62 protein-coding genes and 3 pseudogenes (1 of these 65 running past the window's edge) are annotated in these 57252 nt (G+C 36.2%); 27 read left to right on the top strand and 38 right to left on the bottom strand.

The window, feature by feature from the left end; translation table 11 throughout:
• The 8 genes from PY093_RS04290 to fabL form a co-directional block, all read right to left on the bottom strand.
• Positions 1–271 carry the start of an ABC transporter ATP-binding protein gene (locus PY093_RS04290; RefSeq protein WP_275644631.1) on the bottom strand. The gene continues 743 nt to the left of window position 1, outside the view, so only the first 271 of its 1014 coding nucleotides appear in the window; the start codon lies at positions 269–271; the stop codon falls past the left edge of the window.
• Positions 272–985: 714 nt separating this feature from the next.
• A complete protein-coding gene (locus PY093_RS04285; protein ID WP_275644630.1) occupies positions 986–1126 on the bottom strand; it encodes a hypothetical protein in 141 nt (46 codons plus the stop codon).
• Between the two features lie 12 nt (positions 1127–1138).
• The gene (locus PY093_RS04280; RefSeq protein ID WP_275644629.1) at positions 1139–1279 is read right to left on the bottom strand and encodes a hypothetical protein; all 141 of its coding nucleotides are present in this window, start codon (positions 1277–1279) and stop codon (positions 1139–1141) included.
• Positions 1280–1552: 273 nt separating this feature from the next.
• Positions 1553–3301 (bottom strand): ABC transporter ATP-binding protein, encoded by a 1749-nt coding sequence (locus PY093_RS04275; protein WP_275644628.1) that lies wholly within the window; start codon positions 3299–3301, stop codon positions 1553–1555.
• Positions 3302–3603: 302 nt separating this feature from the next.
• Positions 3604–4134 (bottom strand): nucleoside tri-diphosphate phosphatase, encoded by a 531-nt coding sequence (ntdP, locus tag PY093_RS04270; RefSeq protein WP_275644627.1) that lies wholly within the window; start codon positions 4132–4134, stop codon positions 3604–3606.
• A 149-nt stretch (positions 4135–4283) separates the two neighbouring features.
• Positions 4284–4538 (bottom strand): YgaB family protein, encoded by a 255-nt coding sequence (locus PY093_RS04265; protein WP_275644626.1) that lies wholly within the window; start codon positions 4536–4538, stop codon positions 4284–4286.
• A gap of 570 nt (positions 4539–5108) precedes the next feature.
• On the bottom strand, positions 5109–5402 hold the full coding sequence (locus tag PY093_RS04260) for a gamma-type small acid-soluble spore protein (RefSeq protein ID WP_275644625.1): 294 nt from the start codon (positions 5400–5402) through the stop codon (positions 5109–5111).
• 79 nt (positions 5403–5481) lie between these two features.
• Positions 5482–6231, bottom strand: a complete 750-nt coding sequence (fabL, locus tag PY093_RS04255; RefSeq protein ID WP_275644624.1) for an enoyl-[acyl-carrier-protein] reductase FabL — start codon at positions 6229–6231, stop codon at positions 5482–5484.
• A gap of 115 nt (positions 6232–6346) precedes the next feature.
• On the opposite strand from fabL, the gene PY093_RS04250 reads away from it, so the two are divergent.
• Positions 6347–6571 carry a hypothetical protein gene (locus PY093_RS04250; RefSeq protein WP_275644623.1) on the top strand — a complete coding sequence of 75 codons (225 nt, stop codon included), beginning with the start codon at positions 6347–6349 and terminating at the stop codon, positions 6569–6571.
• A 152-nt stretch (positions 6572–6723) separates the two neighbouring features.
• Here PY093_RS04250 and mutY read toward each other — a convergent pair whose 3' ends face one another.
• Positions 6724–7824, bottom strand: a complete 1101-nt coding sequence (gene mutY / locus PY093_RS04245) for an A/G-specific adenine glycosylase (protein WP_275644622.1) — start codon at positions 7822–7824, stop codon at positions 6724–6726.
• A gap of 24 nt (positions 7825–7848) precedes the next feature.
• Positions 7849–8157, bottom strand: coding sequence for a hypothetical protein (locus PY093_RS04240; RefSeq protein ID WP_275644621.1), 309 nt, complete (start codon positions 8155–8157; stop codon positions 7849–7851).
• 93 nt (positions 8158–8250) lie between these two features.
• Between PY093_RS04240 and PY093_RS04235 the strand changes: the two genes are divergently transcribed.
• On the top strand, positions 8251–9231 hold the full coding sequence (locus PY093_RS04235) for a metal-dependent hydrolase (RefSeq protein WP_275644660.1): 981 nt from the start codon (positions 8251–8253) through the stop codon (positions 9229–9231).
• A gap of 100 nt (positions 9232–9331) precedes the next feature.
• Here PY093_RS04235 and PY093_RS04230 read toward each other — a convergent pair whose 3' ends face one another.
• Complete coding sequence (locus tag PY093_RS04230; protein ID WP_275644620.1) at positions 9332–9601, bottom strand: YfhJ family protein; 270 nt, start codon at positions 9599–9601, stop codon at positions 9332–9334.
• 141 nt (positions 9602–9742) lie between these two features.
• Here PY093_RS04230 and PY093_RS04225 point away from each other — a divergent pair, with 141 nt between their 5' ends.
• Positions 9743–9907: a small, acid-soluble spore protein K gene (locus PY093_RS04225; protein ID WP_275644619.1), complete on the top strand. Its 165-nt coding sequence runs from the start codon at positions 9743–9745 to the stop codon at positions 9905–9907.
• A gap of 62 nt (positions 9908–9969) precedes the next feature.
• Positions 9970–10131 carry a YpzG family protein gene (locus PY093_RS04220; RefSeq protein WP_193471296.1) on the top strand — a complete coding sequence of 54 codons (162 nt, stop codon included), beginning with the start codon at positions 9970–9972 and terminating at the stop codon, positions 10129–10131.
• Positions 10132–10254: 123 nt separating this feature from the next.
• On the opposite strand, the gene PY093_RS04215 is transcribed toward PY093_RS04220, so the two are convergent.
• On the bottom strand, positions 10255–10572 hold the full coding sequence (locus PY093_RS04215) for a YfhH family protein (protein WP_275644659.1): 318 nt from the start codon (positions 10570–10572) through the stop codon (positions 10255–10257).
• Between the two features lie 186 nt (positions 10573–10758).
• Here PY093_RS04215 and PY093_RS04210 point away from each other — a divergent pair, with 186 nt between their 5' ends.
• Positions 10759–11427, top strand: a complete 669-nt coding sequence (locus PY093_RS04210) for an SDR family NAD(P)-dependent oxidoreductase (protein ID WP_275644618.1) — start codon at positions 10759–10761, stop codon at positions 11425–11427.
• A 127-nt stretch (positions 11428–11554) separates the two neighbouring features.
• Here the strand turns inward: PY093_RS04210 and recX are convergent, their stop codons facing one another.
• Positions 11555–12388 carry a recombination regulator RecX gene (gene recX, locus PY093_RS04205; protein ID WP_275644617.1) on the bottom strand — a complete coding sequence of 278 codons (834 nt, stop codon included), beginning with the start codon at positions 12386–12388 and terminating at the stop codon, positions 11555–11557.
• Between the two features lie 65 nt (positions 12389–12453).
• On the opposite strand from recX, the gene PY093_RS04200 reads away from it, so the two are divergent.
• The 7 genes and pseudogenes from PY093_RS04200 (at position 12454) to PY093_RS04170 (ending at position 17623) form a co-directional block, all read left to right on the top strand.
• Positions 12454–13365, top strand: a complete 912-nt coding sequence (locus PY093_RS04200) for a TIGR01777 family oxidoreductase (protein ID WP_275644616.1) — start codon at positions 12454–12456, stop codon at positions 13363–13365.
• A gap of 93 nt (positions 13366–13458) precedes the next feature.
• Positions 13459–14332, top strand: a pseudogene (locus tag PY093_RS04195) (amidohydrolase family protein); the annotation flags it as partial.
• Between the two features lie 346 nt (positions 14333–14678).
• A complete protein-coding gene (locus PY093_RS04190; RefSeq protein WP_275644615.1) occupies positions 14679–15239 on the top strand; it encodes a GNAT family N-acetyltransferase in 561 nt (186 codons plus the stop codon).
• Positions 15240–15392: 153 nt separating this feature from the next.
• On the top strand, positions 15393–15521 hold the full coding sequence (locus PY093_RS04185; RefSeq protein WP_275644614.1) for a YfhE family protein: 129 nt from the start codon (positions 15393–15395) through the stop codon (positions 15519–15521).
• Between the two features lie 106 nt (positions 15522–15627).
• Positions 15628–15804 carry a YfhD family protein gene (locus PY093_RS04180; protein WP_275644613.1) on the top strand — a complete coding sequence of 59 codons (177 nt, stop codon included), beginning with the start codon at positions 15628–15630 and terminating at the stop codon, positions 15802–15804.
• A gap of 727 nt (positions 15805–16531) precedes the next feature.
• Positions 16532–17050: pseudogene (locus tag PY093_RS04175) on the top strand (peptidoglycan recognition protein family protein); the annotation flags it as partial.
• Positions 17051–17056: 6 nt separating this feature from the next.
• Positions 17057–17623 carry a peptidoglycan-binding domain-containing protein gene (locus tag PY093_RS04170; RefSeq protein WP_275644658.1) on the top strand — a complete coding sequence of 189 codons (567 nt, stop codon included), beginning with the start codon at positions 17057–17059 and terminating at the stop codon, positions 17621–17623.
• Positions 17624–18305: 682 nt separating this feature from the next.
• Here PY093_RS04170 and PY093_RS04165 read toward each other — a convergent pair.
• The 4 genes from PY093_RS04165 to PY093_RS04150 all read right to left on the bottom strand — a co-directional run bounded on the left by PY093_RS04165 (position 18306) and on the right by PY093_RS04150 (position 22495).
• A complete protein-coding gene (locus PY093_RS04165) occupies positions 18306–20003 on the bottom strand; it encodes a cbb3-type cytochrome c oxidase subunit I (RefSeq protein ID WP_275644612.1) in 1698 nt (565 codons plus the stop codon).
• A gap of 13 nt (positions 20004–20016) precedes the next feature.
• The gene (locus tag PY093_RS04160) at positions 20017–20484 is read right to left on the bottom strand and encodes a cytochrome c oxidase subunit II (protein ID WP_275644611.1); all 468 of its coding nucleotides are present in this window, start codon (positions 20482–20484) and stop codon (positions 20017–20019) included.
• A 12-nt stretch (positions 20485–20496) separates the two neighbouring features.
• Positions 20497–20643: a cytochrome c oxidase subunit 2A gene (locus PY093_RS04155; RefSeq protein ID WP_275644610.1), complete on the bottom strand. Its 147-nt coding sequence runs from the start codon at positions 20641–20643 to the stop codon at positions 20497–20499.
• Between the two features lie 322 nt (positions 20644–20965).
• Entirely contained in the window at positions 20966–22495 is a 1530-nt protein-coding gene (locus PY093_RS04150; protein ID WP_275644609.1) for a DHA2 family efflux MFS transporter permease subunit, read from the bottom strand.
• A 187-nt stretch (positions 22496–22682) separates the two neighbouring features.
• Here PY093_RS04150 and PY093_RS04145 point away from each other — a divergent pair, with 187 nt between their 5' ends.
• Positions 22683–23570 (top strand): TetR/AcrR family transcriptional regulator, encoded by an 888-nt coding sequence (locus tag PY093_RS04145; RefSeq protein WP_275644657.1) that lies wholly within the window; start codon positions 22683–22685, stop codon positions 23568–23570.
• Between the two features lie 59 nt (positions 23571–23629).
• Here the strand turns inward: PY093_RS04145 and cyoE are convergent, their stop codons facing one another.
• Positions 23630–24535 (bottom strand): heme o synthase, encoded by a 906-nt coding sequence (cyoE, locus tag PY093_RS04140; RefSeq protein ID WP_275644608.1) that lies wholly within the window; start codon positions 24533–24535, stop codon positions 23630–23632.
• A 245-nt stretch (positions 24536–24780) separates the two neighbouring features.
• On the bottom strand, positions 24781–24966 hold the full coding sequence (locus PY093_RS21355) for a helix-turn-helix domain-containing protein (RefSeq protein ID WP_481769269.1): 186 nt from the start codon (positions 24964–24966) through the stop codon (positions 24781–24783).
• Position 24967: 1 nt separating this feature from the next.
• Between PY093_RS21355 and PY093_RS04135 the strand changes: the two genes are divergently transcribed.
• From PY093_RS04135 to PY093_RS04115, 5 genes are all read left to right on the top strand, one after another.
• Positions 24968–25357, top strand: a complete 390-nt coding sequence (locus PY093_RS04135) for an EAL domain-containing protein (protein ID WP_275644607.1) — start codon at positions 24968–24970, stop codon at positions 25355–25357.
• A complete protein-coding gene (locus tag PY093_RS04130; protein WP_275644606.1) occupies positions 25354–27126 on the top strand; it encodes a methyl-accepting chemotaxis protein in 1773 nt (590 codons plus the stop codon). Before PY093_RS04135 ends, PY093_RS04130 begins: the two co-directional genes overlap by 4 nt.
• A 104-nt stretch (positions 27127–27230) precedes the next feature.
• Positions 27231–27677: a V4R domain-containing protein gene (locus PY093_RS04125; RefSeq protein WP_275644605.1), complete on the top strand. Its 447-nt coding sequence runs from the start codon at positions 27231–27233 to the stop codon at positions 27675–27677.
• Positions 27678–28340: 663 nt separating this feature from the next.
• Positions 28341–29246 carry a multicopper oxidase family protein gene (locus tag PY093_RS04120; RefSeq protein WP_275644604.1) on the top strand — a complete coding sequence of 302 codons (906 nt, stop codon included), beginning with the start codon at positions 28341–28343 and terminating at the stop codon, positions 29244–29246.
• A 76-nt stretch (positions 29247–29322) separates the two neighbouring features.
• Complete coding sequence (locus tag PY093_RS04115) at positions 29323–29886, top strand: spore coat protein (RefSeq protein WP_275644603.1); 564 nt, start codon at positions 29323–29325, stop codon at positions 29884–29886.
• A 115-nt stretch (positions 29887–30001) separates the two neighbouring features.
• On the opposite strand, the gene PY093_RS04110 is transcribed toward PY093_RS04115, so the two are convergent.
• The 11 genes from PY093_RS04110 to PY093_RS04060 form a co-directional block, all read right to left on the bottom strand.
• Positions 30002–30151 carry a hypothetical protein gene (locus tag PY093_RS04110; RefSeq protein ID WP_275644602.1) on the bottom strand — a complete coding sequence of 50 codons (150 nt, stop codon included), beginning with the start codon at positions 30149–30151 and terminating at the stop codon, positions 30002–30004.
• 368 nt (positions 30152–30519) lie between these two features.
• Entirely contained in the window at positions 30520–31293 is a 774-nt protein-coding gene (locus PY093_RS04105; protein WP_275644601.1) for a DUF2935 domain-containing protein, read from the bottom strand.
• Positions 31294–31336: 43 nt separating this feature from the next.
• Positions 31337–31519: a hypothetical protein gene (locus tag PY093_RS04100; protein WP_275644600.1), complete on the bottom strand. Its 183-nt coding sequence runs from the start codon at positions 31517–31519 to the stop codon at positions 31337–31339.
• Between the two features lie 339 nt (positions 31520–31858).
• Positions 31859–32206, bottom strand: coding sequence for a nucleotidyl transferase AbiEii/AbiGii toxin family protein (locus tag PY093_RS04095; RefSeq protein WP_275644599.1), 348 nt, complete (start codon positions 32204–32206; stop codon positions 31859–31861).
• Between the two features lie 281 nt (positions 32207–32487).
• Entirely contained in the window at positions 32488–33876 is a 1389-nt protein-coding gene (gene rlmD, locus PY093_RS04090; protein WP_275644598.1) for a 23S rRNA (uracil(1939)-C(5))-methyltransferase RlmD, read from the bottom strand.
• Positions 33877–34214: 338 nt separating this feature from the next.
• Positions 34215–35003 (bottom strand): delta-lactam-biosynthetic de-N-acetylase, encoded by a 789-nt coding sequence (pdaA, locus tag PY093_RS04085; protein WP_275644656.1) that lies wholly within the window; start codon positions 35001–35003, stop codon positions 34215–34217.
• A gap of 159 nt (positions 35004–35162) precedes the next feature.
• On the bottom strand, positions 35163–36698 hold the full coding sequence (locus PY093_RS04080; protein ID WP_275644597.1) for a fumarate hydratase: 1536 nt from the start codon (positions 36696–36698) through the stop codon (positions 35163–35165).
• A 247-nt stretch (positions 36699–36945) separates the two neighbouring features.
• Positions 36946–37131, bottom strand: a complete 186-nt coding sequence (locus PY093_RS04075) for an SE1561 family protein (protein ID WP_275644596.1) — start codon at positions 37129–37131, stop codon at positions 36946–36948.
• Positions 37132–37257: 126 nt separating this feature from the next.
• A complete protein-coding gene (locus PY093_RS04070; RefSeq protein ID WP_275644595.1) occupies positions 37258–38070 on the bottom strand; it encodes a YfkD famly protein in 813 nt (270 codons plus the stop codon).
• Between the two features lie 107 nt (positions 38071–38177).
• Positions 38178–38786 (bottom strand): YczE/YyaS/YitT family protein, encoded by a 609-nt coding sequence (locus PY093_RS04065; RefSeq protein ID WP_275644594.1) that lies wholly within the window; start codon positions 38784–38786, stop codon positions 38178–38180.
• A 372-nt stretch (positions 38787–39158) separates the two neighbouring features.
• Positions 39159–39539 carry an OsmC family protein gene (locus tag PY093_RS04060; protein ID WP_275644593.1) on the bottom strand — a complete coding sequence of 127 codons (381 nt, stop codon included), beginning with the start codon at positions 39537–39539 and terminating at the stop codon, positions 39159–39161.
• 180 nt (positions 39540–39719) lie between these two features.
• Between PY093_RS04060 and PY093_RS04055 the strand changes: the two genes are divergently transcribed.
• From PY093_RS04055 to PY093_RS04045, 3 genes are all read left to right on the top strand, one after another.
• The gene (locus tag PY093_RS04055) at positions 39720–40892 is read left to right on the top strand and encodes an MFS transporter (RefSeq protein ID WP_275644592.1); all 1173 of its coding nucleotides are present in this window, start codon (positions 39720–39722) and stop codon (positions 40890–40892) included.
• Between the two features lie 149 nt (positions 40893–41041).
• Positions 41042–41188, top strand: coding sequence for a BH0509 family protein (locus PY093_RS04050; RefSeq protein WP_275644591.1), 147 nt, complete (start codon positions 41042–41044; stop codon positions 41186–41188).
• Positions 41189–41724: 536 nt separating this feature from the next.
• A complete protein-coding gene (locus PY093_RS04045; RefSeq protein WP_275644590.1) occupies positions 41725–43665 on the top strand; it encodes a heavy metal translocating P-type ATPase in 1941 nt (646 codons plus the stop codon).
• Between the two features lie 253 nt (positions 43666–43918).
• On the opposite strand, the gene PY093_RS04040 is transcribed toward PY093_RS04045, so the two are convergent.
• The 3 genes from PY093_RS04040 to PY093_RS04030 are packed head-to-tail and all read right to left on the bottom strand — an operon-like array spanning position 43919 to position 45649.
• Positions 43919–44755, bottom strand: coding sequence for a YihY/virulence factor BrkB family protein (locus PY093_RS04040; RefSeq protein WP_275644589.1), 837 nt, complete (start codon positions 44753–44755; stop codon positions 43919–43921).
• A 12-nt stretch (positions 44756–44767) separates the two neighbouring features.
• The gene (locus tag PY093_RS04035; RefSeq protein ID WP_275644588.1) at positions 44768–45118 is read right to left on the bottom strand and encodes a YtxH domain-containing protein; all 351 of its coding nucleotides are present in this window, start codon (positions 45116–45118) and stop codon (positions 44768–44770) included.
• Between the two features lie 60 nt (positions 45119–45178).
• Complete coding sequence (locus tag PY093_RS04030; protein WP_275644587.1) at positions 45179–45649, bottom strand: low molecular weight protein-tyrosine-phosphatase; 471 nt, start codon at positions 45647–45649, stop codon at positions 45179–45181.
• A gap of 148 nt (positions 45650–45797) precedes the next feature.
• On the opposite strand from PY093_RS04030, the gene PY093_RS04025 reads away from it, so the two are divergent.
• The 3 genes and pseudogenes from PY093_RS04025 to PY093_RS21350 form a co-directional block, all read left to right on the top strand.
• On the top strand, positions 45798–46025 hold the full coding sequence (locus tag PY093_RS04025) for a DUF1128 domain-containing protein (protein WP_275644655.1): 228 nt from the start codon (positions 45798–45800) through the stop codon (positions 46023–46025).
• A gap of 83 nt (positions 46026–46108) precedes the next feature.
• Positions 46109–46267 carry a hypothetical protein gene (locus PY093_RS04020; RefSeq protein WP_275644586.1) on the top strand — a complete coding sequence of 53 codons (159 nt, stop codon included), beginning with the start codon at positions 46109–46111 and terminating at the stop codon, positions 46265–46267.
• A gap of 196 nt (positions 46268–46463) precedes the next feature.
• Positions 46464–46591, top strand: a pseudogene (locus PY093_RS21350) (metal-dependent hydrolase); the annotation flags it as partial.
• Positions 46592–46714: 123 nt separating this feature from the next.
• Here the strand turns inward: PY093_RS21350 and PY093_RS04010 are convergent.
• Positions 46715–47248: a GNAT family N-acetyltransferase gene (locus PY093_RS04010; RefSeq protein ID WP_275644585.1), complete on the bottom strand. Its 534-nt coding sequence runs from the start codon at positions 47246–47248 to the stop codon at positions 46715–46717.
• A gap of 129 nt (positions 47249–47377) precedes the next feature.
• Here PY093_RS04010 and PY093_RS04005 point away from each other — a divergent pair, with 129 nt between their 5' ends.
• Positions 47378–48508, top strand: a complete 1131-nt coding sequence (locus tag PY093_RS04005) for a M20 peptidase aminoacylase family protein (protein ID WP_275644584.1) — start codon at positions 47378–47380, stop codon at positions 48506–48508.
• Between the two features lie 72 nt (positions 48509–48580).
• Here PY093_RS04005 and PY093_RS04000 read toward each other — a convergent pair whose 3' ends face one another.
• On the bottom strand, positions 48581–48751 hold the full coding sequence (locus PY093_RS04000) for a hypothetical protein (RefSeq protein WP_275644583.1): 171 nt from the start codon (positions 48749–48751) through the stop codon (positions 48581–48583).
• Positions 48752–49009: 258 nt separating this feature from the next.
• On the opposite strand from PY093_RS04000, the gene mreBH reads away from it, so the two are divergent.
• Positions 49010–50017 carry a rod-share determining protein MreBH gene (gene mreBH, locus PY093_RS03995; protein ID WP_275644582.1) on the top strand — a complete coding sequence of 336 codons (1008 nt, stop codon included), beginning with the start codon at positions 49010–49012 and terminating at the stop codon, positions 50015–50017.
• 535 nt (positions 50018–50552) lie between these two features.
• Here mreBH and PY093_RS03990 read toward each other — a convergent pair.
• Both PY093_RS03990 and PY093_RS03985 read right to left on the bottom strand, forming a co-directional pair.
• The gene (locus PY093_RS03990) at positions 50553–51884 is read right to left on the bottom strand and encodes a polysaccharide biosynthesis protein (protein ID WP_275644581.1); all 1332 of its coding nucleotides are present in this window, start codon (positions 51882–51884) and stop codon (positions 50553–50555) included.
• Between the two features lie 201 nt (positions 51885–52085).
• Complete coding sequence (locus PY093_RS03985; protein ID WP_275644580.1) at positions 52086–52493, bottom strand: VWA-like domain-containing protein; 408 nt, start codon at positions 52491–52493, stop codon at positions 52086–52088.
• Between the two features lie 279 nt (positions 52494–52772).
• On the opposite strand from PY093_RS03985, the gene PY093_RS03980 reads away from it, so the two are divergent.
• The gene (locus tag PY093_RS03980) at positions 52773–54329 is read left to right on the top strand and encodes an ABC-F family ATP-binding cassette domain-containing protein (RefSeq protein WP_275644579.1); all 1557 of its coding nucleotides are present in this window, start codon (positions 52773–52775) and stop codon (positions 54327–54329) included.
• 393 nt (positions 54330–54722) lie between these two features.
• On the opposite strand, the gene helD is transcribed toward PY093_RS03980, so the two are convergent.
• Positions 54723–57020 (bottom strand): RNA polymerase recycling motor HelD, encoded by a 2298-nt coding sequence (gene helD, locus PY093_RS03975; RefSeq protein WP_275644578.1) that lies wholly within the window; start codon positions 57018–57020, stop codon positions 54723–54725.
• Between the last annotated feature and the right edge of the window lie 232 nt (positions 57021–57252).

The following is a 57252-nucleotide window of genomic DNA, read 5'->3' as shown; positions in this document are numbered from 1 at the left end:
CTCTTATTTGCCTCATCCGTCTTTCTGATGCTTTCACTAAATTCTCTCCGTTAAATAAGATTTCTCCAGCAGTAATTTTTCCAGGTGGATTAGGAACTAGTCCCATGATCGAAAGTGAGGTTACACTTTTTCCACAGCCTGACTCTCCCACAATACCAAGGATTTCGCCTTCATTTATGTAAAAATCAATCGAATCTACTGCTGGTATTTCTCCATCGTCTGTAAAGAAGGATGTTCGCAGCCCTTTAACTTCTATAACTGGTTTGCTCACACTTACACCCCTAACAACAATTAATTTAGAAGATTTACAATATTTTAAGTAAATAGAATTAATATATTTCTATTATTACAGTTTTGTAACAAAAAATCTATCGAAATTTAAGATTATTTTTTCGACAATTTTTTTAACTTTGATTAATTTAATTAAATACGTGCAGAGTATCAGCTTGTTTGACGAAATTTTAATATTGAAATTAATAAGAAATATAAATTTTGATATAAGAAAAGCGCAAGGCGCCCGCCTTTTCGGCGACAAGCATAAGACGGTTCCTTTAAGAAGGTGGTTTTCCTTCTTAAAGGAACTGGCTTATGACCTCAGGTCCGATGGCGCCTGGAGCTGGACACTAAAACTAGTTTCAAATTTTTTTACTTTCTTATCTTTGAACAAAAGCGCAGGGCGCCCGCTTATCGGCGCGTCGATTAAAACCCGCCACGTCCTGTGGCGAACATCGACATTGACACATCCTGTGCAGTCAAGCATAAGACGAGCTGTCTGGAAGGTTGTTCTTTGACCTTCCAAACGGATTGACTTATGACCTCAGGTCCGATGGCGCCTGGAGCTAGACACTAAAACTAGGTACAAACTTTTATACTTTCTTATCTTTCAAGTAAAGCGCAGGGCGCCCTTATTGAGGAATGTCGATTAAAACGTCTTTTAGTTACCGTTTTCTATTTTTCCCGCGATTTCGGGCATCAGATTGCCCTTTTAGTTACCGTTTTTTATATTTTTTGCGATTTCGGGCATCAGATTGCCCTTTTGATTACCGTTTTTTATTTTTTTCGCGATTTCGGGCATCAGATTGCCCTTTTGGTTACCGTTTTCTATTTTTTTCGCGATTTCGGGCATCAGATTGCCCTTTTAGTTACCGTTTTTTATATTTTTTGCGATTTCGGGCACCAGATTGCCCTTTTGGTTACCGTTTTCTATTTTTTTTGCGATTTCGGGCATCAGATTGCCCTTTTGGTTACCGTTTTCTATTTTTTTCGCGATTTCGGGCATCAGAGTGTTCTTTTGGAGTTATTTTTTTTGATACCCGACTCCACACTGATAGCAAAGTATCTTATTCCAGGATTTTTGATCTATTATGCTGTTTAAAGTCTAAAAGGATCAACATATAAAGTCTGATAGTATAAGAAAAGCTCAGGGCGCATGGAGATAGACATAAAAACCAGGTAAAAATTTATACTTTCTTCCCTTTTTAAAAAAAACATGGAGAGTTCCATGTTTTTTTAAGGACAGATTTCTTATTCATTTCAATAATTGTAAAAACTGTCAATTATCCAATTGTTGTACTTGGAATAATCGATAGTAATTCCCTTCTGCTTTCATTAGTTCATAATGATTACCAACCTCGACTATCTCTCCATGTTCAATCACGACGATTTTATCTGCATGGGTAATCGTAGATAGTCGGTGAGCGACAATAAATGTTGTTCGGTTTTTCGCTAGCTTCTCTAGTGCCTCTTGAATTAGATGTTCACTTTCTAAATCAAGTGAGGATGTAGCTTCATCTAATATTAATAATGGTGGATTTTTCAAAAATACTCTCGCTATTGCTAATCTTTGTTTTTGACCACCTGATAGTTTCACACCACGTTCGCCAATTTTTGTTTCGTAGCCCTGCGGTAAGTTTGTAATAAACTCATGTGCATTGGCTGCCTTTGCTGCTAGAATAATATCTTCTTCCGTTGCATCTTCCTTACCCAACAAGATATTTGTTCTAACTGATTCACTAAATAAAATTGTATCTTGTAAAACCATCCCGATTTTATCACGTAAACTTCGTACCTTTAAATCTCTTATGTCTATTCCATCAAGGTGAATTCTGCCTTCTGTTACATCATAAAAACGCGGTATCAACCCCACTAAGGTTGATTTTCCTCCTCCACTCATTCCAACGAGGGCTACTGTTTCCCCCTGGTTTACATCAAGCGAAACATTATGTAATACGTCTGAATCTTCCTCGTTATATGTAAACGAAACATTCTCAAATCTAACATATCCTTTAACATCTGGACAATTTATTGCATTAGGTTTGTCTTCTATGTCATACTTTTCATCGGCAAATTCAAATACTCGGTCCATAGAAGCTAACGCTTGGGTTAAAGTTGTTGAAGAATTGACCAATCTTCGCAAAGGATTATATAAACGATCAATGAAAGCAATGAATGCAACCATCGTTCCAACAGTTAGATCTTCATTAATAACCTGATACCCAGCAAATCCAATAACAAGTAATGGGGCAATATCTGTAATTGTATTAACTACAGCAAAGGTCTTCGCATTCCAACTAGTATGATTTAGGGCTTTAGTTAAGAAATTACTATTTTGTTGATCAAATCTTTTTTGTTCTTGATCTTCTATCGCAAAACTTCTTATAACCGGCATACCTTGTACGCGCTCGTGCAAATATCCCTGCACCTCTGCTAATGCCTGTGAACGGTCTCTTGTTAGCACTCTAAGTTTTCCATAAAAGTGCTTAACTGACAGTCCATAAAATGGAAACAGAAGTAATGATACAACAGTTAATAAAGGATCCATCGTAAGCATTATTACTACTGCAATTAAAATTGTGAACAAATCAAGCCATAAATTCATTAAACCGGTAACAACAAACGATTTTGTCTGTTCTACATCGTTAATTACACGTGAAATGACTTCGCCAATCCTTGTATTTGAGTAATAACGTAGACTTAGCTTTTGTATATGCCTAAACAATTGGTCCCTTATATCGTAAAGTATCTTACTTGCGACCCATTGTGCGAAATATTGTCGGTAATATTCGATTGGTGGCCGTACACCAATAAATATAATTAACATGATACCCATTATTTTTAGCAGTTGATTTGTTTTTTCAAGTGATGTTAAATCAGTCGACCCTATAATATCATCAACCACATATTGTAATAGTAATGGTATTAATAATGGAATGGAAAACTTTATAACTCCTATAACGATCGTTCCAACAATTTGCCATCTGTAAGGTCTAACAAAATGCATATAACGTTTAATACTACTCACTAAAAACACTCCTCTATACGAAATCCGCAGGGTTCCATGATAAAGGAACATCGTCCATACCGGCCAGTCCTGTGGCAAACACCACCCCGATAGCACATCTTGTCGACGTTAAGCAAGTGACTAGACCTGATAAAGAGCGCTCATTGCTTTCCTTTTTCGAATGAATCGGCTTTTTTGCCCTCGAGCAGTTACGCCCGGAGCTAGTCATTAAAAATAAGCTCGGAATTTTCTATAACTTTTAAAAACCTGTTGTACGCTCTCAACAGGCTTTTAGCTATGAATCTTTAACGGTACAATAAATTTTATCTACGATATGTTAAATAGCGTTCATACCAGGTATCAATAAAATCAGGTGCAAACGGACCTTTACGCCCACGTACCCAGCGAATCAGCTTGTCTACATTATTCCTTAAAATGCCATCAATAGCTTCTGGATAATTCATTTCTTTACCATGGCGTTCATACTCATCTTCGTCCAGTAAAATATATGTCATGTCAGGAAAAACCTTAATGTCTAAATCATAGTCAATATATTTTAAAGCCTCATTATCCCATATAAAAGGTGAGCTTATATTACAGTAATAATAAATACCATCCTCTCGAATCATACCTATTATATTAAACCAGTACTTTGCATGAAAATAGCAAATTGCAGGCTCTCTTGTAATCCATGTTCGACCATCTGATTCTGTAACAATTGTCCGGTCATTACCACCTATTACTAAGCTTTTCGTTCCTTTTAAAATAGTGGTTTCTTCCCAAACACGATGGATTAGACCATTATGTTTATAACTATGTATTTGTATTTTATCTCCTTCCATGGGAGCATCCATTCACTTTCCCCTACCTTCATCTTGGACGCTTTGCTACTATTTGAACAGCATTTAGTAAACAAAGATTATACCATTTTCTACTATTATAACGGTTAACTGGCTAATTTAAAACAAAAGAGCCATCTGAAATTCATGATGACTCAAAACTTTTAAGCTATTGGTTGTTTTTTATCTTGATATGTGCGGATTACTTCCTCTGTTTGCAATTCAAATGTTCTTTGTATTTGACGTAATTCTATCTTCATTTTATCGATTTCTTCTTGAATAGATGTAAGTTCAGTCTTGTCTTCTAAATCGATGAGAACACTTTCAATGTCTTGACAACGTTCGATCTCTGATTGAAGAAATAATAATTTATCCATCGTTTTTAATTGTTCATTTATAAGCTGATTAAATGTATCCATTGGCAATCTCCTTTCATGCTGTATAAAATATCGAGTGAATTTTATAAGCCTCTACCATTATTCAATTCCATATACATTATTTTCTTTATATATGTAATAAATCCTTTGACTTTTCCTGCCAAAACATAGGAGGTTTTGTCGAGTATTGTTTTATACTTCTTTTAAAATAAGAAAAGCGTAGGGCGCCCGCCTATCGGCGACAAGCATAAGACAAGCCGGCTGGAAGGTTGTTCTTTACCTTCCGGACGGATTGGCTTATACCATAGAGTCGATGGCGCCCGGAGCTAGACACTAAAACTTGGTACAAATTTTTATACTTTCTTATCTTTTAAGAAAAGCGCAGGGCGTCCGCCTATCGGCGACAAGCATAAGCCGAGCCCTGACTGAAGGCGTTTTTTGCCTTCGGGAAGGGCTTGGCTTATACCATAGAGCCGGGTGGCGCCTGGAGCTGGACGTAGATAGACAAAGACTCGAAGTTATACACAACCTTAAAATTTTATAATTTCCTAAACAACAAGAAAGCACTCCTTATCATAAGATAAGAAGTGCTTTCCTTGGGTAAGGCCTAAATTATGAATTTTGGCCTTTTTTATTTTGGCTTTGTTGGTTTTGGCGTCTTACTTCTTGAGCATTCGTTTCACTAGCAAATTCTGTTCCGAATTGACCAGCTCCACCTTGTGCTCCGCCTTGTGCTCCACCCTGTGCAGATTGAGCATTTTGACGTCTTACTTCTTGAGCGTTTGTTTCACTAGCGAATTCTGTGCCGAATTGACCAGCTCCACCTTGTGATTGAGCGTTTTGTTGTCTTACTTGCTGGATGTTAGTACCAGCAGAAGATTTGTTTGGTTGTTGTTGGTTTGCCATTGTAATCACCTCCACGAAAATTAATTTGTCCCAGAGGTGATAACTTTATCCGTAAAAAATAATTTATTTTTTTAATACTTTAAACCAACAGTGACCTTCCACCATCAACAATTATAGTTTGTCCTCTAATCATACTTGCTTCCTCAGACACTAAAAACATGACTGTATTAACTAAATCCTCAGGTTCAACCATTCGCCCCGCTGGAGTCTGCTGCCTTGCATCCTCTAGGAGTTCTTCACGATTTGGAAAGTGCTTTAGTGCATCTGTATCAACTGCTCCACCCGACACAGCATTAACTACGATATTCTTTTCCGATAGTTCTACCGCTAAATAGCGAGTTAATGATTCAATTGCTGCCTTTGATACCCCAACAGTGGTATAGTTTTTCAAATATCGAATCGACCCCAGTGAACTTAAGCTTACAATTTTTCCTCCACCTGTTTTCTCCATTCTCCTTGCCGCCTCTTGCGCACAAAATAAAAGCCCTTTACTATTTATATCCATTGTCCAATCCCAATGTGATTCTTCTAGCTCCATTACTGGTCGTAAAACACCAGAAGCCGCATTACTAACTAAAATGTCTAATCGACCAAAGGTGTCATCTATCCGGTGAAACATTTCTTTAATTTTTTCAGGCTTACCTACATTCGCTTTAACTACTAACACTTTACGGCCTATCGCCTCAATTTCAGCTGCAGTTTCTAACGCCGCCGTTTTACTTCTTGCATAGTTTATTACAATATCATAGCCAGTACTAGCTAAACGTAAAGCAATAGCTTTTCCTATTCCTCTGCTACTTCCTGTTACTAAAGCTACTTTAGTGGTCATATTTATTTCTCCTTTAGTTAATTTACATTTTTCAATTGTTTAAATTGATTTTTAAGTATAGACATTGTTATTGTATCAGAAACTAATGGTTACATAGTAGTAAGGAGGTTATTATATGTATGTAGGTCGTGATATGACAGAATTGACGATGATGTCAAAGACAGACTGGAAAGATAGTGAACTAATGTTTTATCACCATTCACTTCAGCAGGTTGTGCCATATTTAAATGCTGAAGGACAATCACTTCACCGAGAGATTATTGAGGAAATTGAAGCAAGAGGTGGCTTAAATCAACACGATGCAGATTATACACATGGCACTAGAGTTTCCTATGATTAATCCGCTAGTATAGGGGCGCTCTTGTAAACGATGTATGACACTTACATGCCCTATTCTAGCTTATTTTCCTAGTCCCCGAAGGAATAAATAGAACCCGTTCTTCCACTTTTCATCCCCCATTTACTATTTAGGCATGGGGGATGAATACCATATCAATTCATTACTTTAAGAAAGTCCTTAAATATTTTTTGATGTGATACAGGAAACGCATAAGTCTCTAACTCACTGCGTGTCACTAATTTAAAATCTTCTTGATCTTCAAACCCACCAATCAAAGTCCCTTCAAAGACTGAAATGTTCCAGACTAAATGGGAAAAAATATGCTGAATTGTGGTAAATTGAGTTGATAGTTTTACGTCTATGCTATGTTCCTCTTTTAAAAATTCACTCAATTGCTGCTTTTGTGTATTGAATTCTACAACACTTTCATGATTGGGAAACTCCCACAAATTTGCTAGCAATCCTTTACTTGGTCTTTTGTGAATTAAAATCTTACCAGAATCATCAAGTATTACAGCTGCAGACATCGAAAGTGGTCTTGGTGCTTTCTTTTTACTTTTTACAGGAAGCTCCGCTTGGACACCTTCCCTGAAAGCCCTACAGTGTTGTTGAACTGGACAGAGCAGACATGCAGGCTTTCCTGGAACACATATTAGTGCACCTAGTTCCATCAGTGCCTGGTTAAAATGGGAAGGGTTGTCTTTAGAAATAATTTCTCGAACGATACCTTCAAAAAGCTGTCTAGTTTTAACCTTTGCAATATCATTCCAAATCGATAAAATTCTTGATAGCACCCTCATCACATTTCCATCAACAGCAGGTTCTGGAACCCCATATGCAATGCTCAAAATCGCACCAGTCGTATAGGGTCCAACACCTTTTAATTTTGATATTTCGTCAGGTGTATTTGGAACCTTACTGTGATAGGACGCTTTTACTTCTTTAACCCCAGCCTGTAAATTTCTCACCCTAGAATAATAACCAAGGCCCTCCCATGCTTTTAATACTCTCTCTTCATCAGCATCGGCGAGGCTTTCTAATGTTGGAAATTCCGTTATGAACCTGTTAAAATAAGGAATAACCGTATCCACACGTGTTTGTTGTAGCATAATTTCAGAAACCCAAACTTTATACGGATCCCTATCTTTTCTCCAAGGGAGATCACGTTGCTCTTTGTCATACCAGTCGATTAGATCAGCTTGAAATGCTTGTATATCAAAATTGACTAGTCTATCTGTAGTGTTGTGTTTCATATGAAAAGCCTCCAAGGTGTAATGTCAAATGGCAGAAACGTTCCTTAACGCCCAATATTTAATGGTTTCGGACCCACCTTCAACCAATTCATCAAAGTTCTTAAATATAGTGTGATGTTTTGAAGTACGTAATTTTTTTAGAGCGTAAAAATGAGCTTCCGTTGGTACTCTAAATATTTCAATATACCTCTGTTTCGATGCCAAATACCATTCAATTTTCTCAGCACCGAACTCAGAAAGCATTGGTATCACATTTTGCATTAACTTTTCATACTCATAATGAACAGAACTTTTAATATTATATTCAATAAAAATTTGAATTTCCTTTGACATATTTTCTTACTCCCCTTTTAAAAAAATGAATCTTGGATAAATTAAATGAGAAAAGTTGAAATCGCTAAACGATTCAGTAAGGAGGTTGATTCCTTGGACACTGGTACTCATATTGTCATGGGCCTTGCTCTTGGTGGCATTGCTACACTCGATCCGGTGGTAACAGCCGATCCTGCAACCACTAGTGCTGTGATGTTTGGTGCCATTATTGGCTCACAAGCACCAGACTTAGATACCATCCTAAAATTGCGAAATAATGCCCAATATATTCGGAATCATCGTGGAATTACCCATTCGATCCCAGCAATCTTAATATGGTCGATACTTATTACAGGAGCGATTTATTATTTTGTACCAACCGCAAATTTGTTCCACCTATGGATTTGGACATTCATCGGTGTTATCCTTCATGTTTTTGTCGACATTTTTAACGCTTATGGCACTCAAGCATTAAGGCCTTTCTCAAAAAAATGGGTTGCATTAGGAGTAATTAATACATTTGATCCATTCATATTTTTCATGCATGTCGTTGGTATCATTATATGGAGCAATGGTGCTCATCCGGGCTTAACGTTTATTACGATTTATTTCATTCTGTTTATTTATTATATCATTCGTTTTAAATTAAGAGGAAATGTGACGAATGCTGTCAAAGAAAAAATTCCCGGTACGAAAGAAATTATCATCTCACCAACATTTAGATTTAATCAGTGGCATATTGCTGTTAAATCGGATTCATATTTTTATGTCGCTAGAGCAAAAAACAACGAAATTATCATTCATGATAAATTTAGTAACTGTGCTCTTCCAGAAACTCCAGTTTTCAAAGCAGCTGTCAAGGATAAAAATGTCGCAGCTTTCTTATCCTTTTCACCTGTATATAGGTGGGAAGTTGATGAATATGATGATCACTATGAGGTCAGGTTTATTGACTTACGATACCGCAGTAAAGGTCATTACCCATTTGTAGCTGTAGTAAAGCTTGACCAAGATCTAGCTATCTTAAGCTCGTATACGGGATGGATTTTTAGTGAAGAAAAACTTCGGAAAAAGTTGGAATTAATACCTGGATAATACCTTACGAACAAAAGCGCAGGGCGCCCGGAGCTAGACACTAAAACTTGGTACAAATTTTTCTTATCTTTCTAAAAAGGCGATGGTTTTAACCACCGCCTTAATGCTGTAAATAATCATCTTGATTTAATAAATGTTTATATTTTGGATTGTTTGTGACAAACTCGTGTAGCCTTGACCCATAGTGGTCAATCCATTGTGTAACGATTTTTTCAGTCATTTCTTTTCCTTTATATTGATACCCTGCTTTTGCATAAGAAGTTTCAAAATCATCCCACAATACCTCAACCCACGTTTTTGCTTGAGCATAAGATAAACTTTCATTCTTTTCAAGTAAATAGGACGTTAGACGCTCATAATAATCATTCATTTTATTCAACACCTCCTACTTGGGAATATTTCACGTTAACAGCTATACATATTGACTCTAGAAAAAACCATACTATTACTACGTGTTTGAAAATAAAACCTATTTTCTTACACGATACTTTTGTTTTAGGAGGAATACTCTATGGTTAGAAATAAAGAAAGAGGTTTCCCTAATCAAAACAATAACAAATTTGAAGGTGAACCACGAGCTAAAGCTGAGTATGCTTCTAGAAGAGCAGATGGAACGATCAACACTCATCCACAGGAACGAATGAGAGCCTCTGGTCAGCGTAACGATCATTTGTAATTAGAGATAAAGATACTTCTTTAACATCCAATAATGGTTAACATTATCAGGAGGTGCTTCGATTGGGTAAACATACGAAGAAGAAGTTTTATGATAATCTTTACTCAAATCCATTTCAGCAAGCCTGGGCAAACCCAAAACACTCTTGGGCACAAGTAAATGGGGAAACAAAACAAACTCAAAACCTCATTATCCTTGAGAACCAAACAAGAAAACGATCTTAACAAGATATGTGCAGGGCGCCACTTATCGGCCAGAAGACGCTTGCGCCCAAGTTAGTTACTAAAACATCTGGTCAATCTGTAATTGGATAAGCTAGGCTCCCTAGCTTATCCTTTTTCCCTGTATTATTTCACTAGCATCGATATAGGTAATGCTTCTTCCTCACCCTTCTCATTTCCCTTGCGATGCCCCCATGCAAATACACCATTTAAATAAACAATTGAAAAGTAACTACCTGGATCACTCTCAATTTCATAAGACTGTCCTGGTTTGAAGTCGTCTGGGTTTAATAAATAGGCCTTAGCCATTACTACTTTTCTTTCTAATACTGCATATTCATTCACAATACCTAACTGTTCTGCTTTGCGTGCTTTTTCTGTAAGTAGTGCAATTTCCTGCTTTAACTCAAATTCCGTCATTTGACTATACCTTTTTTCTTGCATCCTATTCTTCACTCCAGTACATCTTTTGATGTCATCTTCTAAAATCTATTATAAAGAATATCTGTTTACTATGCTAATTATTGAGGAAGGTTTATACTTACTTTATATAAAGCTTTTTGGTATAGAACTTTATTATTACATACTACATAAATCAAAGGGACCTTATCTTAGAAGGGAGGGGTTAATTTGGATACAGTCCTAATTACCGGGGCAGGTTCAGGCTTAGGAAAAGAGCTGGCACTTCAATATGCCGCAGTAGGAAACAAAGTAGTTTTAGTTGGTCGATCTAGTGATAAATTACTTGAAGTTAACGAAATGATAAATAAGAGTGGTGGTGATGCTACCTGTTATGCTGTTGATGTTAGCAACATAACTAAAGTTGAAGAAGTAATATCTAACGTCTTAAATAAACACTCGGTTTCTTTCCTTATTAATAATGCCGGAGTTGGTCATTTTGGTAGCCTTTCTTCATTATCAAATCTGCACATAGAAGAAATGGTACGTTCTAATATTTTAGGAACAATTGGTATGACAAAGGCGCTTCTTCCACACCTCTTGACGCTCAAACATGCAAAGGTCATGAATATCATTTCAACCGCGGGACTAAAAGGCAAAGTAAACGAATCTGTATATGTTGCAAGCAAGTTTGCGATAAGAGGATTCACAGAAAGCTTGGTTAAAGAACTCGAGGGCTCGACTGTTTCAGTCACAGCTGTTTATATGGGTGGGATGAACACTCCTTTTTGGGATAATGCCAAGACACATATTAAAGAAAAATCAAGACTACGATCGCCAGAAGAAATTGCAGCGGTCATCATTAATGAATATCACGGACAGCCTGAAATCTTTATTTAAAATTTATTTAATCGTAGTGTGACTACTAGGTTTTAATTCGATTCATGTTGTATTGATATTTATGTTTTATCTACCTTTTCATTTTATCTATGAAAAATAATTTGGAATAAACAAGAGAAGTAGCCCCCTACTCCTCTTCCCTGACCTTCTCGATATATTTACTAATCAGGTCTAATGAAAAACCTTTTCTAAATAACGCTTGTTTCATCTTTTGTTCATATTCACGGCCATTGTAGTTATTAAATCGATTATGAGCCTTTCGTCCTTGGTATTCAAGTGCTTCCCATTCTTCGTCTACCTCTGCCTCTGCCTCAGTTTCAGGTTCATTACTTACTATTTCTTCAAGTGCAATTTGAATGATCACCCTTGGGTATCCTTTACGCATTAGCATTTCCTCTATTTTTTGTTTAAGCTGCCGCTTGGAAATTTTCGTGGATTGTCTTAGCATTTTTTCAGCTAGCTTTACTGCACTTTCAACTTGTGATGCTTGACCATATTCTTCTAAACTGGCTTCAATGGTACTATGATTGATTCCTTTTTCAAGCAGCTCTTGTTTTATTACCCCTGGACCTTTTGTTGTTGTATTTTTTTGTGTTTTTACATATGCATTTGCGAACTCTTTATCATTAACATAATTATTTGTTACTAATTTGTTAATAATATTGGGGATAATTGGTTCAGCCACTTCCTTTTTCTTTAGATATGCGACTATTTCCTTCTCCGACCGCATACGATATGACAAAAAAGTAAGCGCAAGACTGTAGGCCTTCTTAATTTCATCATCGAATTGGATTTCCGAAATATCCAACTCATCTAGTTCTTTCCCCTTCTTAAGTTGAAACTTTACTAATACATCTTGGTCTACACTAAAAGCGTATTCTTCACCCTTACCGTAATCTAAAAAAACATTGTACCGTTCAGTATTTTTCTGTTGTGTGGTAACCTTTGTAATATATGCCATAACTCACCTCATACTTTATGTGAAATTTGTGATTATTTGAAAATTCCTATCTAGGAGGTTATTTAATGAATATTGCTATTGCAGGTGGAACTGGGTTTGTGGGTTCAGCCCTAACTAACCATCTTTTAACAAAGGGCCATACAATCTTTATTTTAACTCGAGACTCGTCAAATAAGAAGACCTCACACGATAATCTTCATTACGTAGAATGGCTGAACAAAGAAAGTAAGCCCGATAAATATCTATTAGACATTGACGCAATTGTAAATCTCGCTGGAGAATCGATCAACAGTGGAAGATGGACAGCAGCTAGAAAAAGTGACATTTTAAATAGTAGAATTAGTTCTACTAAAGCTATTATAGATATTATTTCAAAGCTCAACCGAAAACCCGAAGTATTAGTCAATGCAAGTGCCATCGGGATTTATGGTACCTCATTAGATGACTCCTTTACTGAAGAATCAACAAAGTACGGTTCTGATTTCTTAGCCACTACTGTTAAGACTTGGGAAGAACATGCAAGAAAAGCTGAAGATTTTGGTGTTCGAAGTGTATTTGCACGCTTTGGAATTATTTTAGGCGATCAGGAAGGGGCATTACCTAAAATGGTCCTACCTTATAAGTTTTTTATAGGAGGTACAGTTGGCTCAGGGGATCAATGGCTTTCATGGGTTCATATTGATGATGTTGTAAAAATGATTGATTTTGCAATTACAAATCAGTCAATTAATGGCCCTATCAATATAACTGCGCCAGAACCTAAGCGAATGAAGGAATTCGGACGACAAATTGGCCGGATTATAGAAAGACCACATTGGATTCCTGCACCAAGCTTTGCACTACAATTAATCTTAGGCGAAATGAGTACACTTGTACTAGAAGGACAAAAGGTATTACCCCATAAGCTCCAGTCGCAAGGTTATTCATTTTTGTATAAAAACCTTGATGAAGCACTAGTAAACATATTAAAATCATAGTATTATTTTTTTAAAATGGCTCTTTACTTAAGTGGTCAGAAAAGACGCCATTGTATTAAATTAATAGCGTTTAAATATTGAATGGAGCCTATCATGTCCGAGATACTATTTAAAAATGCAACTATTTATCCAATTACCTCTTCAAAAAAAGTGAATGCTGACTTACTTGTTGTAGATGGAAAAATCAAAGAAATTGGTTACAATTTAAGACCAAAGCCTGAAACATCCGTAATCGAATGTAACGAAAAGTACCTTTTACCTGGTTTTATTGATGTTCATACCCATTTAGGATTATATGATGAAGGAACCGGTTGGGCAGGGAATGATGCTAATGAAACAATTGAACAATTGAACCACTCACACCACATATACGTGCTTTGGATGGTGTTCATCCCCTTGATCCTGCCTTTGGTGATGCAATAAGGTATGGGATAACAACAGCTCACATAATGCCGGGTAGCTCTAATGTAATTGGTGGGACAACATCCGTTATTAAAACTAGTGGAAGCAATATAACGAAAATGCTAGTTCAACCACTTGCTGGACTTAAGGTTGCACTTGGGGAAAACCCAAAAAGAATCCACAGTCATGGTAACAAAGAATCGCTAACAAGAATGGGCATTATGGGAATGCACGTGAAGCATTTTATAAAGCTCAAAATGGCGATTATTGTGAAAATGACCTTCGTGTTACACCTATACTAAAAGCTTTAAAACGAGAGATTCCAGTCCGGATCCACGCACACCGAGCCGACGATATCATGTCTGCGATCCGTTTTGCTGACGAGTTTAATCTAGATTTAAGAATAGAGCATTGCACAGAAGGACATTTAATTGTTGATGAACTTAAGGGCAGAGATTTAAAAGTTTCAGTTGGTCCAACTTTAACAAGACGATCTAAAATAGAATTAAAAAATAAAAGTTGGAGTACCTATCAAGCCCTGTCAAATAGTGTACACCAAAGCGTAAAATAAAACAGAACACGACAGGAAAAGACACAATCAAACCAAAGTCGTCGAAATAACCAATAAAATAGTAGAAATTTACATTAGAAATCAACAAAAAAACAGTATCTTTTTTACAAAGATTTTAGTATTATACGTTAGGGAATAAAAAAATTGGTAGAAAATAATGAAAAACTAAATAAACTTTTACTTAAATAATCAGCTAGATTATTTATGGGAAGGCAAATGGTGCGCCACCAGTTTTCACTGGTTCTAGTGGGTTCGATTCCCACCCCGAAATTTTTTTCAACACAAAAATTTCGAGGGTGGATCGGGTGATACGAGTCTGTCCTCTTTTGGAGGGATAAGGATGCTTAAAAAACGTGATCTTCAGGATTGCCAAGCTCTTTACGAACTAATGGTGCACCCAGATGTCTTCCCTTTCGTGCGCCATAAGGCATATTCATATGAAGAATTTTTATTTTTAACAAAGCAAACGATAGAAGCGGAAGATCGTGGTGAATTGATTTCACGTACCATTTTAGATGAATGGGGCTCTCCAATTGGGACAATTAATTTATTCGATATTCAAGATCATGCAGGCTTTTTAGGAACTTGGTTAGGTAAACCTTTCCACGGGAAGGGCTATAACCAACCTACAAAAGATATGTTCTTTGAAGAATTGTTTTACGAAATGTCGATAGTAAAAATCTTCATGCGTATCCGAAAAGTTAACGGCCGTTCTAATAATGCAGCCATGAAATTACCATACGTAACGATTGCCAACGAGACGAGAAAAAGCCTTTTAGATGAAATTAATGCTGGTGAAGATATATATAATTTATATGAAATTTCAAAGGATCTCTATACACTTCATACTTTACGGACTGGTATTATATTTGAGGAAGAACAACAGCTTAAAGAGGCTTAAGCGCAGGGCGTCCTGCGCTTTTCTTATAAACGCTCGGATAATTTTTTAATTATCCAAGCGTTTTTTATTTATTTAAACATCGGTTATTTTGTTTTAAATACAGCCTTGTTGGGAAAAATAGGAGTAAATAATGGAAAGTGAGGGTTCTTAAACATGGCAAAAGAAAAAAAGCGTGAGAGAACAAAAAGTACATTAAGTAGTGCACAGGAATTATCTTATTCTAGAGATTTTAAAATGGCTGACCAAGCAGGCGGTTATACAGAGAAAAAAGCACGTCATTAATATTCCCTTATTATGTCACTTATGAAAAATGCGTGAAAAGCCATCCTATTACTTGAAGGATAGCATATTGCATTCTTCATTAACTTCATGACAGGGGGTATTTGTTATGGGAAGATCACATGGTCATAAAACACGTGATAAGAATAAAGCAAACCTATCTCAAGTTCCAAAGAATATGAAGTCTGATGGAATTTATGAGGAGTTCTCACGAGAGTTAGCTGATCAAGACGATTTAGAAGCACAAGCCCGCGCAGATGCTGCAAATACAAGACAAAGACGCTAGTTAATGAGAAGGAAGGGCCATAGTTAAGCCCTTCCTTGCTTTAGTCTTTATAATGTTTATCTGTTCACTCTTTTGTTGGTGTCCCTAGCGAATTTGTTTTTTAGCTGACCTGAGTACCATTTAACATGGCCAGCTACTAAGGAAGTATACGCTTTTTTATGAGCGCTGGGATTGTTGTTGCTGTACCTAGGATTAAAGCAATACCTAAAAGGACTTCCCCCAAGCTAGCAAACTGATTAGGTATTTTGCACCATTTTTCACTAATTTCCCTTTGTCAAACTCCTCATTAGTTTTACCTCCTTCTAAAGCTTTGCACTATAGTTCACATAACCTTGACAATCGTTTCACAACTGTTCACATAAATTTCATATCTTTGTGTACAACTTCTTTTGATTTTTGTGGATAATGTGTATATATAGAACTATTACACTAGTATCAAGGCTTTTGTATGTGGTTGATGTGGATAAAATCTGTGGATAAGGTTGATCGTGATGTGGATTATGTGGACAATTCTGTTGATAGTTTAGTTCATAGCCTCATATTCCTATCCCCCTACTACTACCGGTCTACTTTTGGAACAACATTATAAGAACTTACATAGTATGAAACGACTCCATTTCAATATAGAAGAAGCCTTTTAACTATAATGATACAAGTTATTTTCTATTTTTTTATTGTGAAAAATTTCTATCCCCTATAAACATCAGGCTTTCCTTGTCTGAAGTAAATGAAAGAGGTGTACAATTTGAGATACGAAATTATCCAAGATTATATCCAGATGGGTAATGCAAGATCAGGACAAAATATCTCACAAGTAATATTTATAGTTAGTCACGATACAGGTAATCCAGGATCAACAGCATATGCCAACCGAAACTACTTTGATCGTCAACAACCTTCTGCATCGGCTCACACATTCATCGATGATCATTATATATTAGAGATTATTCCATTAAATGAGAAAGCTTGGCATGTCCAATATAATAAACCCACTGATAATCGATTATACGGTGCTGACTCAAATGATGCTGCAATTGGTGTTGAACTCTGTTATGGCGGGAAAATTAATTTCCTAGAAGCTTACAAACGATATGTTTGGTACCACGCCTATTTATGCGATCGTTTTAATTTAAATCCAATGAGACATATTGTCGCACACAGTCGACTTGATCCTGAAAGAAGAACAGATCCACAAAACGCCCTTTTGCCTCGAGGTGTTTCTTGGAATGACTTCTTAGAGGATGTTCAAAGTGTGTTAAGTCAAGATTTTAATGGTAGCAATAATGGTTCAGGCGGAGCAGATAAAGAGCCTAGTGAGCCTGCTGTAAAAGGGATCTCTACTCACCTCCCTCTTAGAAAAGGTGACAGTGGACAGTTTGTGAGAGAAATACAGCAAGGCTTGATTAAAGCTGGTTTTTCACTACCGAGATTTGGTGCAGATGGTAAATTTGGAGCAGAAACAGAAAGTGCAGTCATGAGGTTTCAAAAAAGATATGGGCTATTAGTTGATGGACTTGTGGGAACAAATACTATAAATAAACTACAGGAAGTTAATATGCAAAATCAATCGACAACGACAATTTCATTCCCTCTTCCCGAAGGTGTTTATAGACATGGCTCTGAAGGTGTTGAAGTAAAAATGATACAGCGCGCACTAAAACACCTTAATTTTGACCCAACCTATATTGATGGTAAATACGGTAATCTAACAGAAGACGCCGTTCGTCGCTTCCAATCAATGTATGCCGCCTTAGCAAATGATGGAGTATACGGACCAAATACAAGAAAATATATGCAAATGGAACTACAGGATAAATAACCAAGCTCCCTCTAAACCCTATAAAAAAATGGATTTCTAATCTAGAAATACTTTCTACTATTGGGATAAATAGAGAGAACGGTCCTTATGTTCTTTTAAAATATGAAAGCATAGGAATTTGCACTTGGTTTTAGGATTTAGCTCACAGGCGCCACCCGGTTCTATGGTATAAGCCATTTATTATAAGCAGGAAAAACCACCTTCTTAAAGATAAGTGGCGCCTTGCGCTTTTCTTACGCGAAAAAAAATAATTTCAGATTAGAGCTTATTATTCCTAGTTTAATTAGAAAATTTAACTATCAAAAGACTGTTTTATAAATTAATAGATTTGCTAGTTTCCTTTTGATATAAATTTGACAAAAATGGATGCTAGTTATATTCAATTTTCTAGAGTAGGCTTTATTAACTAGATCTAATCAAACGTTTGTTTAAATTTTTCAACCCCTTGCTATATCTAATACGGCAAGGATTAATCAAACGTTTGTTTAAAATATTTTGCTTCTGGTAAGCCTAGAAAAATGTGCCAGAACCTACTATACTGTGAGGAACTGACACATTAAACAATCATTTATTTATTTATAGAATCATATAATGTAGGTTGTTTCTAAAAGAGATCACATCCCAAATCCAGATTACTTTTTTGTTATAGCCCTGCAAACCCAAGCAATCTCTTATCTTACTATTACCATGGTTTATATGGTGGTGAACCTGGTGGTGCATTAACGATAAATTCAACTAATGGGATAACATATGCTATTGATACAAATAGGATCATTAACACAATCCAAAGTCCCCAACGTTCTGTCCAATAAGGCGTTTTAGAAGCATCATCTTCTGGTTCAGCAATTGGGAATTCTGTTTCGCCTTTTGGTGCAAAGAACATCATATTAAATACTGCATAGACTTGAATGATTACTCCAATGATTAATAGTGTTCCCCCAACAGCTAAGAACATTAAATATGGATCCCAACTTAACGCTGTTGCATTGTCTCCATATGTTGTATAAGAGGTTCTTCGTGGTGAACCTAAAAGTCCAACCCAAGACATTGCGACTGACATTAATAACATACCTATTGTCCAAATAATTGTCTGGATAATACCTAATTTATTCATTTTTGGAGTTAAAACTCGTTTAGATACATATGGAACTAACCAGTAACTAATACCAAAGAACGTCATAACTACAGACATTCCTAATGTTAAATGGAAATGTCCAACCACCCACATTGTATTATGAACGACCTGGTTTAACTGGTTCGTACTTTGAACAATTCCTCCTGCTCCTGCTGGGATAAAGGCAGCCATTGCAATAAATGGTGCTAAGAAGCGAACATCTCCCCATGGAAGTTTCTTGTACCAGCCAACCAATCCTTTTCCGCCTTTTCTTCTTGCCGTACGTTCAAATACTGCAAACATTGCATATGCGGTCATTAGCGAAGGGAATCCAATTGCTAGACTCATAAACACGTGCACAAATTTTACTGATTCTGAAATTCCTGGATCAATGATTTGATGATGGAAACCTCCGGTAATGTTCATAATTACTAATGCAATAATAACGACACGAGTTAATGTATCACTCCATCGTCTACCACCGATAATTTTTGGCACAATTACATACCATGCAGAAACGGCTGTTAAATACCAGATATTAACTAACGTATGTCCAAAGGCCCAAAATAGTGTACGAGCAACCATTACGTTTATTGTCTCAACCCATCCGAAAGCCCAAGGAATAATCGTAAACACTTCTATAGCAACAGGGATACTACCAAAAAACAAGAGTACGAATACACCAGTAGCGAAGAATGAAAAGATTGGAAGATGTTTACCTTTGTTGTTTTTTCTCCAATTAGCAATATTTATAAATGCTCCAAATGCACACATCCAAACGCCCAAAACGATAAATACTAGACCAATATAAAAGTCAGGTGAAGCTGCCATTGGCGGATAAAATGTATATAAAACAGATGCTTTATTCAGTAAGATTGGGATTACGGCAATTACTAATCCGACTACCTTCATCCAAAAACCAACCCAAGCCATCTTTCTTACTTTTGGAAGAAGTCCTCCTAATGTATGTGAAAGTCCCGCATAAAAATATCCAATCGTAAAGAATGCTGTTAAAACAAGCACTAGTAATACACCATGTGCTGTAAGTATTTGATAATAATTAAGCCATGTTGGTAAAACTAGAAGGCCTGCACGGTTTAATCCTTGTAATAACCCTAAAATTCCGCCAAGAAGTAATGCGATAAAGGCAACAGATAAATATGATTTCGTTAGTCTAGCATCTTCAAGACTTATACCGAGTACTTTATTAGTTTTTTCTTTAAATGATTGTGTTTTGCTAGGTGTTTGACCTATTACTGTTTCCACCGATATCCCCCCTTTATTTAACCGTAATTGTTGTACTCATATATTGATGACCAGCACCACAATATTCATTACACAGCACTAGATATTCACCTGGTTTATCAAATTTCTGTGTTATTTTTTGAATATAACCTGGCATTATCATTGCATTAAGGTTCGTATTTGCAACTTGGAACCCATGAACAACATCTTTTGATGTCAGCGTAAAATGTACGGTTGATCCAGCTGGCACTTCAAGCTTATTTGGAGTAAAACCAAACATCTGTAAAGTCATAACAACTTCATATTCATTTTCACCAATTTGTTTGATACCTGGATTATCAAATGGAGCTGTTTGATCTACTTTTTGTGGATCAATTGTCTCCCTGTTACTTGGCGGTCCCATTTCTAAGGCAAATGCTTGATAACCCGTTATAAGCATAAAACCAATTATCATACCGAAACTTAAAGTTAGCCATACTTTTTCAGAACGATGCATTTTCATATCCTTCCCTCCCTAAACTCTATCCATATATATCCCGTATAATAATAAATACATACCGAAAATTACTGCTCCAACCACTCCTACTGAAATAAATGTTCCTTTTAATGAAGACTTTTCATCCACATGCTTTTTTTCTTGGTTAACTTTTGCAACTCCCATCAAGTTCAACCTCCTTATATAATTCATACCTTTATTGTAATTAAGAATAATTATCAGGGTAGTGAACTTAATCACACAAAAGTGTGATTTTAATATTTTTTAAACATACTTATTTACCAATTCACTTCGCCTAAACCAGATGATTATGTATCCTGTCCAAATAACATTGCTAACTATTAGTAATGCTGTTAAATGATGTGGTCAATCAATGAACGGTTTATATAACAAAGTTTATCCCTCTTTTTACAAAAAAAAGAGGAGAAATCATCATATGACGATTTCTCCTCTACCTTGTTGTGATCGTACCTACAGATCATTAAAGTTAATTCTCTATCAATTTAGGTACTATTTTTTCACCAGATGGTTTCTCTGCTATTGTTTCTTCCTCTTGTGTTACTCGTTTTATAAAGAAAGCAAGAATTAATGCGACAACAGCGATAAGAGAAGCAATCAAGAATGCAAAATTTATACCTTCTAACATTGCTTTCATGACAATTTGTTGTTTCATTTCAGAAAGTGCAGCTTCAGTTGCTTGCCCACCTATATTGTTCTTAGCCTCCGCAGTCAATTTAGTGATTTGATTTTCCTGACGTGTTGACATGATTGTGACTAGCAACGCTGTACCAATCGCACCAGATACCTGATTTAATGTATTGTTCATTGCAGTACCGTGAGGATAGAAGCGAGCTGGTAATTGATTTAAACCATTTGTGGAAACCGGCATCATTACCATTGACATCCCAAAGAGCCTTACAGCATTTAACATCATTAAGTAATTGTAGGAAGTGTCAAAAGTTAATCTGCTGAAATAAAAAGTCGACACCGTCATAATTGTTAATCCGGTAAGTGCTAATATACGTCCTCCAAATTTATCAAATAATCTCCCTGTGATTGGTGACATGATAGCCATCAAAAGTGCTCCTGGTAACATCATTAACCCCGCATCCATTGGTGATATGCCGCGGATCGTTTGAACATAGATTGGAACTAATAGCATACCAGAAAACATAGCCATCGTAACAACCATAGAAATGGTCGAAGATAACGCAAACATCGGATATTTAAAAATGCTGAAATTAAGCATCGGGCGTTCTAATTTAAATTGTCGCAAAATAAATGTTAGCAAAGAAATAATCCCGATACCTATCGTTCCATAGACTAGAGGGCTATCCCAGCCTTTATTACCAGCAGAACTAAAACCGTATAGTATACCGCCGAATCCAGCACTTGATAACAGAAGGGAAATTATATCGAGACGAATATTTACTTTTTCCTTTTTATCTTTAAGCAAGAAAATACCAAGTAATAAGACAACTACTGCAATTGGCGTAACAAAGTGGAAAAGCATTCTCCAATCATAATTTTCAATGATCCAGCCTGATAAGGTAGGACCAATTGCTGGTGCAGCCATCAAAATCAAGCCGAAAATCCCCATTGCCGCTCCCCTTTTTTCGATTGGAAAGCTTACTAGCATTACATTCATCAAGAGTGGCATCATAATCGCAGACCCTGAAGCTTGAACCATTCGACCAGTTAATAAAACAGGAAATGCTTGGGCGATACCTGCAATAATAGTTCCGAACGTAAATAACCCCATGGCCACTATGAATAAGCGGCGTACTGAATATTTTTGTATCAAAAATGCGGTTGCTGGAATCAATATTCCATTTACTAACATAAAACCCGTTGTCAACCATTGTACGGTAGGTGGTTCAACTTTTAAATCGACCATTATTGAAGGTAGTGCAATATTTAAAAGCGTATTATTTAAAAAAGCAATAAAAGCTCCAACAATCAGGACTGCAAGGATTCCGTATGGTGGACGATTATTCTTATTTATAGAATGTTCCATTATTTATCCTCCTGTATACTTTCAGTTCATTTATTTATACTACGATTTCACATAAATCATATCATATACCATCTGTCCAATTAATGCAATTCAAAAATATCCTGTTATTTACAGGTTTGTAATCATGTTAAAAATGATGTACTATCAATTCTATACAGGTAGTCTAATTGAAAATACAGGTGATTATATGAATGATAGGAAACAGCATGTCATAAAAATGGCCCACCAATTGTTTATTGACAAAGGCTTTCAAGCCACGTCCATTCAAGATATATTGGATTATAGTGGAATTTCTAAAGGAACCTTCTATAATTATTTTTCTTCTAAAAATGAACTATTAATTGCCATTTTTAAAACGATTTACAAGAAACTTGAAGAAGATCGTAATGAATTACTTATTGGCCAAGATCCATCAAATATTGACATTTTTATAAAGCAAATTGAATTACAAATGAAAACCAACAGAGCTAATAAGTTAGTTACCCTTTTTGAAGAAGTACATTTTTCCAATGACGAGGACCTTAAACAATATATAAAGGATGGTCAATTAAGGGTTCTTCGTTGGTTATACCGTCGGTTCATCGATATCTTTGGCAAAAATAAGAAACCTTATTTGTTGGATTGTGCCATTATGTTTCAGGGCATTTTGCACTATAATTTAAAATTTCACGCTATAGCATATGGATCAAATGCTAGTGTCTATCAAGTTGTCCATTATAGTGTAGAACGAATCGCGAAGATGGTCGTGGAGGTTGCTGAAGCAGGTAATCAACTAATCCTACCTGAGTTTTTAGAAAGCTGGTTGCCCGATTGTACGAAAGCGGACCAAACGTTTCAGCAAAAGCTTGATCATACTATCTTAGCGGTAAAAAAAGACCTAAACGATCAAGCAGAACGGACGAAATATTACCAGTTGTTGGACTTTATCCAAGATGAATTATTAAACTCTAAGAATCCTCGAAAATTTTTAATTGAAAGTGCTCTACTATCTTTGAAAGCGGAACAATTATTTTCAGAAAAAAAGGAATTCGAAAACCTCGTTCAATTAGTTACGTCTTCTTTTACAAAAATTTAAAAAAGGGCCTGACTCCAATGCTTTACAGTTGTAAAACACTGGTGGTCAGGCCCTAAAAATTACAATGTAACGACTACCATCATTAAGAATATTATCATTATATAGTTTACAGAATAAAGAAAATTAACATGAGCCCACTTAAGATCATTCTTCGTAAAGAAGCCTCTGATACTTACGATTACCCAACCAATATTAAGCAATGTCGCTAGTACAATAAATACTGTTCCTAGTGAAGCTAAATAAAATGGTAGTGGAAGTAAGCAAATAGTATAAACAAACATTTGTCGCTTCGTCATTTCAAAGCCATGGACAACTGGAAGCATAGCTACTCCGGCAGCACTATACTCGTTACACTTCTTCATTGCGATTGCAAAAGTATGTGGCATTTGCCAGATAAATAAGAGTAGAAACAGCACAATCGGTACAAGATGAAAGCCAGAATCTATTGCAGTCCAACCAATTAAAGGTGTTACTGCACCAGATACACTTCCAATTACCGTATTAAGGGTATATCTTCGCTTTGACCACATCGTATATAAAACAACATATGTGAACCACCCTATAAGGGCATAGATAGTCGCTTCAACTGTCGTAAAAAGTAAAAGTATTAATCCAAATATAGATAAGGCAATCCCCAGTATTAATACAACATTTAAAGGAATATGACCTGTAACCGTTGGGCGTTTTTTCGTTCGATCCATTACACTGTCAATATCCACATCATACCAGTTATTTAGGACAAGTGCTCCACCCATCACCAATGTACTTCCAATAATCGTCAGCAAAAAAAGTTCCCAACTCTCCGTCAGTGTAGCATTTGTAAAGTGAAGTGCTAACATAAATCCTGCCAATACTGGTAGTACGTTAAAGACTAAAACAAGACCTTTAAAAAGTGATAGTAGATCTAAAAGTAAGGTAGGTGTACTATTTTGTTCAATAGTAATAGAAATCTCACTTTTATTCATCTAGCATCCCCCCCTCTTAAATGCATAAGGCAATTCATTAGCCATTATACTTTATTATAGGAAGTATGTCATTGTTGTTCACAAAATAGATACTTTTAGTTAAGTCTCATTTAGGGGGAGTACTGGATAAGTTGCTCCGACTGGCGAAGCGCTAAGGCAAGAATTATTGTAGAGGTTAAATCGTAGATGTATACAAGGCAAGAGAACATTTAGAACTGTAAACTCATCGCTAAGGAAGGCAAGCACTATAAACCAGCGAGTTCCTTAAGTTTTATATAATTAAGGATACGAATATCATTATGATCTTTCATTTGAATAATTTTTTTAGAACCAAGCCCTTTAAATTTCCGACTAAGTGTTTCAGGTGTCGTTCCAATTAGTGGAGCTAACTCTTTTTGTGGTACTGGAAGTGTAAATCTTCCGTTTTGTATTTTGGAGAATACCGCAGAGTGCGTAGAGTGTATAAAAAGACTAAGAGAAACGGGGGTAAGTGTATCAATTGATGACTTCGGAACAGGTTATTCATCGTTAACTTATTTGAGGAACTTCCCAATTAATCATCTTAAAATTGACCAATCTTTTATTAAGGAAATGATCAGAAATAGTCAGGATATTGCAATCGTTAAAGCCATTATTTATTTGGCACATGAACTAAAAGTAAAGGTTGTGGCTGAAGGAGTAGAAGAAAAGGAATCACTAGAGTGCTTACGTCTATTAGGTTGCGATGAAATTCAAGGCTATTATGTGGGTAGACCTGTACCAAGCAGTGAATTCAAGATGCTCCTTTCAAATCAATCAAATGACAAAGGGGAAATATCATGAATAAACCAAACTTTCGGCTATTTTATAAATTTCATTTTCAAACGATCCGCTCCAAACTAGTTACTATCAGTCTATTGTTACTTGCAGTACCTTCCTTAACCATTGGTATCTCTAGCTATATCTTCAGTAAAAGCAGCATGAACGAGATGGGTGAAATCAACTTAGAAAATAGTGTTGAAATGGCACTTAAAATGGTGAATGAATATAATGAACGTGTGGAAAGAGGGGAACTGACTTTAGAAGAGGCTCAACAAAACGCTAAAGATATGATAGTCGGAAAAATTAACGAAGATGGAACTAGATCCATAGATAAAAGTGTAAATATAGGTGAACTAGGCTACTTTTTTTTTATGAATAATACAGGGGATCTTCTCGCCCACCCGACAAGTGAAGGAGTTAATCTTTGGAACTCGAAAGACTCTAACGGGATGATGTATGGTCAAGAACTTGTTAAGCAAGGGGTTAATGGTGGGGGGTTCACTTACTATGAATACCCTCTTCCCAATGACGAAAATACGATAGCTCCAAAAGTGACTTACACAAAAATTGATTCTAACTGGAATTGGATAATTGGCGCTGGGACTTATATGGTGGATTTTAACAAAAGCGCAAACAAAGTATTATATATAAATATGATTACATTAGGTATAAGTTTGTTGCTCGGGAGTTTGATTATATGGTTCTTTTCGGGACGTTTAACGAAACCGATTATTATCGCTTCTGAGCGAATGGAAAAAGTAGCTTCAGGAGACCTAACTGTCGAAGCAATTGAAACAAAACAAAAAGATGAAGTTGGTAAACTAGCTAGTAGTTTTAACTTAATGATTTATAACCTTAAAAGTCTACTATCAAAAGTAGCCGAAGCCTCTGATTCATTAGCAGCATCTTCTGAGGAAGTAAATGCTAGTGCTGATCAAAGTGCTAAGGCTTCCGAACAAATTGTTACTGCAATAGAACAAGTATCGACCGGGGCCAATGATCAAACAGAATATGTCGCAAAGACTCGTACGGTAGTGAATGAGATTTCAAATGGCATAACGAATATCACAACAAGAACAAATGAAGCAAACAAAGCAGCAGAATTGGCTAATATAAAAACAGAAAACGGGCAAGGAGTTATTAGACAAGTAATAACTCAAATGGAGCATATTGAGACGTCAACGAAGGATATGAGTGAACAAATTATTAATCTTCAAAATAAGTCATCAAAGGTTGGACAAATTGTTACGCTTATTACTGAAATATCAGACCAAACAAATCTTCTATCATTAAATGCTGCGATTGAGGCCGCTAGAGCTGGAGAACACGGAAAAGGGTTCGCAGTTGTTGCACAAGAGGTAAAGAAATTGGCTGAACAGTCAAGTCAATCGGCAAGACAGATTGATACATTAATAAAGGAAATGCAAAAAAGTACGATCGAAGCAGCAAATTCAATGAAAAATAGTGAAAACGCTGTAGCGAAAGGGACCTCATATACTAGCGAAGTAGGAGAATCCTTTGAACAAATCGCTATCGCCGTAGAAGAAATTACTGAATATATTAGGGAAATAAATGATGAATTAATTGATATTCACTTAAATACTGATTCATTAGTACAAGCTATGAAAAAGACAGAGCAAATCATCCAGGATACTAACAACGCAACCCAAGAAGTTTCAGCTTCAACAGAAGAACAGAATGCCTCAATCGAGGAGATTAGCTCGGCTACTCAAATATTAGCGAAAATGGCTCAAGAACTACAAGATGCTGCTATGAAATTTAAACTCTAGTCAATCAAAGTTGGAGTTTGGTTCAAAAAAATTGATTTGAATGGGAAACATATTTATTACGACTTTTAAAATCAAATTGTAATAGGATACTAGGAGGGAATAAGATGGAAGATTTTTCATTTGAAGAGTTAAAGAGTATTGATAGAAAAATGCTTAGTAACTCAGTGCCACTCGAGCTTTATCGAGCAATTAGATTAATAGGGATGTATCAAGGACTTCCTATGCACGGCAAAAGTACAACGGCAACAATAGGTAGGAAAATCGGAGGAAGTCTTCCTGTCAAATCTGTTGATGAGGCTTTAAAATTATTTGAAACACTAAATATCGGTATCCCATCAATTGTAGAGAAAAAAAGCAATGAGGTAACTGTCCAAGTGGATGATTGTTTCTGTAAAGGACTACCTCACAAGGAAGGTCACTTAGTGTGTGATTTAGAGGGTGCCATTTTAGAAGGAGCCTTTACAAAGATACTGAATAAGAGAGTGAAAGCAAAGGAAACAAAATGCAATGTTAATGGCGATGGTTGCTGCGAATATCAAGTAAAAATGTAATCAAATTGGTAAGGAAGGGAAAGATCAAACTATCAAATACTATTTAAATACTAACAATGATTACAATGCAAAAAGAACGAATCTTTGGTGGAAACCAACTATCCTTATTTGCTGAGGATGAGGAACAGCATTAACGGATGACCCAAGATATCGCGAAGGCAATGAAGGATGGGGATTATTTGGTTATAAGAGTCTAAATTTCTTGAAACCAAATGCAAATAATAATAGCCAACCATTAGAGGATGCTCATCTGACGTTTTTAAAGTTTTTTATTAGCTTTTTTTGGGGCTGAAACGAAACATGGTTGAATCCATTTTTACTTTTTCTTGTTTCCATTGCTACTTAATCACATGATCATTTTTATTAACAGATAGATTAGTTCCTTTTGTCACCCTTTTTTAGTTAGCTGAATAATTTTTTTGATATAACAAATATTATAAGAAGTGGAAAACAGCTGATACAAATTATCATACACCTATGACTACATTTATCTTAAGTGTATGATTAATGATTATTATTGTTTAAGATCAGCTGGAAAAAGTCATGGGAAACGGCTTTAAATTATGATTAAGCACTACAATGTGAGTGCGCAACAAACATAGAAAGCCATAAATAAGTGTAGTTAATTGATGTTACCAAAAGTTTTTAGAAATGGAGGTTAGAATGATGACTGACTGGGAAAGCAAACTAATAATTCCTGATGGACAAGTTGCTAACTATCATCAAGAAGATCATTTGCGTAAGTTTAAATTAATTGCTGAACCAATTGCTCATAATATCTTGCCGGAAATTACCATTGACGCCCTTGGTTACAATGCAAGTACACCAGGACCTATGATTGTTGTAAAGCAAGGAGAATGGGTTTCGATAGAAGTAGAGAACCGTACAGAAGAGCCGACAACACTTCACGTCCATGGCTTAGTAAAGCCCAATTCACAAGATGGTAGAACACCCATCGAGCCATCTCCTAAAATTAAGCCTGGTGAATCATACACATACAAATTCCAGGCATGGCAAGTTGGGACTTTTTTTTATCATTCTACCGAAAACTTTCAAGAAAATTTAGGTTTAGTTGGCGCCTTTCTTGTACTGCCGAATAACAACTACACGCACCCAGTAATGCTTCCAGATCGTGACTATACGCTAATTGTTCAGCAATGGCAAATTGAACAACCTGAATTAGGAAAAGTATTCCCTGGGACCTATAAACCTATAAAATATGGAATCCAACCGAATTTCTTTACTATTAATGGGAAGTGTTATCCGGAAACTACTCCATTACACACCACATTTGGAGAAAGACTCCGTATTCGTTTTATCAATAAATCAAGCTCTAGTCATTCCATGCATACCCATGGTCATGACTTTAACATCGTAGAAGTCGATGGATTTCCAAGAACAGGAATGATGGATGACACGATTAGTTTAGCATCAGGAAAACGGATAGACGTAGAGATACTCGCGAACAATCCAGGAAAGTGGCCAATTAATGGAACAAAGACTTTCCATGAATCTAATAATGGACACGCCCCAGGAGGGATGATTACTCAACTTATTTATGATGAATAGAAGAAATTCGATTTCATAACCTAAGAAAAGCACGTCCCCAATCTTTCTTGAAAAGAATAAAAAAGGAGCGATTTTAATGTTAAAAACAGTAGATGTAGGGTTAATGGCAAATCATTTGTCAGTCCACAATGCGATTATCAAAAAATTGGAGCTTTATGCTTCAGGTACGCAGAATCAGCAGCTTATTATGATACTTGAGCAACAAGCTGGTCTTATGAAAAATCATACGAATGTGATGAATAATTTATTAAACAATACCCAACAGAGCCAAGTAACTTTGCCACCAATTCCGCAAGTTGCAAGCCATAGTCATGCCAATTATTCTCCAATTGGATTAGAAGATCCAGATATTGCAACAGATGCTCATGTTACAGCAACGGCAATGGCGAATGAAAACTTTACTTCTGCTCAAAACATGAAAGATCCACAAGTAAAGAAAATTCACATTGAAATGGCATTACAACAATCCCATATAGCGGATCAAATTGGCATGTTAGCAACACAAAATGGGTGGATGAGTCACCCAAATGCAACAGCGATGGAACAGACCAGTAGTCAAAACCCCTTACAAGAGAATCATAACCATATGCCTGTTTATAATCATACAAATAAAAACCAACCCAGCCATTTATCACACTAAAAGGGTCGGTTTACAGAGAAAAACAGAAATAGGATAACAATTGGCTTGTAGAAAAACTAGATACTCCGTTTTTCTACAAGCCTTTATTATTTAGTTGCCTCCCGAAACTGTTGGTTTATCGAACAGTAGTTGATGGTGTAACCTTACAAAAACGCCTACTTCCATATAAAAAGGCAATGACCTGTTCTTCCTTATCAACCTTTAAATCCTTTAGATCTACTTTCAGACTGTTTGAAGGAGATGCACCGAATAGAATATGTATCATTTTAATAACTCATCTAGACAATATTTATAAAATTAATTTACCTTCATTTTTCCTCAAAATGTCGTTCAGCAAAGCAAAGGTGCATTTGAAGACTTAAGTAAAAAGAATAATAAGGCTTTAAAGTTTCTTTTAAAAATGAACTTTTAACGACTGATGAAGTGTCTTTTGAGAATTTTATTAAGGAACTGAAAGAGGAAGTTGGGTTTTATCAAGATGGTACGAGTCGTTCTGTATCTTCTTTAATATTAGTGTTTGCACTGGAAACTGGAACGCATGGTTTTTATTTATTATCCATGTGTTTTGACTTTACATGTCTTATTTAATTAAAGCAACCCATTACTTTAAGTATCTTCAAATTGGTGTTAGGGTTAGGTAATAATTCCCTCTTCTAAGTTTCTCCATAGGTGATGGGCTTCTCTGGCAAGATGTTCTAATAAATCTGGCGGTGCAGTTGAAATAACAGCACACTGCTTGATAAGAGTATCTAATTCTAATTTAAATGCTTCTAAATCCTTAGCTTCACAAATAACCATTTGCCTAAAAGCGCTTAAAGCTGGTAGCAACTCCGTCCGTGGTTTTCGTACTATTGTTCTGAGTGCATTTGATTGGAGAAAAAGTCGTTCAAACTTTTGTGTCATTATTCTTACCCTATCTTGTAGTTCATAATTTGATGGGTCTAAATAATGCTGTAAAAAAGCAAGATGGTCAGCCATTTGTCTCAACCAAAACGTACTTTCATGAATAACCGCATCTGCTACTAAAACTTGACCGCCACTTTGTATTAGATTAAGTACCTTTTGGGACTCCTCGGCTTCTCGTATCATATGGTCCATAAGAGCTACTGGTGTTGAAACAATCACTTCACACCGTAAAGCCTTATTCATGCCAAGGATAAGGAAATTACGAAATTCACTTATAGCTTGTTGGGATTCATTAATCAAAACTCCAAGGTCCCCCTGTTTCGCCTCCGCCCTCTGCCATATCCCTCCCATCCCCTGAACCATACTTTGGTTTGCACGGGCTAATTCCAATTCATGATGGCTTATTTCCCTGTCAAAAAATCGACCATGGTCTAAATTACTTCGTAACCAAAAGGCTACTATTCCATAGGCATCCCTTTCGTAGTTATCCATATACCCCATAACAACCCTCCCTTCGTTTAATCTTACCGCTATGATTATATTCTCAAGATATTTTGAATATGCCAAAGATTGAAATGGAGATAAAGAAATTGAATTTTATATCTTTCGGGACTTCTTTAGGAAATTTCCTGTAACCTGTTTCTGTTCTGTCGTTCTCTCCAAAAGAGTCTGCTGCACTACTAAGTGTTGCTTCTAATGTACTGATTTTATCCTTTTGGGCATCCACGACTCCACCCCCCTATTTTTTTGGGCATAAAAAAACCTGCGGATAGCAAGCCTTCAAAATTATCTATAAAATTTTTCATTAAATTACTAACGTTCTAGATTTTCCTCAATTACATTCCATTAGCTAATAAGGGAAACGTTAATATCTTCCCACAAAATATCATCAGCCTGACTCACTCCACGGGGCAAGCCCACGTGGTTTTACGGGCTATTTCTATAACTATTTTTCCTTTGATAATTTAACCAGTGTCGTTTTAAGCCATCATCAAACCTTACCTCATCAAGAATGGCTTGTCCACTAGATATAGCAGAAATCGACCCTCTTTTTTCTGCAGTTTTCCTAACAGCTTCGCCTAAGACAACATTCTCGATTCGGTGTCCTTGTAGCTGAACAAGAATGTAGATTATCGTAAAAATCTCTCATTCTTTTATTGATGATGCCTCTTGTCAAGCTAGTTTCATATTTTTCAGCAATAACTGTTTCAATGTTATATGCTAGGATATCAATACTTCTACCCTCAAGCAATAAATCAAATGTATAAATGACTTCCTTTGGTGTGATTTCATCACCAGTGGTAATATCAACCTTTATTGGAACTTTTGCATTATCCATAACAGCTTCTATTGACACTCGGTAACCATTATACTGATCCTCATTCCGTATCTCGTCTACTCGTATTAATGTCATTTTTACACCATCATCTAATGGCACGCTTAGAAAACATAAAGTTAAAAACTTTAAGGCGGGAAAAACAGTCTTACAATTTGATTTTTCAACCTTTATCGTGGCTAATGAATTAACACCATTTACTGTAAATCTAACATCAAATAAATCTCACCAGCACCTCATGTGTTGTCACATACACTCCGCACATGTGGAGTCCCGGGGGTCAAAAAATCCCCCGAACGATTAGTCCGAGGGAACATAAAACACACTTCAACATTCAACCCAAACCTATTGATACCAAGCTATTTTAACTCTATCAACGCTACGCACTCCACATGCGCCGTATGAGGAAACATATCAACTGGCTGAATGTAATTTACATTGTATGCTTTTGATAGTACTGCGACATCTTTGGCAAGTGTCGATGGGTTACAGGATACGTAAACTACCTTTTTCGGTTTTACTTTTAAAATCATTTGTAATAGTTGCTCATCACAACCTGTCCGTGGAGGATCGACAACGATAACATCTGGGCTAAAGCCTTCTTTTACCCATTTAGGTAACCATTGTTCTGCTTTTCCAGTTACATATAATGCATTTGGAATGCCGTGTTTTTTCGCATTCTTTTTTGCGTCTTTAATTGACTCAGCAATTGTGTCCATTCCTCTAAGTTCACTTGCTTCCTTTGCAAGCCATAGTCCAATTGTTCCAACCCCACAATACGCGTCAACTAGCTTTTCTTTTCCAGTTAAGCTTGCTGCCTTTTTTACTTCATCGTAGAGTTTGACTGTTTGGTGAGGGTTTAATTGAAAAAAAGCCCTAGCCGAAAGTTCAAATTGCAAGTCTCCTAACGTTTCTTGTATGACTTCTTTACCATGTATCCTTTTAGTTTCATCACCAAAGATAAGTGATGTTTTGCTTCCATTTATATTTTGAACAATTGATTTTACTTCAGGAAGTTTATTTGTTACTTGCTTAATAAAAAGATCTTTACGTGGTAGCTCTTTCTTTGCTGTGATTAATACAAGTTGAACCTCACCTGTCTCAATTCCAACTCTTGTTACAATCGTTCGAACAATGCCTTTTTTTGACCTTTCGTTATAAATTGATATATTTAAATCTTGTAAAATTGTCTTAACCACTTGTGTTACTCGGTTTGTGGCATGGTGTTGAACCATACAATCGGCAATATCAATTAAGTGATGAGAATTTAGACCATACAGTCCTGCAATCACTTTTTGTTTGTTTAGGCCAACTTGAAATTGACTTTTGTTACGATAGTTCCAAGGGTCTTCCATTCCAATTGTCTCTTTAATGACCTTGTTATCGCTAACTTCTTTATTATAACGCTCAAAGGCTTGAACGACGATATCTCGTTTTTCTTTTAACTGCTGCTTGTAGTCTAGATGTTGAAGTTGACATCCCCCACATTGTTCATAAATGGGACAAGGAGGCTGCACTCGATGTTCAGACTTCTTGCGAATTTTTGTAATTTTACCCTCTGAGAACCTTGGATTGACCTTGGTAGCTTCAACAACAACTTCTTCTCCCGGAAGTGCACCTGGCACGAATACTACTTGTCTCTTGAAATAACCCACACCTTCGCCATTTATACCTAACCGTTTTATTGTTAATGGGAATGTTTGTCCTAGCTCTAGTTTTGCTGGTTGTTCTTTTTGTTTTCCAGTCATATATACAACTCCATGTCTATTCGATACATCCCTTATAAAAGCGGAAGCAACTTGATTCTAATAAATACACACCGTATGTAAACACCAAATTTGGTTACTCAATTTCTATTTTCGACACCACTTGACGAAGCCATTCCTTATATTAATTATTCCATCCAATAGTATATCATAAGAGACTCCCATAGCACCGTCTATCATGAAAATGCTCTATAATACGTACGTATAATCAGGCTAATACTAAAATATCATATTAAAAGTATGGAGACCAGAAGATCTGCACTAAAAACTTAGTTCAACTACAAAACACCTTTGAACAAAGCAAAGGTGCAGTAATTAATTCATTGAATATTAAACAACAAAGGTTCACCAATTGCCCGTTGTGCCATTAAATGGTCTAAGCTTTTAAATGTATAGCCTTGCTTTTCTAAGTCCTCAATCGCATGTTCAAGTGCTTCTGCATTATCCTCCGAAACAGTGTGTAGTAGCAAAATTGCGCCTGGGTGGATTTGCTGTATGATGTTATCATAGGCATACTTCCAGCCCTTTTGTTGGTCAATTTTCCAATCAACAAACGCTAATGACCAAAATACGTTTTGATATCCTAGTTTTTCAGAAAGTGCTAGTGTCCGTTCACTAAAGATGCCACGGGGAGGTCGTAAATAAATACCACCTTTTTTTCCCGTTATTCTTTCGATCTCGTCACGAACTGAATCTAATTCTTTCTGTAAGCGAACATCACTTATCTTTGTTAAATCTGGGTGGTGCCAGGAATGGTTTCCAACAATATGGCCTTCTTTTGCCATTCTCTCGACCAATCTGGTTTGGCTTCTTAAATAATGCCCCGTAACAAAGAATGTTGCGGGAACTTTTTTCTTTTTAAGAACATCCAAAACCTTTTCTGTATATCCGTTTTCATAGCCATTATCAAAGGTTAAATAAATTTCCTTTTTTTGTGGATCGCCTAGATAAAAGGAATGATATTTCCCCAATAGTTCGTCCAGTTCTTTACCTGCTGAGGCAGGTTGATGATCTTTACTTTTCTTGAACCCCCAATGTAGAGGTTTGTTTGAATAACTCGCTTCAGTATCAAATGGTTGAAATGTAAAAAACATGCAAATGGTCAACATCAAACTCACAACTAACTTCACTTGTAACCCTCCTAAATCACATAACAGGTTTACTGTTAGTTTTAGAAGTAGACACTAAAATCATGCAGTGAAGAGTTTTCCAATAGTCTTCAGAGGATAAAAAAAGGTAACAGACAAGTGCCTGATACCTTCGTTTTATTATTTAAATACTGGTTCCTTAAATTGCCCTAGCTTCTCTAGTGACGATTTGTCTACATCTTCATGTAAGCTATTTCCATGTGAATCCATTGTTACAACAGCGGTAAAGCCTTCTACTCGTAAATGCCACATTGCTTCAGGAATACCAAACTGCATTAGATCAACACCTTCTACTGATTTAATACAGTCAGCATAGTACTGTGCTGCTCCCCCGATTGCATTTAAATAAACCCCACCATGATCTTTTAAAGCTGAAAGTGTTTTTGGTCCCATGCCACCTTTACCGATAACAGCACGAATACCAAATCGTTTCATGATGTCACCTTGATAAGGTTCCTCACGAATACTTGTAGTAGGTCCAGCAGCTTTTACATGCCATTTACCTTCTTCGTCCTTTAACATTACTGGTCCACAGTGGTAAATGATTTGACCATCTAGATCAACAGGTGCATCGTTTTCAGATAAATATTTATGAATCGCATCACGGCCTGTATACATTAAACCATTAATGCGAACAACATCGCCTACTTTTAATTCGCGAATTTTCTCCTCTGTAATCGGCGCTTCCAAAACAACTTCACGAGTTTTTGTAGGTGTTTCCTCGACTTTTTCAAGTTCTTTTGAGAAGTCAATTTCTTCCCCTTCATTATAAAGCCACTCGTTAGTATCGCCCGTTTCTGCATTTAGAGTTACACCTAAACGACGGTATGCCCAACAATTATAAGCAACAGATACGAAGAAGCTTGCTGGAATACGGTTCATTACACCTACTTTACAGCCTAATAGCGTAGTTTCCCCACCAAAGCCCATTGTACCAATTCCAAGTTTATTTGCATTTTCCAAAACGTATTCTTCAAGCTTACGTAAATCCTCATTTGGGTTTTCATCCTCAACACTTCGGAATAGTTGCTCCTTAGCCAACTCATAGCCAGAGGTGCGGTCTCCACCAATTCCTACTCCAATAAAGCCGGCACTACAGCCCTGACCTTGTGCTTGGTATACAGAATGCAGAATACACTTTCTAATTCCGTCTAAATCACGTCCTGCTTTCCCTAGGCCTTCAAGCTCACATGGTAGACTGTACTGAATATTTTTATTCTCACAGCCACCACCTTTAAGGATTAAGCGCGCATCAATATAATCATTTTCCCATTGCTCAAACTTAATAACTGGTGTACCAGCTCCAAGGTTGTCCCCGCTGTTACTACCCGTTAATGAGTCAACTGAATTCGGACGAAGTTTTCCATCTTTCGTAGCTTGTGAAATTGCATTCAAAATAGCATCTTTTATTTTAAGTTGGTTTACCCCAACTGGAGTTTTAATTTTGAAAGTCGGTAACCCTGTGTCTTGGCAAATTGGTGATACATTTACATCTGCCATTGTAATATTATTAGTGATTGTTGCAAGGGACATAGCTGAACGAGTACCGGCATTTTCACTGGCCTTCGCTTTTGCAACTGCTCGTCGTACATCTTTTGGAAGCCTTGTTGATGTTTCTACAATTAACTTATACATACTTTGTTGAAGCTTTTCCATACCTTGAATTTCCCCTTTCCCCTACTGCACTTGAGAACTATATAAAGGTTCTCTATTTATTTTTATTCTATTTGTTTACCCTATAAAGTAAATATCGAGTTCTCTGTATACAGTCCCTATTATACTCCCTAGGATCATTTTTCGAAAGGTATTTGCAAGCGATGCCAATTAGAAGAGCGCACTTTCATAAAATTATATAAAAAAATAGTATCATTTACCCTGATACTATTATTTGCTGTATATTTAATTATTTCCAGTCACCTTTGAACTGGTCATACTTAACTTCAAGGTCATCAATCATTTGGATAAGTCGATCAATATCATCTAAGTCAGTGGCTTCAGGGTCCATCGAATCAATGACTTCTAGAAACATATTTAACCGGTCTTTTAGATATTTTACCTGTGAATCTTTTTCATGTAATGCATTTCCCATATATAATCTCCTTTCTTCTTACCATATGGCACCTATATTAAAGGACATGACTTATGGCGTCGGGAACTAGACACCACCTAGGTTAATACTTATCTGGAAGCACCCAAAATGGATACTTCCTTTTCGTTATTTTGGCGTTTCAGATGCTACGAATCCAAATGATACATGATCTTGTACAGGAATCCATGCTCCAATACCTTGGTGAGTAACATTTTTAATAACTATTTTCTTTTTATTACCTTTTAATACTAAGTAAACTTCACCATATGTTACTTTTCCTTTTTCATTTACTGCAGGGGCATATCCATATAAATAGCCTAATCGTTTTGCTGGAACGTTATATACTTGATCCTTTTTTGTTCCTGCTCCGATAATTGTTTCAAACGATAACGGTAAGCCTGTCTTCTCTGCAGCTTTAATAAGCATCATTTTCTTTACATCTTCTGGGTCTTCAATTTTAGCGGTTAGGCCACCTCTTACAGTCTTTTGTGCCTCTTGTGTATAGTGTATTTGATAGGGAGCTTTTCCACCACGGTTATCAACGTAGTTCGTGTTTATTTGTTTAAATTCCCAATTTGTTCCTGTCTCTGTAGACTCATACCGTAACGGCCATTGTCCTAAATAAATAGTCGCTTTATAGCCAATAGCTAGAGGAGTTGTTGAGATAGATGATTCGTTTAAAATACGGATCAAATCCGGGTTTTCAACCTTTACCTCAGAGCTATCAATTAACTCTTGAGCTAAATCACTTGGTTGTAAATACGGTAAATCCTGAGTCGGATTTGGATACGTATTTTCCTTAGAGATATCTAATACTGAATTGGGGATTTTATATTTCTCAGCTGGTTTTTTATCTGGCTTTCCTTCTGCGTAAGCAAAGTTAGTTATGCTAGATAAAAATAATAAAAATGCAATGATCATATATATTATCTTTTTCATTACCTATACTCCTTTCAGTTCTTTGAGTATAGTTTTTTCGAAATTATACTATCTTATCCATCGTTTTTTTAGTTATGAAGAAAAAGCTAGTAAAGAAAGATTCTCCTCTAATGACTTGGCGTTAATTTCTTTAACAAAGCCTCTAATTTAGGGAAAAATAATTGGATTAATGGTCCAATTAAAAACGTAACTATTATCGTTCCTACACCAATGGGACCTTTAAACAGTAAGGCGAGTACCAAAGCTGTTAATTCACCAATTGTTTTCGCTACACCTAAGTTCACTGGTAGGCGGGCTCTTAAAGCAACCATAAAGTTATCGATTGGGATGAGTGGAAACTTTGCTTGCAAATATGTTGAGATTCCTAATGAAAGACAAATTAACCCGCTTAATAAAATACTTAGTTGGTAGAAAAAGCCCTCTGGCTGCCACGTTGGAAATACGATGATAAGCCAAAAATCTATTAATGGTCCCATTATAAAAATTGGGATAACAGCTAGATACTCAGGTCTTTGCTTTAACATAAGAGCATTAATAATTATTAAAATAACTCCCACAAAAATTACCCATGTGCCAACAGTAAAGCCTATTATGTTAGAAAGTCCTACATTTAGTGCATCCCATGCCCCAGCGCCTAAATTTGCCTTTATCGTAAAACTAACACCAAATGAAGTAATTGCTAATCCAATAATGTAGAATAACACTCTTATAATCATTACTTATAAAACTCCCCTGTGCTCTATACTATATAATAGGTTTATTTTTATCTTAATAATATTAACATTAATATATGAAAAAAAACGAGGTTAATTTAAAACTGAATATTTACAACATTTAAATAATGTTGTATACTAAACACATCAATAAAGAAGGAGGGATATTGAGAAACATACCTACAAAAAGGAGGTATGCATATCGAGTAGATTCTCCGATTGAACATCGAAGGTATTCTATCCCTAGTATTTCTTTAGTTTCGGATTATTTAATGTGAAATGGCTCTGTGTGTTCTCAGCACAGAGCCATTTCTTTTTTTGATTTTAGTTTTTAGTTACTACAGACATCATTAGACTTGCCTACACGATCTTCCTTTACTTAAGCTCGAATGTCTCAACAACTTCAATGCAGCCCTTCACAGATTGCACCATTGGGCAATTTTTTCTGGCAACCTCGATTGCTTGCTCAATTTTATGCTCCTTCAAATCCACGCCTGTAATAATATAGTGGATATGAATTTTTTCCAATCTATTAGCTTCTTTTTCATTTCGAACGACATCTGTCTTAATTAATAGATCATCGATGACAATACGTTTCTTTTCTAATATTTTCCGAAGAACACCTCCACTACAAACCGCGATCGATGAGACCATTAATTGATACGGTCTAAATCCATGTGCCTCATCACCCGCAACATGGAGCTCACCATATTCAAATTGCGCCGTAAAACCTACGTCTTTCATTTTAAATTCCAACTGTACCACTCCTACTATAGAAATTCGTTATTAACGATTAGTATCTATTGTAAACAAATTTACTTAAAAATCTATTATTTTACTTCTAGTCGATGTTTGGAAAAAAACAAATATCTTGTCTCCTTGCTTAAATCCTTGTAACATCGTTTAAGGACAGTATGATTTAGATCGGAGTATAACATGAATACAAACACAACTAAACGGTTTTGGATATTAGTAACGATTGTTTCTATTTCTGGTTTTTCACAGGGAATATTACTTCCACTTATAGCGATTATATTTGAAAACAGTGGAGTTTCCTCAACTATAAACGGACTTCATGCAACTGGATTATATATTGGAGTACTTCTAGCCTCTCCCTTTATGGAGCAGCCACTTAGAAGGTTCGGCTATAAGCCTATAATCTTGATCGGTGGAATAATTGTAATATCCTCCTTGTTCGCCTTTCCGTTATGGAATTCAATTATATTTTGGTTTATGCTTAGACTTTTAATAGGGATAGGCGACCATATGCTTCATTTCGGAACACAGACATGGATTACATCCTTTTCACCCGAGCATAAGCGTGGCAGAAACATTTCGTTATATGGTTTAGCCTTTGGACTTGGGTTTGCTGCTGGACCGTTAATGACACCATTGGTTGAAATAAATGCATCATTGCCGTTTATTATTTCAGGTATAATCAGCCTAATTGCTTGGGCAACCGTATTTTTTATTAAAAATGAAATGCCTGAATCTGATTATGACACCACATCATTTTTCGGAACGTTGAAACGGTTTGCAGCAACATGGAAATATGCATGGGTAGCATTCCTTCCACCTTTTGGATATGGTTTTTTAGAAGCCTCTTTAAACGGGAACTTCCCTGTTTATGCACTTCGTACTGGAATAGATATTCAAAGTGTTTCTATTCTATTGCCCGCTTTTGCTGTTGGAAGCATTATTACACAACTGCCTTTAGGAATTTTAAGTGATAAACTTGGCCGTAAAAACATCCTAATGATCGTACTCTTTCTAGGTTTTCTCAGTTTCACGGCTGCTAGCTTCCTTGAGCACTCCGTTACAGGTCTACTAATTTCCTTTATTATAGCTGGAATGGTTGTAGGTTCAACCTTTTCACTCGGAATTAGTTATATGACAGATTTATTGCCAAAAAACTTATTACCTGCTGGTAATTTGATGTGCGGTATTTTTTTTAGTTTTGGTAGTATTAGTGGACCATTAATTGGTGGACTTTTTATTGAGTTTGTTGATGGAGCTAGTTTCTTTCATGTCATAAGTACTATGTTACTTTGTATCTTTTTGGCAATAATCTCATTTAAAGGGCAGGCATTAGACGCTATTAAACAATAGCTTCATGATGCTGCCTTTTTTTTGCCTATTTTCAAAAAAATTCTAAAAATGATTGACCATATAAATTGAACTGTTATATAATAGATTAAAATATAACAAACTGTATTAATACAATATTAAGGATCAAAATAGTAAAGGAGATGGTACAGATGAGTAGACAAGAACGTAAAAACATGATCGAATTTATTGAAAAGGTTAAAGGGTTTGAAAAAGACACACTTGTATACATGACCGATGCTGACATTGAACATATCTACGAAACTACGTATTATCAATATGAAGAAATCGCAGAATAAACACCCAAGCACAAAGCCCCTCAACAAACGAGGGGCTTATTTGTTTGCGCTTTTCGACACGTTCTTTTCGACACGTTCGTGGAAGGTGTCGAATTCCCAAGTTTTTCGACACGTTCGTGGAAGGTGTCGAATTCCCAAGTTTTTCGACACGTTCGTGGAAGGTGTCGAATTCGAATCCAACGTGGATTTGTTGATAAATCTTATTCATTATTTCACTTTTAAATGTGATAAGTATATGCTATAATTAAAATTATTATAATGTAGAAACTATTTAAAATATTGCTGCTGCCCTTGAGGTGGCAGCTTTCGTCGTTTTTCAAGGATAATGATTGTGATTATTTTTCTCAATTAGAACTAGAAAAGAGCAGGGTGCCCGTTTAGCGACGTATGGACTGACTTGCACATCCTGTGCTTCGTCGTAAGGAGGAGAGGGAAGTCCACTAGTCGCCTGAGCACCTGGAGCTAGGCACTAATACTATGTACAATAACAAACGTTCAAAGATTACACCTATATCTAGTATAACGGAGGGAAAAACATGAATTCAGAAGTAAAAACGGTCTCAACCCAGCAACAGGAGCTAAGATATCATCCGAAAGAAAAAACATCATTTCTAGGTAAGCTTGTTTTACATGGAGAATTAATTGCAGCGCTTGTATCTGGGCTGCTTATCGCTATTGGTTGGTTATTATCAAAATTAGACTATGGAACTCCATCAGTTATTTTATTTATTCTTGCTTTTATCATAGGTGGATTTGCAAAAGCAAAGGAAGGTATTGAGGCGACAATAAATGACCGTAAATTAAATGTTGAAATGCTGATGGTATTTGCTGCAGTTGGCTCTGCAAGTATTGGATATTGGGTAGAGGGCGCGATTTTAATTTTCATCTTCGCTTTAAGTGGAGCTCTTGAGACATATACATTGAACAAAAGTAATCGAGAAATATCTGCCTTAATGGACTTACAGCCTGAAGAAGCAACTCTACTTAATCAAGGAATAGAAAAAGTCATTCATGTATCTAGTCTAAAAATTGGTGATCACATTCTCGTTAAGCCCGGTGAACGTATTCCAAGTGATGGTGTATTAATAAAAGGTCAAACAACAATCGATGAAGCAGCTATTACCGGTGAGTCTGTACCTGTATCAAAGTTAATAGGTGATGAACTCTTTGCAGGAACAGTGAACTTACGGGGATCTGTGACCATCGAGGTAACAAAACTTAGTAGTGAGACATTATTTCAAAAAATTATTCAGCTTGTTCAATCTGCTCAAAGTGAAAAATCACCTTCACAGCAATTTCTCGAAAAGTTTGAAGGATCATATGTTAAAGGCGTATTAGCCATTATTGCTCTTATGATGTTTGTTCCATATTTTTTATTAGATTGGAGTTGGACTGAAACCTTTTACCGTGCGATGATCCTACTGGTTGTTACATCTCCGTGTGCACTTGTAGCTTCGATTACACCCGCAACACTCTCTGCTATTTCAAATGGTGCGAGACACGGGATCCTCTTTAAAGGTGGAGTTCATCTTGAGAGGCTTGGTCATCTTCACGCCATTGCTTTTGACAAAACAGGAACATTGACTAGAGGTAATCCTGAAGTAACTGACGTAATTGTTCGTGATACTATCGATATGGACGACTTTTTACTTACGGTGGCCTCAATCGAGAATCACTCAAATCATCCCCTTGCCCAGTCAATTGTTGGGTACACTAAACATTTACTAAATCGAAACTTACTTCAACCTGAAGGCATTGATGATATGGCAGGCTGGGGGGTTGATGGTACTATCGGTAATAAAAGTTGGCAAATTGGCAAGGCTGATTTTGTCGGTAAAACAGAAGCTGAAGAGTTTCAAAATGGTATCTCCAAATCATTATCCACAGAAGGTAAAACAATTGTATATGTAAAAGATACGAACGGCATTGTTGGAATTCTAGGTTTAAAAGATACTGTTCGAAATGACACCCGCTCTGCTATTAGCGAGTTAAAGGCCCTTGGCATTCATACGATTATGTTAACAGGCGATGGTCAAAAAACAGCTGAAGCTATTGCAAAAGAAAGTAATGTTGATTATTACTTTTCAGAATGTCTTCCCGAAATGAAAGTTGAGCACTTAAAAAAGCTTAAAGTACAATATGAACATGTAGGGATGGTAGGAGACGGAATAAATGACGCCCCCGCTCTTGCTACAGCAAGTGTTGGAATTGCTATGGGAGAAGGAACGGATGTAGCCTTAGAAACGGCAGACGTTGTATTAATGAAAAATGATTTACCAAAAATAGCTGATGCAATCAAATTATCAAAGCGTATGAACCGGATCATAAAACAAAATATTGTTTTTTCAATTAGTGTCATAATGCTATTAATTAGCTCAAATTTCCTCCAAATCATCGATCTTCCATTTGGTATATTGGGTCATGAAGGCAGTACAATTTTAGTCATATTAAATGGATTACGTTTATTAAAAAGCTAATTTCACAAAATACAAAAGGACTTGGGCGATATGCCCGAGTCCTTTATCTTTAGTGATACGAGTTCCTTCCATTAGCACTACTACTAGTTTTATGTTTTGGACTTGATTTCTTTTGCTTTGTGCCACCATCTTTTTTCTTACTCATATGTTAGCCCCCTTTAGTTCTCTGTACGACCATAACCGCCCTACTCTAGTAGTATGGACTTTTCCGTTACAGCTCATAAAGGAAAGTTTCGGTAGTAGTAGCTATCCGTCACCTTCGAACTCTGTGGCAATTTAGAATTGCATTTATTTCGCCACCTACAATAATAATCATGCCTGATAGGTAGAACCAAATCATCAGCACAATTATACCTCCGAGGCTTCCATATGTAGCTGTATAGTTACCGAAACTGCTAACATAATAGGAAAATGCTAGTGAGACAAACATCCAACCGAATGTAGCAAAGAAAGCTCCACTAATTACTTCTCTTATTTTTAACCGTTTATTTGGTGCAAAAAAGTATAAAAACGTAAACACGATAAATAAAATCAAAGCACTCACAATCCATCTTACTGCATTCCAAATGTCTAAAAACGTATCGGATAATCCAAACGACGAAAATACAAATATCCCAATTTGTTTGCCAAACACAGGCAGTAATAAGGCAACAATGATCACAAAAACCATTGCAAACGTTAGGAGGATTGATATCCCTCTAGCTACGAAAAAGGAACGACTTTCTTTTACATCATAGGCGCGATTAAATGCTCTTACAACCGCATTAATACCGTTAGAGGCAGACCAAATTGTTGCGATAATCCCAAACGATAATAGCTTGCCGTTTTGCGAACCAAGGATCGCGTTTAAATTCCCTTCAATCATATTCATTGTTTCACCTGGTGCATACTCTCGAATAAAATTTAAAACATCAACCTGTGATAGCGGTAAATATCCAATAAGAGTAACCATGAAAATTAAGAAAGGAAATAAAGAAAGCAGGAAGAAATAGGCCAATTCTGCTGATAACCCTCCTATTTCATCCTCGTCAAACCTTTTAATTAGCTCTTTAATAAAAGCTAAATTAAATCCCTTCATTTCCTCACCCATACTTTCACCTCATCATTTAGTTTCGGCATCTCCATCCCTATGTAATGTTTTTGAAAAAGCCTCTTTTGTATCATTGATCATTTCAATCATTTCAGGTGTTTTTTCATTTAATTCGTGTACTTTTGTAGCAAGGAATTGGATATCTTCAGTTACTTCATCTATCGTCGTTCGAACAATTCTTATATTATCTCTTATTTTACCTGTTACAACTTCCGGGTTTTTGATAATATCTATTGTTTTACTTGTTAAAACCTTTCCATTGCGAATAGCTATATCCCTTGTTTCCTTGTCAAAAAGTGAAACTGCTGCACCAATAACCGCACCAATTAACATTCCTTCTACCATCTTATTTCGATTTGCCATGAACTTTTCTCTCCTCTTTAGTTTCCATCTGTATTGGAACCCTTATTCGCCTTAAAAAAATCAAATAGAATGTTCAGAGCGAATATTCTCTAGTAATTTCATACATCCCTCTTTAACTAAAACATATGTCTCATCAAAATTGTCTGTAAAATAAGGATCAGGTACGTCTGCAACCTTACTTTCTTCAACGAAGTCTAATAAGCGTCCGATATACCCAGTTTTAGTATAGCCCGCGAGACGTCTTAGATTTCCTAAATTTTCCGCATCCATCGCGATAATATAGTCAAATTCCGTAACATCTTCTTGCATTACTTGCCTTGCCACTATATTTTGAAAATCAATCTTATTTTCCGTTAAAATACTCCTTGTTCCTTCATGAGGTGGTTTTCCAATATGCCAGTTGCCTGTTCCAGCAGAATCAACAGATACTTTCCCGTCTAATCCCTCTCTTTTAAGAAGGTCTCTAAAAACAGCTTCTGCCATCGGCGATCTACATATGTTACCTAAACATACAAATAACACTTTTATCATGTTGGTAGCTCCTTCTTTGTTTACTTTTAATTAAACATATCATGATTTATTACTAATTTCACCTAGTAGAAAAACTAAATGAGCTATCAGTATTTTCTGTTTCGTGTGATACAATATAGAGAAGAAAATGATTGAAAGGAATGAAGACATGGATTTATCTCAAAAGTCAGTAGAAAATGTGGAGTATATGATTGAACAAATAAAAGAAAAATTAAAAGTACTAAATTTAGGTGCCATTAAACCCTCTCATTTTAATGAAGAAATGTATGAGGAATTAAAGGATATCCATACGCTAGTCATGAAAAAGAACTCATTTAGCCCTAATGAAATGCAAGGAATTGTTGAAGAATTGGGTTCCCTTCGAAAAAATCAATAAGAATACATAAAATAATTAAATTATGTAATTTGTGTGAAAAGCATACCACTCCCTTGCATATATATTTTAAAAGGGGTGGTACAATGCTTGGAATGTGGCTAACCACAATTGGTTTATTTCTCGGTCTTCTTTTCTTTATAGTCCTAGTGATTTATACATTAAAACTTTCAGTTAACGCTTCTGATGCTTATCGTGTTGACCCATTGCCAAAGGATGTTGAATCTACCGACCAAAAGAAATAATTGAATTACTCTTGCTTCACCCAAATCTTTGGGTGGGGCTATTTTTTCATGGAAATCTTTACCGTTTTTTCACAAGTGAAATTTTCAAACAAACGTTTGATTAATTGCCCTAGCACCAGTCATATCAACGGGTTGAAAAATTCAAACAAACGTTTGATTGAATTTTGTTTTGTCCAAAGAAAAATACAAGTGAATATTTTTTATAGCTTTGGTGGCCGTCTTCATACACAATACAAGTGATTTGTTTAATGCGCGGGGAAAAGCCTATTTCACAATGCGCATTACCTTTGGTGTACGATATCTATTATTGATTTCATTTACTGGCCATTATGGTTTGAGCCTTTACCGGGCTAGATACTATAAAGAACCTAGACATCGCATTTTAGTAACTTTCCTTCTGGTTTTTCTTTATACTTAATCCGCCTAATAAAGTCAGTCTTAAGTTACTTATTTCCTATATTCCATCAACCAACAATCTTGCATCATTCCTTCATGAAGTTCTTGATTAGGAAGAAGCTTAACCTTTTTAAATCCACATTTTTCATAACACCGAATGGCCCTTTCATTGCGAGTTTGCGGATCCACACTGACAATGTTAGCTATCTTACTATCTAGTAAATACTCTGATACCCCTTTAACGAGCTTTGTTCCGATCCCATTGTTCCAGTATTCTGGATCACCAATGAATTGGTCCATCCCGTATAGTTTTTCCTCGTTACTATATCCGTATAATGCCTTATCATCATAAGTTAATGGATAAAATTGCAAATAACCAACTGGTTCACTTTTATATTCAACAATGCATGTATTAATTTGTTCATCCTTACTATAAAACACTTCTCGGATCATTTTTATATCATGAGGATTATCTCTTCCCTCATAAAATTCTAAAACCCGTTCGTCTGACAACCATTTTGCAAGATATGAAGCATCTGATTCCTCTAAAGGCCGCACTAGCAAATTTTCTTGATCAAAAATCATTTTAACTTCCCCTTTTTTTGTATTTATAATCTGATTCGTTACAATGTTGATTTTTCCTTTTATATTGTGAAAATTCTTACATCGTGGTACATTGATTTAAAAGTTTTTAAGATTAGGGGGATAATGTTTATGGAACAATTGTTAAAAGAAATTCGTGAAGAAATGCTACATATGTTTGATCACTTACATACACATCCTGAGCTAAGCTGGAAAGAGTATAATACAACTACATACTTGAAGGAACTACTTGAAAACGCTGGTGCGCGTGTTCAAATATTTAGTGATTGCACTGGGGTTATCGCGGAAATCGGTGAAGGCTCTCCAGTCGTTGCGCTTAGAGCTGATATAGATGCACTATGGCAAGAGGTTGATGGTGAAAATCGTGCTAATCATTCATGTGGTCATGATGCGCATATGACAATGGTATATGGTGCATTTCTTCTGCTTAAAAAACTTCATATTGGAAAAGGTACAGTCCGGTTTATTTTTCAACCCGCTGAAGAAAAAGGAAATGGTGCATTGAAAATGGTTGAAAAGAAGGTGGCAGATGACATTGACTACTTATATGGTGTTCACCTTCGCCCTATACAGGACATGGAAAATGGGAAGGCCGCTCCCGCTATGTTTCATGGAGCAAGCCGGTTTTTACTTGGAAAAGTTTCAGGAGAAGACATGCATGGGGCAAGGCCACATCTTGGGGCAAATGCAATCGAAGTTGGGGCAACCTTTGTTCAAATGCTGAATCAAATACAGATCAATCCTTTGATCCCACACTCTGCAAAGGTTACTTCCTTTCAAGCTGGTGGTGAAAGCTTCAATATCATTCCTGGCTCCGCTGTGTTTAGCGTAGATTTGCGTGCTCAAACAAATGAAGGAATGGAAGAACTACAACAAAAGGTTGAAGCCGCCGGTAGAACACTTAGTTCCTTTTATAATGTTGGCGTGAGTGTTGACATTGTTTCAAGTATTGTGGCTGCCCAGGTTAATCCCGAAGCTGAAGCTATTATGCGTGATGCGATAGTCGATGTATTGGGTCCTGATAAATTACTTGATTCAGTGACAACAACAGGCGGAGATGATTTTCACTTTTATACAGTTAAAAGACCATCTATTAAAGCAACGATGCTGGCATTAGGCTGCGATCTATCACCTGGACTTCATCATCCGAATATGACATTTGATAAAGAAGCGATTTTCTCTGGAATCGGGATATTAACAAGGGTTGTACTTCGTACTTTTGAGCAGGATCCTAGGGACTAAGTGGATGCTTGGGTACTTTTTTCGTAGATAAATAAATATTTAAAAGCGCCCACTAATCGGGCGTTTTCTAACCTAAAATTTATTATGAATTTTATTTTGATAATCCTTAAATACTGACGAATTCGATGTATTTCTTTTTTTCTTCACTTGATTTAGTCTTAGTAATTTTTCATTAAGTTTTTTCGTTAAGATAATTCGTTCTTCTTCGTCTTGACAGGCATCAATTAAGTCTTCAATGCTCATGAGGTCTTTTCTAATTTCAGTTTCTTCAATTTTCTTCCTGCCTAAATACTAGAAATGTACCACGTAACGAAAAGGATTAAACTATAGTTGGTTTACTAATATAACTCTATTTTACACTGTCTGTATATTGGTTTCATATCAAAGGACATAAAATTTCCAACAACTTTGTGAAATGCATTTTTCGACATCTACCCCCAAAAAACGACTAAAGCTAGTGAATACTATACAAAGTTCAAAACACTTTGGAGGATAAAAATAATGTTATCAAATATAGAGATTGGTATTGATTTAGGCACTGCAAATATTTTAGTTTACAGTAAAAGCAAGGGAATTATTATAAATGAGCCTTCTGTTGTTGCAATTGATAAAGATACAAAAAAGGTTGTCGCTGTGGGTACTGATGCAAAATTAATGATTGGTAAAACTCCTGGAAAAATAATCGCAGTTAGACCATTAAAACAAGGCGTCATCGCCGACTATACAGTTACAACCGATATGTTAAAATACATATTTAAAAAAGCAAGCCAGATTCTAGGTTTTTCTTTCCGTAAACCAAATGTTATTGTATGCACCCCCTCTGGGGCTACATCTGTTGAACGACGTGCTATTCAAGATGCAATTAAAAATTGCGGCGCTAAACAGGTTTTCCTTATCGAAGAACCTGTGGCAGCCGCAATTGGAGCTGACCTTCCCGTTGATGAACCGGTTGCCAATGTGATTGTTGATATTGGCGGAGGTACAACTGAAGTCGCTATTATTTCTTTTGGTGGTGTTGTCACCTGTCACTCAATCCGCACTGGCGGTGATAAAATGGATGAGGATATTGTCCAAAATGTTAGAAAAAATTATAATGTCTTAATTGGCGAGCGTACAGCCGAGCGAATTAAAATGGAAATTGGCTATGCACTCATCGATCATGAAGAGCTTACTATGGAAGTTCGAGGTCGTGATTTAGTGACTGGTTTACCGAAAACTGTCGAATTACGTTCTACTGAAATTCAGGGCACATTAAAAGAGTCATTACTAAATATTCTAGACGCTGTTCGGGCAACTTTAGAGGATTGCCCACCAGAGCTAAGTGGTGATATTGTTGATCGTGGTGTTATTTTAACGGGTGGTGGTGCTTTATTAAAAGGAATGCAAGAATGGTTGAGTCAGGAAATTTATGTGCCCGTACATTTAGCTCCATATCCACTTGAATCTGTTGCGATCGGTACAGGTCGATCATTAAGTATGATCAACAGACTAGAGAAAATTGCTAAATAAGATAAAGGAAACTAACCCTCATTGGTTTTTTTCTTTCCGTTGAACTTATAACGCTAGGGGCGCGTACTTCCTGTGTGCTAGCCTTACTTACACATCCTGATCATCGGCACAGTTAACCCGTTCTAACGAGCGTTTCCTCTATAGAGGAAACGCTCATAAAACCCGATTCCCTTTGGTTTCCCCCACTTGAATTTTTTCGAATACTCTAAGTATTCAGTGGGGGACTTACTGCCCGTTAATGCGGGATAAATAGTATTGTAAGAGAACAAACGAAGGGTGGTTTGTTCTCTTTTTTTCTATCCGATTTTTCAAACAAACGTTTGTTTAAATTTTTCAACTCTCTGTTACGACTGGCGCCAAGGCGATTAATCAAACGTTTGTTTAAGATTTCTTGCACTATTTTTAGATGGTTCTAATTATTTTTTTAGAAAAATTCTTAGCACCCTATAATCGAATGCTAAAAGAGGTCCTTTTCATCAGTCCCAAAAGGTAAACCTTCAAGGATGTTTGGAAGGGATTACAAGCTGCACATAACTTAAATATTAAGATTTTTAACAGGACTTCTCAGCGTTAAAGGAATATCAATTTTCTTACATATCGTTAAATAGTGCATCAGTGTAAGTAGAACGGCTCCGGCATTCATTCCGATGATAATACCTTCCATTTGAAATTGTCTCATTGATCCTAAGACAAACATAATGATGAACGCAAAGATATGTGACCATACCGAATGGTAAAAGGCATCCTTAACCAACCCAAGCCCAATTAAAAAGGCTTGCATTGGGATCACGAAAAAGTGAAATAAAAAATAAGGCCAAAGCATTTGTAAATATAGAGTTGCCGTCGATGAATCAAAGAAAAGATGAGTTAACGGCTCAGCAAAGAAATAAAAGATCGCTACCGCTGGCACACCATAGGCTAATGTTACTAACATAACTTGCTTTAAAAGCTTATTAAGTCGGGCAATATCTCTTTTTGCATAAGCTTCTGACACAGTTGGAATAAGAACAATTAGCAATGAATGGGCAATAAAGGCTGGAAAGAAACCAATTGTTAATGCAACACCTGCTAACATCCCAAACTGTTCTGTGGCCATCGACCCAGTAAGACCAGCAGAAACTAATGCAGCTTTTATAAGGAAGGGCTGAATCGCATTTGTAATTGCATGAAAAATGCGTAAACCCGTGGTTGGTACTGATACAGATAAAATATTTTTTCTTGCTTCCTTCGCGCTTAATGTTAACCTAGGGTGTTTCCTTCTTGATTGTATTTGTAAGAAATAAGCCTGAATGAGATAGATAAATACAACTAATTCAGTTGCGACTAAGGTGCCTAAGGCAATTAGCAAAGCTGTTTCCTTTTCAAATTGAAAGAGCTGATATAGTCCAACAAGCAAGGATAATTGGACAATTTTTCTTAAAAAGTTTGAAAAGGCAATTTTCCCCATATGTTGTAAGCCCATAAAGTAGCCTCTTGCTAACGATGAAAACGCAATAATCGGGATTAAAGAAATAAACAACCACCGAACATAAGGGTGATACTGATCGAAAACTGAGATAAATGGTAATATTACAACCGCTATCGCACTTAAGGCAATTGTTGTAACGACCGCTAAAAACGTAGCGTGCTTAAGCAAACTCAGGTGGTACTCTTGTTCTTTTTCAGCTATGAATTTAGAAATGGAGATCGGCAACTCCAAGCTTGCTAGAACTACAACTAAAAAAAGCATCGGAAGAATTGACATATATAAACCCATACCCTGCTCACCTAATTGCTTCGCTAATACCATATTCACTAAAAACTCAATAGACTCACTAAAGAATGCTGCTACAATCAGTAAAAATGCGCCCTTAAAAAACGAGTTCATGATGTCTCCCCTTATATTATTCTAATTTGTACTATAAAGGATATGAGACAAGTCTCTAGATTATATTCATGAACATTCGACATCTTCCTAGAAGGTGTCGAATGTCGCAATTTTCAACATCGTTTTCGACACCTTCATGGAAGGTGTCGAATGTGGAGAAAGGGAAGCATTGTTATAAAACCAATGGCTTTCGTACCTTGTTTACGCAACCATAATTGCTTTACCAAATGGAACCTTTGGTAGGTAATCATCTGGGACTAACCAAAATGTTTCATATGGGACATTTAGTTCTTCATAGAAATACCCCGTTACATCAGTAATGTAAAAGAGGGTATCAATTTTTTCTGTCTCTGCCCATTCTAACACTTCGGTGTACGATGATTTACCATGTGTGTAATACTTTATATTCACTTCATGAATAGGAGTTATGCTTCTGATTTTAAAATCCGCTTGAACTAGCTTAGCATCAGGCTTTATCTCCCCAAAAAACTTAACAATATTATTAATTAATATTGTTCGGGTTTGATTGGTTGACGTATCAATAGCTAGAGCAATCGATTTATCTTGGCGTTCCTTCACCATGTTAAGTAAGGATCGTTGCCATCTCATCACGATCAACTCCTATCTCGTTTTTATGAAGCAAGATTATTTTGCGCATTTGATAATCAAATATGATGCTTATATTTTTTTAAAAGCGAATATTATAGAAAACTTCCATGGAGGAAATTGAAGGGGTTGATAACGACAGAGCCGAGCTCGAAGATTATTCGACACCTTCCACGAACATGTCGAAAAATGATATAATCTATTATGTGTGTTTTTTATGTGATTGCAGATTGGTCTGCGTTTTTATATATAATCGACTATAACATTTTAAAGGGGAATAACATGAGTATTTTAACTGTTAAGAATTTAAGCCATGGTTTTGGGGATCGTGCTATTTTTAATGATGTTTCCTTTCGTCTATTAAAGGGAGAACATATTGGGTTAATTGGGGCAAATGGTGAAGGTAAGTCAACCTTTATGAATATCATTACGAGAAAACTTCAGCCAGATGAAGGTAAAGTTGATTGGTCAAAGAATGTACGTGTTGGCTATCTTGATCAGCATACAGTCCTTGAAAAGGGTATGACTATTCGTGATGTCCTTAATACTGCCTTTAAATATCTTTTCGATCTTGAAGCGGAAATGAATGATATCTATAACAAAATGGGTGAAGCAACTCCTGAAGAATTAGAGAAGCTTTTAGAGGAAGTTGGAACCATTCAAGATATCCTTACGAACAATGACTTTTATGTAATTGATGCAAAGGTTGAAGAAATTGGTCGTGCACTTGGACTTGAGGATATCGGTCTTGATAAGGATGTTCAAGATTTAAGTGGTGGTCAACGAACGAAAGTGTTGCTTGCAAAGCTACTTCTTGAAAAACCAGATATCCTTTTGTTGGACGAGCCTACGAACTACTTAGATGAGCCACATATTATCTGGCTAAAGCGGTACCTCCAAGAATATGAGAATGCCTTTATTTTAATTTCACATGATATTCCATTCTTAAATAGTGTTATTAACTTGATCTACCATATGGAAAACCAAGAACTAAATCGCTATGTTGGCGATTATAATAACTTCCAACAAGTACATGAAGTAAAGAAACAACAATTAGAATCTGCCTATAAGAGACAGCAACACGAGATCTCTGAGCTTAAAGATTTTGTTGCTAGAAATAAAGCTCGTGTCTCTACGAGAAACATGGCCATGTCTCGTCAGAAAAAACTTGATAAGATGGATATTATTGAAATAGCTAAAGAAAAACCAAAACCAGAGTTTCATTTTAAAGAATCAAGATCTCCAAGTAAATTAATTTTTGAAACGAAGGATCTTATCATTGGCTATGATGAGCCACTATCAAAACCGTTGAACCTTCGTATGGAACGCGGTCAAAAGATTGCCCTTGTCGGAGCAAATGGTATCGGTAAAACGACACTTTTGAAAAGTATCTTAGGTATCAACAGACCACTTTCAGGTGCCGTTGAGCTTGGCGAATACCAGTATATTGGTTACTTCGAGCAAGAAATCAAAGAATCAAATTACCGCACATGTATCGAAGAAGTGTGGCAGGAGTTCCCGTCAATGAACCAAGCAGAAATTCGTGCTGCTTTAGCAAAATGTGGATTAACAACAAAGCACATCGAAAGTAAGGTTGAGGTACTAAGTGGTGGGGAAAAAGCAAAAGTTCGTCTATGCAAACTGATGAACAGAGAGTCAAATATCTTACTATTTGACGAGCCTACAAACCATCTAGATGTTGATGCAAAAGCAGAGCTACTGCGTGCTTTAAAAGCGTATAAAGGTTCAATTCTATTAATAAGCCACGAACCTGAATTTTATAAAGAGATCGCAACAGATATTTGGAACTGTGAGTCTTGGACGACTAAGTTGCTATAAGAAAAGCGAATGGCGCGCCCGCCTACCGGCGACACGCATAAGACGAGCCCTGACTGAAGGCGTTTTTTGCCTTCGGGAAGGGATTGGCTTATACCATAGAGCCGGGTGGCGCCCGGAGCTAGACACTATAACTAGGTACAAACTTTTATACTTTCTTATCTTTTAAAAAAGGTGCAAATGAAATTCAATCAAACGTTTGTTTAATTTTTTCAAACCCTTGGTATATATGACGCGGTTGGCATTAATCAAACGTTTGTTTAATTTTTTTAATTGAAACTACCACTTTAAAAGGGTATAGCTTGAATATTACTAAAAAGTGCCATCATCTCCATTACTACTTTGGAAACGATGGCTTACTAGTTTTTAATTGTATTTTCTTTAAATTGTTGTATTTCATTCAACAATTGTGAGAAGATCTTCATCCACCCGATCAAGTAAAAAGCTTGACAAATCCTTTCCGAAAAACATCAAGCGGTGAAGCGGTCTTGTCATGGAAACATATAATAACTTAATATTAATTTCATTTTCCTCAAAGGTTTCATCAAGAGAGCAAATAATCACTGCATCAAACTCTAATCCCTTTGATAAGTGAGAACTTACAATCACTACCTCACCCTTATTAATCTCCTCATTTTCCTTTAACAACTGTATAGGAAGTTTCGTGTATTGATTAAACAGTTTTGCTAGTCTCAGGCATTCCTTATTCGTCTTTCCGATGATGGCAATTGTTTTCATCTTTTCAGAGTAGAGGTGCTCAATCGTTTTTTCGATGTTCTTTACGGTCCCTTTATGTGTTGCTGAACTATAATTAAAGATTGGCTTTTGACCATGTCTTACCACAGGTTCTACCAATGGAAGCTCTAGCTTTAATAGTTTTAAAATATCATTTGCTGTATTCATAATTTCGACGGTTGTCCGATAGCTTTTCTGCAGAGTTTTATAAGTAGCTCTTGGAAAAATATTTTGTTGGACAATACTCCAGTCATTGATTCCCCTGTAAGAATGAATCCCTTGTGCCAAATCACCCACAATTGTAAACATATCTGTTTCCAAAGCACTTTTTAAAGCGGCAAATTGAAAGTAACTATAATCCTGCGCTTCATCAATTACTACATTTTTTGATCGTAAATGTTTCTCTATTCCATAAAGTTTACTTTGAAGATACAATAATGCAGCAAGATCCTCTATCTCAAAACAGCCCTCACTAGCTAGCGATTTATTATAATTGCAAAACAGTTTGATCTTGTCCTGATCCAGAATATTTTTTGCATATTTATTAAATACTTCACTATCTGTAATTAGTTTTTTATAATAGTAAAACAATTCATGCTTCGGCAGCTTTTTCATATAAGACGAAACTGCCGTCCTAGAGTCTTTATTAATATCAACAATGGCTTCATTCTTTTTATCTAACGCTTTCGTCACATAGCTTCGACGTTTATCATCTTCAAGATAACCATTAAGCGCTTTTTCAATACGAGCTTCATAAAATGTATTTACTTTTTCAAGGATCCGTTTCTTTTCAGTCCTTACATGGTTTTGTAATACTCTTTTCACCTTGTCCACACGTTGATAATAAGGTAAGTAACTGTACTCATGTACAATTAGATGGCTTAGCTTTTTTGCACTATAAAGCCGGATTTTTGACAAAAAGAAGTCTTCTGTAGGTAACAAGGATTGTAAAATATCTTCTAAATAGTGGTCAATCATATCTCGGAATTGTAATGATCCTTTAAAGGCACTGACCCATCGTATCGCTTCGGTTTCCTTCATTGTCCCATTAATAAATTTAACTAGTTTCTCTTCTGGGTGCTTGAGCTTCATTTTCTTACCAATGCACTTTGAAACATAGTCGATAAATGTGGTTTGTAGGATGTTTTCAACACCTAATTCAGGTAATACTTCTGAAATATAATCGATGAATAAACGGTTCGGTGCTAGGATCATAAGTTGATCTGGTGAAAATTGTTCTGCGTATGTATAGATGAAGTAGGAGATCCGGTGCAAAGCAATTGTTGTTTTTCCACTTCCGGCTGCACCTTGTACGATAATTGGTTTGTTTAAGTCAGCCCGGATAATATTATTTTGTTCTTCCTGGATTGTGGAAACGATTTCAGATAAACGGTTACTGGAGCTTTCTGATAATGACTTTTGAAGTAACTCATCATTTGTTGTTAAATCTACATCTCTTATTTCAATTAGCTCGCCTTCTTCAATTACATACTGGCGTTTTAAAGAGAGGTAACCTTGGTATTCTCCGCCTTTTGCTTCATAAGAAACTTCCCCTAATCTACCATCATAATAAAGGTTCGCAATTTGAGAGCGCCAATCTACAATTATAGGTTTTTGCGTTTCTTTATCGAATAGTGAAGCTTTCCCAAAGTATAGAACTTCTTCTATTTCCTTACCCTCTCTTTTAAAATCAATTCTTGCAAAATATGGCTTGGACTCAATTCGTTTCAGCTTTCGTAATTCTTCCTCTGTTCTACGTAATAGATTTGCATTTGTAAGCATATTCATATAACGAAAGCTACTATCCTTGAAGTCTATGCCATCAAGTGCATCCTTCATGTTTTCTCTAAAATTTTCTTCATCTGATTCGGAGGCTTGAATGACTATTTTCATATATTGCTTCGTAAACTCTAGCCAATCATGTTCATCCTGGTAATCTGGGTGTTTCTTTACTTCCATTCACTTCACCCTTTCAAGATGATGATAATATTACTTTTATGAAAAAACAGCCTAAAATCAAATCGAAGTTACTATAGTAGGAAAAAGCAAAAGACGTATTTGTCATTATATTACAATCCCATGTCCATTGCAAATATTTTCTGTTAGTTTCGACTATTTAAAAATAGAAATAAAGGACTTTAGTAGTTACTGACGAAATAACTTAGTAACTCTAATATGTAAGAAGCCAGTA

Origin of the sequence: Cytobacillus sp. S13-E01 (genome assembly GCF_029193815.1) — a bacterium.
GTDB lineage: Bacteria > Bacillota > Bacilli > Bacillales > Bacillaceae_L > Bacillus_BV.
Note: the sequence above shows the minus strand (reverse complement) of the source record. Positions and strands in the feature narration are given on the sequence as shown.

What these genes read in the sequence shown, in the direction of transcription:
- PY093_RS04285 (WP_275644630.1), bottom strand. Translation starts at nt 1,126, where the DNA reads ATGCCCGAAATCGCGAAAAAAATAGAAAACGGTAACCAAAAGGGCAAT.
- PY093_RS04280 (WP_275644629.1), bottom strand. Translation starts at nt 1,279, where the DNA reads ATGCCCGAAATCGCGAAAAAAATAGAAAACGGTAACCAAAAGGGCAAT.
- ntdP (WP_275644627.1), bottom strand. Translation starts at nt 4,134, where the DNA reads ATGGATGCTCCCATGGAAGGAGATAAAATACAAATACATAGTTATAAA.
- PY093_RS04265 (WP_275644626.1), bottom strand. Translation starts at nt 4,538, where the DNA reads ATGGATACATTTAATCAGCTTATAAATGAACAATTAAAAACGATGGAT.
- PY093_RS04260 (WP_275644625.1), bottom strand. Translation starts at nt 5,402, where the DNA reads ATGGCAAACCAACAACAACCAAACAAATCTTCTGCTGGTACTAACATC.
- fabL (WP_275644624.1), bottom strand. Translation starts at nt 6,231, where the DNA reads ATGACCACTAAAGTAGCTTTAGTAACAGGAAGTAGCAGAGGAATAGGA.
- PY093_RS04250 (WP_275644623.1), top strand. Translation starts at nt 6,347, where the DNA reads ATGTATGTAGGTCGTGATATGACAGAATTGACGATGATGTCAAAGACA.
- mutY (WP_275644622.1), bottom strand. Translation starts at nt 7,824, where the DNA reads ATGAAACACAACACTACAGATAGACTAGTCAATTTTGATATACAAGCA.
- PY093_RS04240 (WP_275644621.1), bottom strand. Translation starts at nt 8,157, where the DNA reads ATGTCAAAGGAAATTCAAATTTTTATTGAATATAATATTAAAAGTTCT.
- PY093_RS04230 (WP_275644620.1), bottom strand. Translation starts at nt 9,601, where the DNA reads ATGAATGATTATTATGAGCGTCTAACGTCCTATTTACTTGAAAAGAAT.
- PY093_RS04225 (WP_275644619.1), top strand. Translation starts at nt 9,743, where the DNA reads ATGGTTAGAAATAAAGAAAGAGGTTTCCCTAATCAAAACAATAACAAA.
- PY093_RS04215 (WP_275644659.1), bottom strand. Translation starts at nt 10,572, where the DNA reads ATGCAAGAAAAAAGGTATAGTCAAATGACGGAATTTGAGTTAAAGCAG.
- recX (WP_275644617.1), bottom strand. Translation starts at nt 12,388, where the DNA reads ATGGCATATATTACAAAGGTTACCACACAACAGAAAAATACTGAACGG.
- PY093_RS04200 (WP_275644616.1), top strand. Translation starts at nt 12,454, where the DNA reads ATGAATATTGCTATTGCAGGTGGAACTGGGTTTGTGGGTTCAGCCCTA.
- PY093_RS04190 (WP_275644615.1), top strand. Translation starts at nt 14,679, where the DNA reads ATGCTTAAAAAACGTGATCTTCAGGATTGCCAAGCTCTTTACGAACTA.
- PY093_RS04185 (WP_275644614.1), top strand. Translation starts at nt 15,393, where the DNA reads ATGGCAAAAGAAAAAAAGCGTGAGAGAACAAAAAGTACATTAAGTAGT.
- PY093_RS04180 (WP_275644613.1), top strand. Translation starts at nt 15,628, where the DNA reads ATGGGAAGATCACATGGTCATAAAACACGTGATAAGAATAAAGCAAAC.
- PY093_RS04160 (WP_275644611.1), bottom strand. Translation starts at nt 20,484, where the DNA reads ATGAAAATGCATCGTTCTGAAAAAGTATGGCTAACTTTAAGTTTCGGT.
- PY093_RS04155 (WP_275644610.1), bottom strand. Translation starts at nt 20,643, where the DNA reads ATGGGAGTTGCAAAAGTTAACCAAGAAAAAAAGCATGTGGATGAAAAG.
- PY093_RS04150 (WP_275644609.1), bottom strand. Translation starts at nt 22,495, where the DNA reads ATGGAACATTCTATAAATAAGAATAATCGTCCACCATACGGAATCCTT.
- PY093_RS04145 (WP_275644657.1), top strand. Translation starts at nt 22,683, where the DNA reads ATGAATGATAGGAAACAGCATGTCATAAAAATGGCCCACCAATTGTTT.
- cyoE (WP_275644608.1), bottom strand. Translation starts at nt 24,535, where the DNA reads ATGAATAAAAGTGAGATTTCTATTACTATTGAACAAAATAGTACACCT.
- PY093_RS04130 (WP_275644606.1), top strand. Translation starts at nt 25,354, where the DNA reads ATGAATAAACCAAACTTTCGGCTATTTTATAAATTTCATTTTCAAACG.
- PY093_RS04125 (WP_275644605.1), top strand. Translation starts at nt 27,231, where the DNA reads ATGGAAGATTTTTCATTTGAAGAGTTAAAGAGTATTGATAGAAAAATG.
- PY093_RS04120 (WP_275644604.1), top strand. Translation starts at nt 28,341, where the DNA reads ATGATGACTGACTGGGAAAGCAAACTAATAATTCCTGATGGACAAGTT.
- PY093_RS04115 (WP_275644603.1), top strand. Translation starts at nt 29,323, where the DNA reads ATGTTAAAAACAGTAGATGTAGGGTTAATGGCAAATCATTTGTCAGTC.
- PY093_RS04110 (WP_275644602.1), bottom strand. Translation starts at nt 30,151, where the DNA reads ATGATACATATTCTATTCGGTGCATCTCCTTCAAACAGTCTGAAAGTA.
- PY093_RS04105 (WP_275644601.1), bottom strand. Translation starts at nt 31,293, where the DNA reads ATGGGGTATATGGATAACTACGAAAGGGATGCCTATGGAATAGTAGCC.
- PY093_RS04095 (WP_275644599.1), bottom strand. Translation starts at nt 32,206, where the DNA reads ATGACATTAATACGAGTAGACGAGATACGGAATGAGGATCAGTATAAT.
- rlmD (WP_275644598.1), bottom strand. Translation starts at nt 33,876, where the DNA reads ATGACTGGAAAACAAAAAGAACAACCAGCAAAACTAGAGCTAGGACAA.
- pdaA (WP_275644656.1), bottom strand. Translation starts at nt 35,003, where the DNA reads ATGTTGACCATTTGCATGTTTTTTACATTTCAACCATTTGATACTGAA.
- PY093_RS04080 (WP_275644597.1), bottom strand. Translation starts at nt 36,698, where the DNA reads ATGGAAAAGCTTCAACAAAGTATGTATAAGTTAATTGTAGAAACATCA.
- PY093_RS04075 (WP_275644596.1), bottom strand. Translation starts at nt 37,131, where the DNA reads ATGGGAAATGCATTACATGAAAAAGATTCACAGGTAAAATATCTAAAA.
- PY093_RS04070 (WP_275644595.1), bottom strand. Translation starts at nt 38,070, where the DNA reads ATGAAAAAGATAATATATATGATCATTGCATTTTTATTATTTTTATCT.
- PY093_RS04065 (WP_275644594.1), bottom strand. Translation starts at nt 38,786, where the DNA reads ATGATTATAAGAGTGTTATTCTACATTATTGGATTAGCAATTACTTCA.
- PY093_RS04055 (WP_275644592.1), top strand. Translation starts at nt 39,720, where the DNA reads ATGAATACAAACACAACTAAACGGTTTTGGATATTAGTAACGATTGTT.
- PY093_RS04050 (WP_275644591.1), top strand. Translation starts at nt 41,042, where the DNA reads ATGAGTAGACAAGAACGTAAAAACATGATCGAATTTATTGAAAAGGTT.
- PY093_RS04045 (WP_275644590.1), top strand. Translation starts at nt 41,725, where the DNA reads ATGAATTCAGAAGTAAAAACGGTCTCAACCCAGCAACAGGAGCTAAGA.
- PY093_RS04040 (WP_275644589.1), bottom strand. Translation starts at nt 44,755, where the DNA reads ATGGGTGAGGAAATGAAGGGATTTAATTTAGCTTTTATTAAAGAGCTA.
- PY093_RS04035 (WP_275644588.1), bottom strand. Translation starts at nt 45,118, where the DNA reads ATGGCAAATCGAAATAAGATGGTAGAAGGAATGTTAATTGGTGCGGTT.
- PY093_RS04030 (WP_275644587.1), bottom strand. Translation starts at nt 45,649, where the DNA reads ATGATAAAAGTGTTATTTGTATGTTTAGGTAACATATGTAGATCGCCG.
- PY093_RS04025 (WP_275644655.1), top strand. Translation starts at nt 45,798, where the DNA reads ATGGATTTATCTCAAAAGTCAGTAGAAAATGTGGAGTATATGATTGAA.
- PY093_RS04020 (WP_275644586.1), top strand. Translation starts at nt 46,109, where the DNA reads ATGCTTGGAATGTGGCTAACCACAATTGGTTTATTTCTCGGTCTTCTT.
- PY093_RS04010 (WP_275644585.1), bottom strand. Translation starts at nt 47,248, where the DNA reads ATGATTTTTGATCAAGAAAATTTGCTAGTGCGGCCTTTAGAGGAATCA.
- PY093_RS04005 (WP_275644584.1), top strand. Translation starts at nt 47,378, where the DNA reads ATGGAACAATTGTTAAAAGAAATTCGTGAAGAAATGCTACATATGTTT.
- PY093_RS04000 (WP_275644583.1), bottom strand. Translation starts at nt 48,751, where the DNA reads ATGAGCATTGAAGACTTAATTGATGCCTGTCAAGACGAAGAAGAACGA.
- mreBH (WP_275644582.1), top strand. Translation starts at nt 49,010, where the DNA reads ATGTTATCAAATATAGAGATTGGTATTGATTTAGGCACTGCAAATATT.
- PY093_RS03990 (WP_275644581.1), bottom strand. Translation starts at nt 51,884, where the DNA reads ATGAACTCGTTTTTTAAGGGCGCATTTTTACTGATTGTAGCAGCATTC.
- PY093_RS03985 (WP_275644580.1), bottom strand. Translation starts at nt 52,493, where the DNA reads ATGAGATGGCAACGATCCTTACTTAACATGGTGAAGGAACGCCAAGAT.
- PY093_RS03980 (WP_275644579.1), top strand. Translation starts at nt 52,773, where the DNA reads ATGAGTATTTTAACTGTTAAGAATTTAAGCCATGGTTTTGGGGATCGT.
- helD (WP_275644578.1), bottom strand. Translation starts at nt 57,020, where the DNA reads ATGGAAGTAAAGAAACACCCAGATTACCAGGATGAACATGATTGGCTA.